General features: G+C 70.7%; 59 protein-coding genes and 1 tRNA gene (2 of these 60 only partly in view). 20 read left to right on the top strand and 40 right to left on the bottom strand.

Annotation, left to right across the window (positions count from 1 at the left end; genetic code table 11):
* Positions 1-468 carry the 3' portion of an FUSC family protein gene (locus tag C7444_RS15300; RefSeq protein WP_110401718.1) on the top strand. It extends 621 nt beyond the left edge of the window, so 468 of the gene's 1,089 nt are visible here — the last part of the coding sequence; the start codon falls outside the window, past its left edge; it ends in the stop codon at positions 466-468.
* A gap of 43 nt (positions 469-511) precedes the next feature.
* Here C7444_RS15300 and C7444_RS15295 read toward each other — a convergent pair whose 3' ends face one another.
* Both C7444_RS15295 and C7444_RS15290 read right to left on the bottom strand, forming a co-directional pair.
* On the bottom strand, positions 512-1,885 hold the full coding sequence (locus C7444_RS15295) for an amidase (protein ID WP_110401717.1): 1,374 nt from the start codon (positions 1,883-1,885) through the stop codon (positions 512-514).
* Between the two features lie 12 nt (positions 1,886-1,897).
* The gene (locus C7444_RS15290) at positions 1,898-2,710 is read right to left on the bottom strand and encodes an SDR family NAD(P)-dependent oxidoreductase (protein WP_110401716.1); all 813 of its coding nucleotides are present in this window, start codon (positions 2,708-2,710) and stop codon (positions 1,898-1,900) included.
* A 131-nt stretch (positions 2,711-2,841) separates the two neighbouring features.
* Here C7444_RS15290 and C7444_RS15285 point away from each other — a divergent pair, with 131 nt between their 5' ends.
* Both C7444_RS15285 and C7444_RS15280 read left to right on the top strand, forming a co-directional pair.
* Positions 2,842-3,606: a hypothetical protein gene (locus C7444_RS15285; RefSeq protein WP_110401715.1), complete on the top strand. Its 765-nt coding sequence runs from the start codon at positions 2,842-2,844 to the stop codon at positions 3,604-3,606.
* Between the two features lie 143 nt (positions 3,607-3,749).
* Positions 3,750-4,565, top strand: a complete 816-nt coding sequence (locus C7444_RS15280) for a TIGR00266 family protein (protein WP_110401714.1) — start codon at positions 3,750-3,752, stop codon at positions 4,563-4,565.
* 20 nt (positions 4,566-4,585) lie between these two features.
* Here C7444_RS15280 and C7444_RS15275 read toward each other — a convergent pair whose 3' ends face one another.
* From C7444_RS15275 to C7444_RS15260, 4 genes are all read right to left on the bottom strand, one after another.
* Entirely contained in the window at positions 4,586-5,020 is a 435-nt protein-coding gene (locus tag C7444_RS15275) for a universal stress protein (protein ID WP_110401713.1), read from the bottom strand.
* A 97-nt stretch (positions 5,021-5,117) separates the two neighbouring features.
* On the bottom strand, positions 5,118-5,972 hold the full coding sequence (locus C7444_RS15270) for a sulfurtransferase (RefSeq protein WP_110401712.1): 855 nt from the start codon (positions 5,970-5,972) through the stop codon (positions 5,118-5,120).
* 60 nt (positions 5,973-6,032) lie between these two features.
* Entirely contained in the window at positions 6,033-6,935 is a 903-nt protein-coding gene (locus C7444_RS15265) for a DMT family transporter (RefSeq protein ID WP_110401711.1), read from the bottom strand.
* Positions 6,936-7,016: 81 nt separating this feature from the next.
* A complete protein-coding gene (locus C7444_RS15260) occupies positions 7,017-8,147 on the bottom strand; it encodes an aromatic ring-hydroxylating oxygenase subunit alpha (RefSeq protein WP_110401728.1) in 1,131 nt (376 codons plus the stop codon).
* Positions 8,148-8,428: 281 nt separating this feature from the next.
* On the opposite strand from C7444_RS15260, the gene xseB reads away from it, so the two are divergent.
* The 6 genes from xseB (at position 8,429) to C7444_RS15230 (ending at position 14,578) form a co-directional block, all read left to right on the top strand.
* Positions 8,429-8,650: an exodeoxyribonuclease VII small subunit gene (gene xseB, locus C7444_RS15255; protein ID WP_110401710.1), complete on the top strand. Its 222-nt coding sequence runs from the start codon at positions 8,429-8,431 to the stop codon at positions 8,648-8,650.
* A complete protein-coding gene (locus tag C7444_RS15250) occupies positions 8,647-9,546 on the top strand; it encodes a polyprenyl synthetase family protein (protein WP_110401709.1) in 900 nt (299 codons plus the stop codon). The genes xseB and C7444_RS15250 overlap by 4 nt, the downstream gene beginning before the upstream one ends.
* A gap of 41 nt (positions 9,547-9,587) precedes the next feature.
* Positions 9,588-11,522: a 1-deoxy-D-xylulose-5-phosphate synthase gene (dxs, locus tag C7444_RS15245; RefSeq protein WP_110401708.1), complete on the top strand. Its 1,935-nt coding sequence runs from the start codon at positions 9,588-9,590 to the stop codon at positions 11,520-11,522.
* 127 nt (positions 11,523-11,649) lie between these two features.
* Positions 11,650-12,453 carry a GTP cyclohydrolase FolE2 gene (gene folE2 / locus C7444_RS15240; protein WP_110401707.1) on the top strand — a complete coding sequence of 268 codons (804 nt, stop codon included), beginning with the start codon at positions 11,650-11,652 and terminating at the stop codon, positions 12,451-12,453.
* A 47-nt stretch (positions 12,454-12,500) separates the two neighbouring features.
* Positions 12,501-13,679, top strand: coding sequence for a PQQ-dependent sugar dehydrogenase (locus tag C7444_RS15235; RefSeq protein WP_110401706.1), 1,179 nt, complete (start codon positions 12,501-12,503; stop codon positions 13,677-13,679).
* A gap of 119 nt (positions 13,680-13,798) precedes the next feature.
* Complete coding sequence (locus C7444_RS15230; protein WP_110401705.1) at positions 13,799-14,578, top strand: ferredoxin--NADP reductase; 780 nt, start codon at positions 13,799-13,801, stop codon at positions 14,576-14,578.
* Positions 14,579-14,659: 81 nt separating this feature from the next.
* On the opposite strand, the gene C7444_RS15225 is transcribed toward C7444_RS15230, so the two are convergent.
* Together C7444_RS15225 and orn are read right to left on the bottom strand one after the other, a co-directional pair.
* Complete coding sequence (locus C7444_RS15225; protein ID WP_110401704.1) at positions 14,660-14,971, bottom strand: c-type cytochrome; 312 nt, start codon at positions 14,969-14,971, stop codon at positions 14,660-14,662.
* 234 nt (positions 14,972-15,205) lie between these two features.
* Complete coding sequence (gene orn, locus C7444_RS15220; protein WP_110401703.1) at positions 15,206-15,769, bottom strand: oligoribonuclease; 564 nt, start codon at positions 15,767-15,769, stop codon at positions 15,206-15,208.
* 56 nt (positions 15,770-15,825) lie between these two features.
* Between orn and C7444_RS15215 the strand changes: the two genes are divergently transcribed.
* Positions 15,826-17,112, top strand: coding sequence for a M48 family metallopeptidase (locus C7444_RS15215; protein ID WP_110401702.1), 1,287 nt, complete (start codon positions 15,826-15,828; stop codon positions 17,110-17,112).
* Entirely contained in the window at positions 17,109-18,071 is a 963-nt protein-coding gene (gene rsgA, locus C7444_RS15210) for a ribosome small subunit-dependent GTPase A (RefSeq protein WP_110401701.1), read from the top strand. The genes C7444_RS15215 and rsgA overlap by 4 nt, the downstream gene beginning before the upstream one ends.
* A gap of 10 nt (positions 18,072-18,081) precedes the next feature.
* Here the strand turns inward: rsgA and C7444_RS15205 are convergent, their stop codons facing one another.
* Positions 18,082-18,987 carry a LysR family transcriptional regulator ArgP gene (locus C7444_RS15205; protein WP_110401700.1) on the bottom strand — a complete coding sequence of 302 codons (906 nt, stop codon included), beginning with the start codon at positions 18,985-18,987 and terminating at the stop codon, positions 18,082-18,084.
* Between the two features lie 81 nt (positions 18,988-19,068).
* Here C7444_RS15205 and C7444_RS15200 point away from each other — a divergent pair, with 81 nt between their 5' ends.
* On the top strand, positions 19,069-19,698 hold the full coding sequence (locus C7444_RS15200) for a LysE/ArgO family amino acid transporter (protein ID WP_110401699.1): 630 nt from the start codon (positions 19,069-19,071) through the stop codon (positions 19,696-19,698).
* A gap of 7 nt (positions 19,699-19,705) precedes the next feature.
* On the opposite strand, the gene C7444_RS15195 is transcribed toward C7444_RS15200, so the two are convergent.
* The 6 genes from C7444_RS15195 to rpsP form a co-directional block, all read right to left on the bottom strand.
* Positions 19,706-20,731 (bottom strand): CobD/CbiB family protein, encoded by a 1,026-nt coding sequence (locus tag C7444_RS15195; RefSeq protein WP_110401698.1) that lies wholly within the window; start codon positions 20,729-20,731, stop codon positions 19,706-19,708.
* A gap of 41 nt (positions 20,732-20,772) precedes the next feature.
* Entirely contained in the window at positions 20,773-21,498 is a 726-nt protein-coding gene (locus C7444_RS15190) for a CoA pyrophosphatase (RefSeq protein WP_110401697.1), read from the bottom strand.
* 109 nt (positions 21,499-21,607) lie between these two features.
* A complete protein-coding gene (rplS, locus tag C7444_RS15185) occupies positions 21,608-21,961 on the bottom strand; it encodes a 50S ribosomal protein L19 (RefSeq protein WP_110401696.1) in 354 nt (117 codons plus the stop codon).
* Between the two features lie 127 nt (positions 21,962-22,088).
* Positions 22,089-22,835 carry a tRNA (guanosine(37)-N1)-methyltransferase TrmD gene (gene trmD / locus C7444_RS15180; protein WP_110401695.1) on the bottom strand — a complete coding sequence of 249 codons (747 nt, stop codon included), beginning with the start codon at positions 22,833-22,835 and terminating at the stop codon, positions 22,089-22,091.
* Between the two features lie 16 nt (positions 22,836-22,851).
* The gene (rimM, locus tag C7444_RS15175; RefSeq protein WP_110401694.1) at positions 22,852-23,439 is read right to left on the bottom strand and encodes a ribosome maturation factor RimM; all 588 of its coding nucleotides are present in this window, start codon (positions 23,437-23,439) and stop codon (positions 22,852-22,854) included.
* Between the two features lie 46 nt (positions 23,440-23,485).
* Complete coding sequence (rpsP, locus tag C7444_RS15170; RefSeq protein WP_110401693.1) at positions 23,486-23,746, bottom strand: 30S ribosomal protein S16; 261 nt, start codon at positions 23,744-23,746, stop codon at positions 23,486-23,488.
* 225 nt (positions 23,747-23,971) lie between these two features.
* Between rpsP and C7444_RS15165 the strand changes: the two genes are divergently transcribed.
* A complete protein-coding gene (locus C7444_RS15165) occupies positions 23,972-24,499 on the top strand; it encodes a GNAT family N-acetyltransferase (RefSeq protein WP_110401692.1) in 528 nt (175 codons plus the stop codon).
* The gene (locus tag C7444_RS15160; RefSeq protein ID WP_110401691.1) at positions 24,496-24,933 is read left to right on the top strand and encodes a TM2 domain-containing protein; all 438 of its coding nucleotides are present in this window, start codon (positions 24,496-24,498) and stop codon (positions 24,931-24,933) included. Before C7444_RS15165 ends, C7444_RS15160 begins: the two co-directional genes overlap by 4 nt.
* Before the next feature lie 33 nt (positions 24,934-24,966).
* Here C7444_RS15160 and C7444_RS15155 read toward each other — a convergent pair whose 3' ends face one another.
* The 9 genes from C7444_RS15155 to murJ all read right to left on the bottom strand — a co-directional run bounded on the left by C7444_RS15155 (position 24,967) and on the right by murJ (position 33,270).
* Positions 24,967-25,977 carry an inorganic phosphate transporter gene (locus C7444_RS15155; protein ID WP_110401690.1) on the bottom strand — a complete coding sequence of 337 codons (1,011 nt, stop codon included), beginning with the start codon at positions 25,975-25,977 and terminating at the stop codon, positions 24,967-24,969.
* 13 nt (positions 25,978-25,990) lie between these two features.
* On the bottom strand, positions 25,991-26,638 hold the full coding sequence (locus C7444_RS15150) for a DUF47 domain-containing protein (protein ID WP_110401689.1): 648 nt from the start codon (positions 26,636-26,638) through the stop codon (positions 25,991-25,993).
* Between the two features lie 158 nt (positions 26,639-26,796).
* Positions 26,797-27,147, bottom strand: coding sequence for a DMT family protein (locus tag C7444_RS15145; protein ID WP_110401688.1), 351 nt, complete (start codon positions 27,145-27,147; stop codon positions 26,797-26,799).
* Positions 27,148-27,159: 12 nt separating this feature from the next.
* Positions 27,160-27,648, bottom strand: coding sequence for a 2-amino-4-hydroxy-6-hydroxymethyldihydropteridine diphosphokinase (gene folK, locus C7444_RS15140; RefSeq protein ID WP_110401727.1), 489 nt, complete (start codon positions 27,646-27,648; stop codon positions 27,160-27,162).
* A gap of 20 nt (positions 27,649-27,668) precedes the next feature.
* Positions 27,669-29,303 (bottom strand): polynucleotide adenylyltransferase PcnB, encoded by a 1,635-nt coding sequence (gene pcnB, locus C7444_RS15135; protein WP_110401687.1) that lies wholly within the window; start codon positions 29,301-29,303, stop codon positions 27,669-27,671.
* Positions 29,300-29,974 (bottom strand): HAD family hydrolase, encoded by a 675-nt coding sequence (locus tag C7444_RS15130; RefSeq protein ID WP_110401686.1) that lies wholly within the window; start codon positions 29,972-29,974, stop codon positions 29,300-29,302. The genes pcnB and C7444_RS15130 overlap by 4 nt, the downstream gene beginning before the upstream one ends.
* Positions 29,974-30,654 carry a DnaA regulatory inactivator Hda gene (gene hda, locus C7444_RS15125; protein WP_110401685.1) on the bottom strand — a complete coding sequence of 227 codons (681 nt, stop codon included), beginning with the start codon at positions 30,652-30,654 and terminating at the stop codon, positions 29,974-29,976. The genes C7444_RS15130 and hda overlap by 1 nt, the downstream gene beginning before the upstream one ends.
* A 139-nt stretch (positions 30,655-30,793) precedes the next feature.
* A complete protein-coding gene (locus tag C7444_RS15120; protein ID WP_110401684.1) occupies positions 30,794-31,660 on the bottom strand; it encodes a SirB1 family protein in 867 nt (288 codons plus the stop codon).
* Between the two features lie 47 nt (positions 31,661-31,707).
* On the bottom strand, positions 31,708-33,270 hold the full coding sequence (gene murJ, locus C7444_RS15115) for a murein biosynthesis integral membrane protein MurJ (RefSeq protein ID WP_110401683.1): 1,563 nt from the start codon (positions 33,268-33,270) through the stop codon (positions 31,708-31,710).
* A 140-nt stretch (positions 33,271-33,410) separates the two neighbouring features.
* Here murJ and rpsT point away from each other — a divergent pair, with 140 nt between their 5' ends.
* Complete coding sequence (rpsT, locus tag C7444_RS15110; RefSeq protein ID WP_110401682.1) at positions 33,411-33,713, top strand: 30S ribosomal protein S20; 303 nt, start codon at positions 33,411-33,413, stop codon at positions 33,711-33,713.
* A 92-nt stretch (positions 33,714-33,805) separates the two neighbouring features.
* Here rpsT and C7444_RS15105 read toward each other — a convergent pair whose 3' ends face one another.
* Entirely contained in the window at positions 33,806-34,843 is a 1,038-nt protein-coding gene (locus C7444_RS15105) for a CDP-6-deoxy-delta-3,4-glucoseen reductase (RefSeq protein ID WP_110401681.1), read from the bottom strand.
* A gap of 63 nt (positions 34,844-34,906) precedes the next feature.
* Between C7444_RS15105 and C7444_RS15100 the strand changes: the two genes are divergently transcribed.
* Positions 34,907-35,872 (top strand): NAD(P)H-binding protein, encoded by a 966-nt coding sequence (locus tag C7444_RS15100; protein ID WP_110401680.1) that lies wholly within the window; start codon positions 34,907-34,909, stop codon positions 35,870-35,872.
* Positions 35,873-35,916: 44 nt separating this feature from the next.
* Here the strand turns inward: C7444_RS15100 and C7444_RS15095 are convergent, their stop codons facing one another.
* Both C7444_RS15095 and C7444_RS15090 read right to left on the bottom strand, forming a co-directional pair.
* Complete coding sequence (locus tag C7444_RS15095) at positions 35,917-36,513, bottom strand: rhomboid family intramembrane serine protease (protein ID WP_110401679.1); 597 nt, start codon at positions 36,511-36,513, stop codon at positions 35,917-35,919.
* A 119-nt stretch (positions 36,514-36,632) separates the two neighbouring features.
* A tRNA-Leu gene (locus C7444_RS15090) sits at positions 36,633-36,717 on the bottom strand.
* Between the two features lie 102 nt (positions 36,718-36,819).
* On the opposite strand from C7444_RS15090, the gene cysM reads away from it, so the two are divergent.
* The 4 genes from cysM (at position 36,820) to C7444_RS15070 (ending at position 40,431) form a co-directional block, all read left to right on the top strand.
* Positions 36,820-37,725, top strand: coding sequence for a cysteine synthase CysM (cysM, locus tag C7444_RS15085; RefSeq protein ID WP_110401678.1), 906 nt, complete (start codon positions 36,820-36,822; stop codon positions 37,723-37,725).
* Between the two features lie 110 nt (positions 37,726-37,835).
* A complete protein-coding gene (locus C7444_RS15080; RefSeq protein WP_245909594.1) occupies positions 37,836-38,300 on the top strand; it encodes an NUDIX domain-containing protein in 465 nt (154 codons plus the stop codon).
* Positions 38,301-38,442: 142 nt separating this feature from the next.
* Entirely contained in the window at positions 38,443-39,657 is a 1,215-nt protein-coding gene (locus C7444_RS15075; protein ID WP_110401676.1) for an ammonium transporter, read from the top strand.
* Positions 39,658-39,663: 6 nt separating this feature from the next.
* Positions 39,664-40,431 carry a hypothetical protein gene (locus tag C7444_RS15070; RefSeq protein ID WP_110401675.1) on the top strand — a complete coding sequence of 256 codons (768 nt, stop codon included), beginning with the start codon at positions 39,664-39,666 and terminating at the stop codon, positions 40,429-40,431.
* A gap of 13 nt (positions 40,432-40,444) precedes the next feature.
* Here the strand turns inward: C7444_RS15070 and C7444_RS20420 are convergent, their stop codons facing one another.
* The 13 genes from C7444_RS20420 to C7444_RS15005 form a co-directional block, all read right to left on the bottom strand.
* The gene (locus tag C7444_RS20420) at positions 40,445-41,521 is read right to left on the bottom strand and encodes a FimV/HubP family polar landmark protein (protein WP_211317578.1); all 1,077 of its coding nucleotides are present in this window, start codon (positions 41,519-41,521) and stop codon (positions 40,445-40,447) included.
* A 52-nt stretch (positions 41,522-41,573) separates the two neighbouring features.
* Complete coding sequence (locus C7444_RS15060; protein ID WP_110401674.1) at positions 41,574-42,323, bottom strand: phosphate/phosphite/phosphonate ABC transporter substrate-binding protein; 750 nt, start codon at positions 42,321-42,323, stop codon at positions 41,574-41,576.
* Positions 42,320-42,817 (bottom strand): PAS domain-containing protein, encoded by a 498-nt coding sequence (locus C7444_RS15055; protein WP_110401673.1) that lies wholly within the window; start codon positions 42,815-42,817, stop codon positions 42,320-42,322. The genes C7444_RS15060 and C7444_RS15055 overlap by 4 nt, the downstream gene beginning before the upstream one ends.
* 29 nt (positions 42,818-42,846) lie before the next feature.
* On the bottom strand, positions 42,847-43,209 hold the full coding sequence (locus C7444_RS15050) for a roadblock/LC7 domain-containing protein (RefSeq protein ID WP_110401726.1): 363 nt from the start codon (positions 43,207-43,209) through the stop codon (positions 42,847-42,849).
* Positions 43,210-43,276: 67 nt separating this feature from the next.
* The gene (locus tag C7444_RS15045) at positions 43,277-43,915 is read right to left on the bottom strand and encodes a hypothetical protein (RefSeq protein ID WP_110401672.1); all 639 of its coding nucleotides are present in this window, start codon (positions 43,913-43,915) and stop codon (positions 43,277-43,279) included.
* A 49-nt stretch (positions 43,916-43,964) separates the two neighbouring features.
* Positions 43,965-44,501, bottom strand: a complete 537-nt coding sequence (locus C7444_RS15040) for a GTP-binding protein (RefSeq protein ID WP_110401671.1) — start codon at positions 44,499-44,501, stop codon at positions 43,965-43,967.
* 48 nt (positions 44,502-44,549) lie between these two features.
* Positions 44,550-46,184 carry a hypothetical protein gene (locus C7444_RS15035; RefSeq protein WP_146219409.1) on the bottom strand — a complete coding sequence of 545 codons (1,635 nt, stop codon included), beginning with the start codon at positions 46,182-46,184 and terminating at the stop codon, positions 44,550-44,552.
* 124 nt (positions 46,185-46,308) lie between these two features.
* A complete protein-coding gene (locus C7444_RS15030; protein WP_110401669.1) occupies positions 46,309-46,959 on the bottom strand; it encodes a hypothetical protein in 651 nt (216 codons plus the stop codon).
* A complete protein-coding gene (locus C7444_RS15025; RefSeq protein ID WP_110401668.1) occupies positions 46,956-47,399 on the bottom strand; it encodes a bactofilin family protein in 444 nt (147 codons plus the stop codon). Before C7444_RS15025 ends, C7444_RS15030 begins: the two co-directional genes overlap by 4 nt.
* 344 nt (positions 47,400-47,743) lie before the next feature.
* Positions 47,744-48,466, bottom strand: a complete 723-nt coding sequence (gene arsH, locus C7444_RS15020) for an arsenical resistance protein ArsH (RefSeq protein WP_110401667.1) — start codon at positions 48,464-48,466, stop codon at positions 47,744-47,746.
* The gene (gene arsB, locus C7444_RS15015) at positions 48,463-49,530 is read right to left on the bottom strand and encodes an ACR3 family arsenite efflux transporter (protein ID WP_110401666.1); all 1,068 of its coding nucleotides are present in this window, start codon (positions 49,528-49,530) and stop codon (positions 48,463-48,465) included. The genes arsH and arsB overlap by 4 nt, the downstream gene beginning before the upstream one ends.
* Before the next feature lie 92 nt (positions 49,531-49,622).
* Positions 49,623-50,138, bottom strand: a complete 516-nt coding sequence (locus tag C7444_RS15010; protein ID WP_110401665.1) for a lipocalin family protein — start codon at positions 50,136-50,138, stop codon at positions 49,623-49,625.
* Positions 50,139-50,200: 62 nt separating this feature from the next.
* Positions 50,201-53,915, bottom strand: the 3' portion of a protein-coding gene (locus tag C7444_RS15005) for a PAS domain S-box protein (RefSeq protein ID WP_170130772.1). 20 nt of this gene lie beyond the right edge of the window; 3,715 of the gene's 3,735 nt are visible here — the last part of the coding sequence; the start codon falls outside the window, past its right edge — the gene reads right to left on this strand; it ends in the stop codon at positions 50,201-50,203.

Genomic DNA, 53,915 nt, shown 5'->3' with positions numbered 1-53,915 from the left:
GGCCTGTCGCTGGCGCTGGCGCAGGCCCTGCAGCTGGAACGGCCCTACTGGGTGCCGGTGAGCTGCCTGGCGGTGATCCAGGGGGCCTCGCTGCGGGCGGTCTGGAACCGCCAGCTGCACCGGGTGCTGGGCACCTGCGCGGGGCTGCTGCTGTCGTGGCTGCTGCTGCTCTGGCCGATGGACCCGTGGCGCTTCGTGCCGACAATGATGGTGCTGACCTTCATCGTGGAGATGGTGGTGGTGCGGCACTACGGCTTTGCCGTCATCTTCATCACTCCGCTGACGCTGCTGCTGGCCGAGGCGGCCACCACCGGCCGCGCCAGCGCGGTCGACCTGATGCAGGCGCGCCTGCTCGACACGGTGCTCGGCTGCCTGATGGGTCTGCTGGGCGGCCTGTGCCTGCACCACGCGGGATTCAGGCAGGTGGCCGGGCGGCTGCTGCGCCGGCTGGTGCCCGTGCGGCCCTGAAACGCCGCCGCGACCCGGCCCGCACCGGGCCTGCGGCTGCGCCTCAGTGCCGGAGCGCCTGCTCGATGGCCAGGCCGATCGCCAGGATGCGCCGGTCCGCGCCACCGACACCGGCCACCATCAGACCCACCGGCGCGTCGCCGGGCCGGTGGCAGGGCAGCGACAGCGCACAGCCGTCGAGGAAGTTGATCAGCGTCGGGTTGCGCAGCATCAGCAGGTTGGCACGGCCATACCCGTCGTCGCTGTCCTGCAGGGGCTGCAGCGCCGGGGCCACCAGGGGCACGGTCGGCATCAGCATCGCGTCGTGGCCGGCCAGGGCCTGGTTCACCTCGTCCACCCAGGCGCGGCGGGCCTGGATCACGTCGATCAGGTCGGCCGCGCTCATGGCCTCCCCGCGGCGGATGCGCGACACGACACGCGGGTCGTACCGGTCGCCGGCCCGCGCGATCAGGTCACGGTGCCAGGCCCAGGCCTCGGCCGCGGTGAAGCCGCCCCGGGCATTGATCGAGGCCAGCCGGGACAGCACCGGCAGGGGCTGCTCGTCGATCCGCACCCCGGCGGCCGACAGGCGGGACAGGCTGCTCGCGAACGCCGCGGCCACCTCGGCCTCCAGATCGTCCAGCGCCACCGTCTGCGGCACCAGCAGACGCAGTCCACGCAAGCGGGCCGGTGCGGTGACCGCGTCCCCGTCCCCGGCGAGCAGCGCGTCGACCTCGGCGCAGCAGGCCACGGAGCGGGCGATCGGCCCGATCGAATCCAGGTGGGTCGACAGCGGCAGCACCCCCTCCAGGCTGACCCGGCGGGCCGTGGGCTTGAAACCCGCCAGCCCGCACAGCGCCGCCGGGATGCGCACGGAGCCACCGGTGTCCGAGCCGATGGCCGCCACCGCCATGCCATCGCTGACGGACACGGCCGCCCCGCTGGACGAGCCGCCGGGAATGCGGCCGGTGGCGCGGTCCCAGGGGTTCAGCGGCGTGCCATGGTGCGGATTCAGCCCGAGGCCGGAGTAGGCGAACTCGGTCATGTTGGTGCGGCCGACGATGACGGCCCCGGCGGCCTGCAGGCGGCGCACGACGGTGGCGCTGCGCACGGCAGGGGCCGCATCGGCCAGCACCCGCGAGCCGGCCGGGGTCGGCTGGCCGGCGATGTCGAACAGGTCCTTGACCGAGACCGGCAGGCCGTCGAGCACCGAGCGTGGCCCCTGCCACGGGCGCAGCAGGTCGCTGGCCATGGCCGCCGCCCGGGCGCCCTGCACCTCCAGGCGGGTGAAGACCCGGGCGCCCTCGCCCAGCGGGTCCGTCGCGCGGGCCAGTGCCGCCTCGGTCAGGGCCTGGGCCGTGGTGGCACCGGACCGCAAGGCGGCCGACAGCGAGCGCACGGTCGTGTCCGCGGCCCCCGGGGTCGATGCCACCGTCATCACGACCCTCGCTCAGGGGTGACGCACATCGGCGATCACCGGATCCCCGAAGTCGGCCCGGTCCAGCCAGGCCAGCACCCGGGTCGCGGCCTGTGCCGGGCTGTCGAGCAGGCCCTGGCGCTGCAGGTCGACGAAACGCGCCCGGTCGGGAAAGCCGATCGGATCCGCGTCACGCAGCTGCACCTGCATGTCGGTGTCGACGACGCCGGGGGCCAGCGAGACGATGCGCACCGGCAGCTGTTCCGCGTGGTCCGCCAGCGCCTGCTCCTCCAGGCCGACGGCGGCGCTGAACAGGTCCAGGCCGGCCTTGGCCGCGCAGTAGGCGGCGCTGCCGGCCATCGGGCGACGCCCCAGGCCGGACGAGATGTTCAGCACCCGGACCTGGCCACGGCGCCGCGCCGGCCATCCGCGGGTGCGCTGCAGCAACACGCTGGTCAGCAGCAGCGGCGCCTCCAGCCCCACCCTCAGCACGGCCTGCAGCTGCTCGGGGGCCTGATCGGCCAGCGGACCCGGGTCGGCCAGCACGCCGGCGTTGTTGATCAGCGTGACCCGGCTCCAGGCACGCGCGTCGGCCCGATCCAGCCATTCGTCCAGCTGGCGGGCCGCCGCCGCCGGATCGGTCAGGTCGAGCGGCCAGCAGGTCAAGGTGTTGCCATGGGCCTGCGCCAGCGCCTGCAGCTCGTCGAACGGACAGTGGCGGGCGATGGCGATCAGGTGCTGCCCGGGTCGGGCCAGCAGTTCACGGGCCATGGCCAAGCCCAGGCCGCGCGAGGCGCCGGTCAGCAAGGTCAGGTGACGGGGTGGATGATGCAGCGCGGGGTCCATGCCTGCATTCTTGCTTACAGTGGGTGTCTTGTCCTTCTTTTCAGGGCCTGTCCGGGCCCCGATCCATGACGTTTATCGCGACCTGCCCTCCCCCTGCCCGATCCCGCCAGCGTGGACGATCCACCGCCCGCATGATCGCGGCGGTCCTGCTGCTGACCTTGCTGGGCATCGTGATCGCGCTGCTGGCACCGTTCGCCTGGCAGCAGCTGCACGGCCGCCCCGACGAGCAGGTCGGCGACACGCTGAAGCGTGACCTGCCCTGGCGGGTCCGCATCGACGCGGACGGCCGCAGCGAGGTGCTCGGGCTGACGCTGACCGCCCGCGCCGCGGCGCTGCGGGCCACCGGTGACACGCCCGGCAGCCGGCTGCGGGATGCGGCCGCCCGCTGGCCGTCCGAGGTGATGGAGCTCGGGGTGCTGCGTGCCGCCGATGGCACGCTGAGCCTGGAAGCCTTCCTGACCTCGATCAGCATCGGCCCGCTGCAGGGCAAGCTGGTGCTCAGCGCCAGCGCCGATCCGGACACCTTGCGCGCCTGGGCCGAGCAGGCCGTCAAGGGGCAGGCACAGGCCAGCGGCGCCCAGCGCTTCAGCCTGAATGCGGCCGATGCGGCCCGGGCCCGCGAACACCTGATCGACGGGCTGGTGTTCCTGCCCGCGGCACGGCTGGACGAGGAGGCCCTGGTCCAGCGCCTGGGCCCTCCGGCCGAGCGCCTGACCGAACACGGCGGCACGCTGGACCTGCTCTACCCCGAACGGGGCCTGGTGGTGGCGCTGGACGCCAGCGGACGCAGCCGGGTGGTGATGCAGTATGTCGCGCCGGCCGACTTCGAGACCCGGCTGGCGGCCCCGCTGCGGGCCGCCGCGGCGGCTTCGGCCCCGGCGACCGCATCGAACTGATCGGCAGGCGCCCGGGCCGGCCCCGGCCCCGGCCCCGGTCCAGGTCCGCCGGTGGCTCGTTATGATCGCCGCGCGCGGGGCGACGGCCGGCAGCGGGCGCGCCCGGATCCCCTCTTCATGACAGACCCTCAGGAGCACACAAGATGGCCATGGACGTGATCGACTACGAGATCAAGGGCTCGGAGATGCAGTTCGTCGAGATCGAGCTCGACCCCGGCGAGGCCGCGATCGGCGAGGCCGGCAGCCTGATGTTCATGGATGCGTCCATCGACATGGACACGGTCTTCGGCGACGGTGGGCGCCAGCCGGGCGGCCTGTTCGGCAAGCTGCTCGGGGCGGGTAAGCGGCTGATCACCGGCGAGTCGCTGTTCACCACCGTCTACACCAACCAGGGCAGCGGCAAGAAGCGCGTGGCCTTCGCCGCCCCCTACCCCGGCAAGATCCTGCCGATGGACCTGCGGGCGCTGGGCGGCATGCTGATCTGCCAGAAGGACGCCTTCCTGTGCGCCGCACGCGGCGTGTCGCTGGGCATCCACTTCCAGCAGAAGCTGTCGGTGGGGTTCTTCGGCGGCGAAGGTTTCATCATGCAGAAGCTCGAAGGCGACGGACTGGCCTTCGTGCACGCCGGCGGCACGGTGGTGCGCCGCGAGCTGCAGCCCGGCCAGACGCTGCTGGTCGACACCGGCTGCCTGGTGGCCTGCACGCCGGACGTGAACTTCGAGATCCAGTACGTCGGCAAGATCAAGACCGCGCTGTTCGGCGGCGAGGGCGTGTTCCTGGCGCGCCTGACCGGCCCCGGCACGGTCTGGCTGCAGACGCTGCCCTTCTCGCGCCTGGCCAGCCGCATCTTCGCCGCGGCGCCGCAGAACGGCGGCAGCCGCGAAGAAGGCTCGATGCTGGGCGGCCTGGCCGCGGGCGGCATGCTCGGCGGCCTGCTGGGCGGTGGCGACGACGACTGAGGTCACCGCGCCGGACCCGCTCAGCGGGTCACGAGCACCGGGATGGTGCTGTGGGTCAGCACCTTCTGCGTTTCGCTGCCCAGCAGCAGCGCCGACACGCCACGGCGACCATGCGAGGCCATCACGATCAGGTCGCAGCCGGTCTCGGTGGCGCGCTCCAGGATGGCCTCCCACGGGTGCAGCGCCTCGACCGCGGCCGCATCACACGCCAGGCCGGCCGCGGCGCACGCGGTCTTCACGGTGGTCAGGTTGCGCTCGGCGATGCGCTCCTGGGCGTCGAAGAACTCCTGCGGCGGAATCGGCTGCATCTCCGAGATCGCGCTGTACGGGAACGGCTCCTTGACGGCCAGCGTGACGATCGAGGCACCGGTCAGGCCGGCGAGCTGCACGGCCGAGGCGATGGCCTTGGCGGTGATGTCGGAGCCGTCGGTGGGAACCAGAATGCGCTTGTACATGAGGACCTCCTGTATCGAGTGAACACCGACATGATGCGCTGCCCGATGCCCCGCGACTTGACGGACCTCAAGCAAACAGGGTCATCGGCCGCGCGACTCAGCCCCGCGCCACCGGCCGGGCGGGATCACGGCACCACTCGCTCCAGGAGCCGGGATAGAGCGCCGACCCGGTCAGGCCCGCCGCTTCCATGGCCAGCAGGTTGTGGCAGGCCGTCACCCCGGAGCCGCACTGGTGCACGACCGGGCCGACCGCCGCCGCCGTGAGCGCCAGGAAGGCCGCACGCAGCGCCTCGGGCGGCAGGAAACGGCCATCGGCCCCCAGATTGGCGCTGAACGGCCGGTTCAGCGCGCCGGGAATGTGGCCGGCCACCGGATCCAGCGGTTCGACATCCCCCCGCCAGCGCTCCGGTGCCCGGGCGTCGATCAGGCAGCAGCGGCCCAGTGCCGCCTGCAGCGCATCGGCGCCCAGCGTGGCCATGCCGGGCGCCGCGGCCATCGGGGCCGGCCCCTCGCCGGGCGCCGGCTGCGGCAGGACCGCACCGGTCTGCAGCACGCCACCCGCGCGCACCCAGGCCGGCACGCCACCATCGAGCACCTGCACCTCGGCGTGGCCCAGCCAGCGCAGCATCCACCACAGCCGGGCGGCGAACATGCCCCCCTGCGCATCGCAGACGACCACCCGGCGCCCGGGCGCGACGCCCCAGCCATGGGCTCGACGGGCCACCTCCGCGCGGGTCGGCAGCGGATGCCGACCGCCGCTGCAGGCCTGGTCGCTGCCCGCCGGCGCACTCAGGTCACGGTCGAGGTGCAGGTAGACCGCCCCCGGCAGGTGGCCCTGCAGCCAGGCCTCGTGGCCGGCATCGGGCCGCGCCAGGTCGAAGCGCACGTCGAACAGCAGCACCTGGTCGATCACGGCGGCCAGCTCGGTCGCGTCGATGAGCGGGGAAAGCATCGGATTCATGCACGGGACTCCGGAAACGGGAAGGTGGATGCGGGCGGCAGGCGCCCGGGCTCAGGGCTCGATGTCGGGCGCCAGGGTGGAGCGGCTGGCGGCCGGCCCCGCCCCCTGGCGCAGGCTGGCCGCGGCGATGCCCGCGCCGATGATGATCACCATGCCCAGCGCCGACATCCAGTGCACCGGATCGTCGAACAGCAGCACGCTGAAGACGAAGGAGTGCACGATGCCGAGGTACTGCAGGCTGGCATTGACCAGCGGCCGCCCGGTGGCATAGGCCTTGGTCATCAGCACCTGGGCCGCGGTGGCGAACAGGCCGGTGGCCAGCAGCAGCAGGCCACCACGCAGCGTGTGGGCATGCAGCTCGCCGACGATCAGCGTCAGCACCAGGCCCACGCTCAGGCCGCCGCAGGAGAAATAGAACACGACCCGGCTCTCGGGCTCACCCAGCCGGCCCAGCGCCGTGACCTGCAGATAGGCCAGCGCGGACAGCATGCCCGACAGCAGCCCGACCAGGCCGTACCAGAGCTGCGACTGGGCGATCGTCGGCCGCAGGATCAGCGCCACCCCGACGAATCCGGCCAGCACGGTCACGATCAGGCGCCAGTCGATCCGGGCGCCGCCCATCAGGATCGCCCCGCCGATCAGGAACATCGCCATCCACACCGAGGACATGTAGTTCAGCGTCATCGCCGTGGGCAGGGGCAGCCCGCCGATGGCGTAGAACCACAGGCACAGCGCCGAGACGCCGACCAGGCTGCGCCACAGGTGCATGCCCGGCACGGTGGTGGCCAGCGACTCGCCACGCTGGCGCGACAGCGCCGCCATCATCAGCGCCCCGACCAGGCCCCGGTACATCACGATCTCGCCGGTGTCGTAGTGGACGGCCGCGAGCTTGACGCACACGCCCATGCAGGCGAACAGCAGGGTCGCCAGGACCATCATCAGGGGAGCAGACATGCCGTGATCCTAGCGGGTCGGGCGCGGACGGAAAAAAGGCCACCCGAAGGTGGCCCCGCTGCGGCACGGTGACCCGCGCGTTCAGTCCTTGAAGTCCATGGCGCGCCGGTACCACTCGTGGAAGTGCTGCATGCCGTCTTCCATCGGGCTCTGGTAGGGACCGACCTCGTTGTCGCCACGGTCCATCAGCGCCTTGCGGCCCGCGTCCATGCGCTCGCCGATCTCGTCGTCCTCGATGCAGGTCTCCATGTAGGCGGCCTTCTGGGCCTCCACATAGTCACGCTCGAAGGCGGCGATCTCCTCCGGGTAGTAGAACTCCACGGTGTTGAGCGTCTTGGTCGGGCTGATCGGGTGCAGCGTGGACACCGTCAGCACGTTCGGGTACCACTCCACCATGACGGTCGGGTAGTAGGTCAGCCAGATCGCGCCGTGCTCGGGCATCACGCCGTTCTGGTACTTCAGCACCTGCTCGTGCCAGCGCTCGTAGACCGCCGAGCCGGACTTGCCCAGCGCCTTGCCCGCGCCCTGGGCCACGCCGACGGTCTGCACCGAGTACTCGCTGCCCATCTCCCAGCGCAGGTCGTCGCAGGTGACGAAGTTGCCCAGGCCGGGGTGGAAGGGACCGACGTGGTAGTCCTCCAGATAGACCTCGATGAAGGTCTTCCAGTTGTAGTTGCACTCGTGCTGGACGACGTGGTCGAAGACGTAGCCCTCGAAGTCCAGCGCCTGGCGCGGCCCCATGCCGGCCAGATCGGCCGCCACGTCGCGCCCCCCGTCCGTCCGCTCGAAGACCATGCCGTTCCAGACCTGCACCGGGTAGTTGCGCAGGTTCAGGCACGGGTCTTCCTTGAAGTGCGGCGCGCCGATCAGCTGGCCCTGCAGGTCGTAGGTCCAGCGGTGCAGCGGGCACACGACATTGCTGCCGGTGTGGCCGCGGCCCTTGAGCATCACGGCCTGCCGATGGCGGCAGACGTTGGAGACCAGCTCGACGCCGTTCTTCGTGCGGATGAGCGCGCGCCCCTCGCCCTCGTGCGCGAGGGCGTGGTAATCACCCACCTCGGGCACCATCAGCTCGTGCCCGACGTAGCGCGCACCGGAGGGGAAGATGATGCGCATCTCCCGGTCGAAGAGGGCCTGGTCGAAGTAACTCGTGACCGGCAATTGAGTGCGGCTGCGTTGAAGAGCGTCGAGTGTGATGCTCAGGTCGGACATGATCCCCAGGATCTCCAAAAATCCATGTCGAACCACCACCCGAATCGGTCCTTGATCGCCAGGGCCTGCAGGGTGGACCGGGGTGGGCGGATGCCAAGGCGAACTTGCCAGTGTAGCGCAAGCCATGTCGAATCCCTGATTTTTCGTGACATTCTTGGCCCCGCCATGGTGCGCCGGGACGTCGTGCGCCCCGTCCGCACCACAGGAGAAGCCGCTGGACGGGCATGCAGCCCCTCTACAATCGGCCTCTTCCGCCGCCACTGCCCACCTGTCCGGACGCCATGACCACCACAACGCCTGCCAGCTACGAGACGGCACTGGCCGAACTGGAACGCCTGGTCCAGGCCATGGAGACGTCGCAGCTGCCGCTGGACGGTCTGTTCGACAGCTACCGGCGCGGCGCCGAGCTGCTCGCGTTCTGCCGCGGCCGCCTGGAAGCGGTGGAGCAGCAGGTCAACGTACTGGAAGAAGGACAACTCAAACCGTGGATCGACAACGCATGAGTCCGGCCGATTTCGACGCCTGGTCACAGGCCGAGCTGCAGCGGGTCGAAACGGCCCTGGATCACCACGTCTGCGGTGACGCCCCCGCCGGCCTGGGGCTGGCGATGCGCTACGGCGTGCTCGACGGCGGCAAGCGGCTGCGGCCGCTGCTGGTGCTGGCCACCGCCGCCGCGGTGCAGGGCCACGAGGGCGCCGCCCTGCGTGCCGCCTGCGCGGTGGAGCTGATCCACGCCTATTCGCTGATCCACGACGACCTGCCCTGCATGGACAACGACGTGCTGCGACGCGGCAAGCCGACCGTGCACGTGCAGTTCGGCGAAGCCCAGGCGATGCTGGCCGGCGACGCGATGCAGGCCCTCGCCTTCGACGTGCTGACCCCCGACGAGCACGAGGCGGATGCGCCCCCCGCCGCGCTGCAGGCCCGGCTGTGCCGCCTGCTGGCGCGGGCCTCGGGCGTGCAGGGCATGGCCGGCGGCCAGGCCATCGACCTGGCCAGCGTCGGCCGCCCGCTCGACGAGCCGGCGCTGCAGGACATGCACCGCCGCAAGACCGGCGCCCTGCTGCAGGCCAGCGTGCTGATGGGCGCGGTCTGCGGCACCGTCAGCCCGCAGGCCTGGCAGGCGCTGGCCGACTACGGCTCGGCGATCGGGCTGGCCTTCCAGGTCGTCGACGACATCCTCGACGTGACCCAGGCGTCCGACGTGCTGGGCAAGACCGCCGGCAAGGACGCCGACCACAACAAGCCCACCTACGTGTCGCTGCTCGGCCTGGCCGGGGCCCGGGATCGGGCCGCCAGCCTGCACGCCCAGGCCCAGGCCGCGCTGCAGCGCAGCGCGCTGAACGACACCGCACTGCTGGCCCAGCTGGCCGACCGTGTCGTCGACCGCACCAGCTGAGCGCCGCACGACGCCGGCACCGACAGACGGACCCCCTCGCGATGACTGCCCACCCGCTGCTTTCCCGTATCGAGTCGCCCAGCGACCTGCGCCAGCTCTCCCGCACCGAACTCAAGCAACTGGCGGTGGAGCTGCGTGACTTCGTGCTGCAGACCGTCTCGCGCACGGGCGGCCACCTGTCGTCCAACCTCGGCACGGTCGAGCTGACGATCGCGCTGCACCACGTCTTCCAGACGCCGGACGACCGGCTGGTGTGGGACGTCGGTCACCAGACCTATCCGCACAAGGTGCTGACGGGGCGACGCGACCGCATGGGCACGCTGCGCCAGCTCGACGGCCTGTCGGGCTTCCCCAAGCGCGACGAGAGCCCCTACGACGCCTTCGGCACCGCCCACTCGTCGACCTCGATCTCGGCGGCGCTCGGCATGGCGCTGGGCTCGCAGCAGAAGGGGGAGCACCGCCACTGCGTGGCCATCATCGGCGACGGCGCGATGACCGCGGGCATGGCCTTCGAGGCGCTGAACAACGGCGGCATGCCGCACAACGGCCAGGTGCCCAACCTGCTGGTGGTGCTCAACGACAACGACATGTCGATCAGCCCGCCGGTGGGCGCGCTCAACAAGCACCTGGCCCGGCTGATGAGCGGCAAGTTCTACACCGCCGCCCGCGAAGGCGCCAAGAACGTGCTGCGCAACGCGCCCCCGCTGTTCGAGCTGGCCCGCAAGCTGGAGGAACACGCCAAGGGCATGGTCGCACCGGGCACGATCTTCGAGGAATTCGGCTTCAACTACGTCGGCCCGATCGACGGCCACGACCTCGACGCGCTGATCCCCACGCTCGAGAACCTGCGCGACAACAAGGGCGCGCAGTTCCTGCACGTGGTCACCAAGAAGGGCTACGGCTACAAGCTGGCCGAAGCCGACCCGGTCAAGTACCACGCCGCCGCGGGCCGCTTCGACCCGGCGGTGGGCTTCGTCAAGCCGGTGACGCCCCCCAAGCAGACCTTCACCCAGGTCTTCGGCAGCTGGCTGTGCGACATGGCCGCGGCCGATGCGCGGCTGGTGGCCGTCACGCCGGCGATGCGCGAAGGCTCGGGCATGGTCGAGTTCCACCAGCGTTTTCCCGAGCGTTACCACGACGTGGGCATCGCCGAGCAGCACGCCGTGACCTTCGCCGCCGGCCTGGCCTGTGAAGGCCTGAGGCCGGTGGTCGCGATCTACTCGACCTTCCTGCAGCGCGCCTACGACCAGCTGATCCACGACGTCGCGCTGCAGAACCTGCCGATGGTGTTCGCGCTCGACCGGGCCGGCCTGGTCGGCGCCGACGGCGCGACGCACGCCGGGGCCTACGACATCGCCTTCGTGCGCTGCATCCCGAACATGGGCGTGATCGCCCCGGCCAACGAGGCCGAGCTGCGCCGCGCGCTGACCACCGCCTTCCACCGCGACCACCCGGTGGCCGTGCGCTACCCGCGCGGCAGCGGCGCGGGCGTGACGCCCGAGGCCACGCTCGACACCCTGCCCTGGGGCCAGGGCGAGGTCGTGCGCGAAGCCACGCTCGCCGCGGGCGGCAGCACCCCGCGGGTGGCGATCCTCGCCTTCGGCACGCTGCTCTACCCGGCGCTGGACGCCGCGCAGCGCCTGGACGCGACGGTGGCCAACATGCGCTTCATCAAGCCGCTGGACACGGCGCTGCTCGAGCGGCTGGCCCGAAGCCACGACGCCCTCGTCACCGTCGAGGAAGGCTGCCTGATGGGTGGCGCCGGCTCGGCCGTGATGGAGGCGCTGAGCGCGGCCGGCATCACGCTGCCGGTGCTGACGCTGGGCCTGCCCGACCATTTCATCGACCACGGCGATCCGGCGGTGCTGCTGTCGCGCTGCGGGCTGGACGCCCCCGGCATCGAGGCGGCCATCGTGCGCCGCTTCGGCGCACCGGCCACGCTCGTCACGCCCCCGGCGCTGGCGGCCAACCACTGAGTTTCCACGTGCGGGTGGCGGGCCGGCCACCCCCCGACGGGTCCGGCGCCATCGACGGGCGCTATCGCAGCATTCAAAACCTCTCAACGCCGGAGGGGCGGGAACGCTGTCACACTTGCACCGCACCATGAACGACCGAACCTTTCCCTCCCTGCCGCCGGCCCTGGCCATCCCCGACACCCAGAGCGAGCGCGACGAGCGCCACCTCGCCATCCAGAGGGTGGGCGTGCGCAGCCTGCGCTACCCGCTGCTGGTCGACGTGGGCGGCGAAGTCAGCCGCACCGTCGCGCAGTGGTGCCTGGACGTCGCGCTGCCCGCCGAGCAGAAGGGCACGCACATGTCGCGCTTCGTCGCCTGGCTGGAGGCGCTGGACCGCCCGCTCGACGCCGACAACCTGCGCACCGAGCTGGCCGGCATGCTCGACAAGCTGCATGCGACCGAAGGCACGATCGAGGCACGCTTCCCGTTCTTCATCCGCAAGCACGCGCCGGTCTCCGGCGTGGCCAGCCTGATGGACTACCAGGGTGGCTGGACCGCCGAGGTGCGCGACGGCCGCATGTCGATCTGGGCCGAGGCGGTGGTGCCGGTCAAGAGCCTGTGCCCGTGCTCCAAGGAGATCTCCGACTACGGCGCCCACAACCAGCGCTCCAACGTGACGCTGAAGCTCGAGCTGCTGCAGCCCGTCGCCTGGACCGAGATCGTGCGTTTCGCCGAAGAGAGCGCCTCCAGCGAGATCTGGGGCCTGCTCAAGCGGCCCGACGAGAAGTGGATCACCGAACGGGCCTACGAGAACCCCAAGTTCGTCGAGGACCTGGTGCGTGACGTGGCCCTGCGCCTGAACGCCGATGCCCGCATCGGCCGCTACGTGGCCGAGGTCGAGAACTTCGAGTCCATCCACAACCACTCGGCCTGGGCACGCATCGAGCGCTGAGCGGCGTCCCGCGCGCCGCCCCGGGCCACCGCCAGGAGCTGCTGCCGATGAACGTCCGAACCCGTCGCGGCCCTGCCGCCGTGCTGCTCGGCCTGCTGTGCCTGCTGCCGCCCCTCCAGGCCGCAGCCCAGGCGACGGCGGCAGTCGCCATCGCACCGGCCACCCGGGTGCGGGTGGTCGTGGTCGCCAGCGGCCTGGAACACCCCTGGGCCGTGGCGCCGCTGCCCGGCGACGATCCGGCCGCCGGCTGGCTGGTCACCGAACGTCCTGGGCGGCTGCGCCTGGTCAGCCGGGACGGCCGGGTCGGTCCGGCCCTCGCCGGACTGCCGCCGGTCGACGCCCGGGGCCAGGGCGGCCTGCTGGACGTGGTGCTGCACCCCGGCCACGCCAGCAACCGGCTGGTCTACTGGAGCTACAGCGAGGCCGGCGACGGCGCCAGCAACGGCACGGCCGTCGCGCGCGGCCGGCTCGACCTCGCCGGACAGCGGCTCGAGGACGTGCAGGTGGTGTTCCGCCAGCAGCCCAAGGTCGACAGCAGTGCGCACTTCGGTTCACGCCTGGTGTTCGACCGCAGCGGTCGGCTGTTCGTGACGCTGGGAGACCGTTTCAGCCGCAAGGACGACGCCCAGCAGCCGGGCAACCACCTCGGCAAGATCGTGCGCATCGAGGCGGACGGCCGCGCGCCGACCGACACGCCCGCCCCGGTCGCGCCGGGTGCCCTGCCCGAACTCTGGAGCTGGGGCCACCGCAACGTGCAGGGCGCCGCCCTGCACCCCGACAGCGGCGAGCTCTGGGCCACCGAACACGGCCCGCAGGGCGGCGACGAGCTCAACCGGGTCGAGCGCGGCCGCAACCACGGCTGGCCGGTGATCACCTACGGGCGCCACTACGGCATCGGCACCCGCATCGGCGAGGGCGAGCGCCGGGCCGACGTGGTCGAGCCGCTGCGGGTCTGGCGTCCGACCTCGATCGCGCCATCCGGGCTGGCCTTCGTGACCAGCCCACGCTACCCCGGCTGGCAGGGCAGCCTGCTGCTGGGCGCCCTGCGTGGCCAGGCCCTGCTGCGGCTGACGCTGGCGGGCACGCGGGTCGTGCAGGAAGAGCGCCTGCTCGAGTCGCGCGGCGAACGCATCCGTGACGTGCGCCAGGGCCCGGACGGCTGGATCTACCTGCTGAGCGACCGCAGCGACGGCCAGCTGCTGCGGCTGGTGCCCGAAAGCCCTTGAGCACGGGGCCTCGCGCGGCGCGGCGCGAGAAGATCCGTGACCCAGGGTATCCTCGGGGGTTTGACCCGGTCGCACCGCGTGTTGCGGCTGGTCCTGTTCTTTGCCCGCCTGCGTAAGCCATGTCAGCGAATAAAGCCTTCAACGAAGAAACCGTGACCTCGGTGCATCACTGGACCGATCGCCTGTTCAGCTTCACCACCACCCGGGATCCGGCCTTCCGCTTCTCGAACGGTCACTTTGTGATGATCGGGCTGCCGGTCAACGGCAAGCCCCTGCTGCGCGCCTATTCGATCGCCAGCCCGAACTGGGAAGAGCACCTGCACTTCTTCAGCATCAAGGTGCCCGAAGGCCCGCTGACCTCGCGCCTGCAGCACCTGCAGGTCGGCGACAAGATCGTGGTCGGCCGCAAGCCCACCGGCACGCTGCTGATCGACTACCTGAACCCGGGCAAGCGCCTGTACCTGTTCGGCACTGGCACCGGCCTGGCGCCGTGGCTGTCGATCATCCAGGACCCCGAGACCTACGAGCGCTTCGACAAGGTCATCGTCGTGCACGGCTGCCGCCAGGTCAACGAACTGGCCTACCAGGACCTGTTCAAGAGCCTGCCCGAACACGAGTTCCTGGGCGAGGTCGTGCGCGACAAGCTGGTCTACTGCCCGACCGTGACCCGCGAGCCGTTCGAGCGCCAGGGCCGCATCACCGACCTGATCGAGGACGGCCGCCTGTGGAACGACTTCGGCCTGCCGGCGCTGAACCCGGCGGAGGACCGCGTGATGATCTGCGGCAGCCCGGCCATGCTGCGTGACCTCAAGGTCATGCTGGAGGAGCGCGGCTTCGACGAAGGCAGCACCAGCAAGCCCGGTGACTTCGTCATCGAGCGGGCCTTCGCCGAGCAGTGATCACGCGCCAGGCCTCGCGCCCATGAAAAAACGCGGCCTCGGCCGCGTTTTTTTCTGGTCGGGCCGCCAGGGCCCGAACGCTCACTTGAGCGCCGCCAGCATGTGGTCGAGCGCCGCACCGACCTCTTCTTCGGTCAGCTTGGGGTTGCCGCCCTTGGCCGGCATCGCGCCCTTGCCGGCCAGCGCCGACTTGAGCAGCGCGGCCTTGCCGGCCGCCATGCGCGGCTCCCAGGCCGCCTTGTCACCGAACTTCGGCGCATTGGCCAGGCCGGGCACGTGGCACATGGCGCAGTTGGCGTTGTAGACCTCGGTGCCCTTGTCGGCAGCGTGCGACAGGGTGGCCGCCATCATCAGGGCGGGGACGACACACAGGCGGGCCAGCGTCTTGTTCATTTCGGATCTCCTCGGCGGGTGGGGCGGCGGATGCAGGGAGCAGCACCGCAGCGCCTCCCTACCGCAAACGCCATGCCGACCCGCGGGCCCGACGGGAACCGGGCAAAGCCGGGGAAGAACCCTGAGGCCCGTGCGCAGCAGGTGTCACACGTCCCGGTGACAGCCTGTGACGCCCGGGTGGCATGCGCCAGCACGGGACACCCAGAGTGCTGCGCCGGTCGCCGCGCCGCCGGATCAGGCGATCAGGAAATGCTGCCGGTAGTACAGCAGCTCGTCGATCGACTCGTGGATGTCGGCCAGCGCCGTGTGCTTCTGGTGCTTCTTGAAGCCGTCCATGATGCCGGGCTTCCAGCGCCGCGCCAGCTCCTTGAGCGTGCTGACGTCGATGTTGCGGTAGTGGAAGAAGTGCTCCAGCCGCGGCATGTAGTTGGCCAGGAAGCGGCGGTCCTGGTGCACGGTGTTGCCGCACATCGGCGAGGCGCGGCCGCTGACGTACTGCTGCAGGAAGGCGATCACCTCGGCCTGCGCGGTCGCCTCGTCCACGGTCGAGGCCTTGACGCGGTCGATCAGGCCGCTCTTGCCGTGGGTGCCCTTGTTCCACGCGTCCATGCGGTCGAGCAGCTCGTCGCTCTGGTGCACGGCGATCACCGGACCCTCGACCCGACGGGTGACCTGGGCGTCGGTCACCACCACCGCGATCTCGATGATGCGGTCGGTGTTCGGATCCAGCCCGGTCATCTCGAGGTCGATCCAGATGAGGTTCTGGTCGTTGCGGGCCAGTTCGGTCGTATCGGTCATCGTTCTCTCCTGACAGGGGGCGGATTCTCCCATGGTCATCGGCGAGAATCCGGCCGATGAACTCCCTCCTCGTTTCACTGGCGTTCGCGCTGGCCCTCGTGGCGTCGATGCTGCTGCGTGTCTGGCTGATCGGGCGGCAGGTGCGCCACGTCGCCCGCCACCGCGATGCGGTGCCGCCGGCCTTCGCCGCCACCGTCAGCCTCGCCGCCCACCAGAAGGCGGCCGACTACACGGTGGCACGCCAGCGGCTGGAGCTGGTCGACACCGCCTGGAGCACCGCGGTGCTGCTGGGCTGGACGCTGCTGGGCGGGCTGGACCGGCTCAACCACGGGCTGCGCGATCTGCTGCTGCCGCAGGCCGGCGCGCTGGCCTACCAGGTCGGCCTGCTGCTGGCGGTGGGCCTGATCGGCTCGCTGCTGGACCTGCCGCTGGCCTGGTGGCGCACCTTCCGGCTGGAACAGCGTTTCGGCTTCAACCGCATGACCCCGGGCTTGTGGCTGCGCGACGGGCTGATCGGCGCGTTCGTCGGGCTGGTGATCGGTGCGCCGCTGGCCGCGCTGCTGGTCTGGCTGATGGGCAGCGCCGGTGCCGCCTGGTGGCTGTGGGCCTTCGGCGCGCTGGCGGTGTTCACGCTGCTGATGCAGGGCCTCTACCCGACGGTGATCGCCCCGCTGTTCAACCGCTTCCAGCCACTGGACGACCACGCGCTGCGCGAACGCGTCGAGGCGCTGATGCAGCGCTGCGGCTTCCAGGCCCAGGGGCTCTACGTGATGGACGGCAGCAAGCGCTCGGCCCATGCCAACGCCTACTTCACCGGCTTCGGCGCCAGCAAGCGGGTGGTGTTCTTCGACACCCTGCTCGCGCGGCTGACCCCCGGCGAGGTCGAGGCGGTGCTGGCGCACGAGCTGGGGCACTTCAGGCACCGCCACGTGATCAAGCGGGTGGCGCTGATGATGGGCGTGTGGCTGCTGAGCCTGGCGCTGCTGGGCTGGCTGATGAAGCAGCCCGCCTTCTACACCGGCCTGGGCGTGATGCCCAACCTGCTGGCGCCCAACGACGGCCTCGCGCTGGTGCTGCTGATGCTGGTCGGCCCGGTGTTCAGCTTCTTCATCAGCCCGCTGGCCGCCTCCAGCTCGCGCCGCCACGAGTTCGAGGCCGACGCCTACGCCTGCACCCAGGCCCAGCCGGGCGACCTGCGCTCGGCCCTGCTCAAGCTCTACGAGGACAATGCCTCGACCCTGACCCCGGATCCCATGTACGTGAAAGTGCACTACTCCCACCCCCCCGCGGTGCAGCGCCTGGCCGCGCTGCCGCAGCCCGCCACCGGGCTGCAGCGCTCATGAAGGGCGGCAGCAAGTCGGCCCACCGGGGCCAGCCCGCCGCCCACCGCACGGTGGCCGACCTGGAGCAGGGCCTGGTCGTCGCCGGCCACGGCCGGCACTTCGTGGTCGAGACGCCCGAGGGGCGCGAGATCATCGTGCACCCGCGGGGCAAGAAGAGCGACGCCGTCGTCGGCGACCGGCTGCGCTTCCAGATCACCGACAGCCGCGGCGACGAGGGCGTGATCGTCAGCCTCGACCCGCGCCGCAACCTGCTGCACCGCCAGGACGAGTGGCGCACCAAGTCGTTCGCCGCCAACCTCGACCGGCTGCTGATCCTGGTGGCCGCCGACCCGGTGTTCAGCGAGAGCCAGCTCACCCGCGCGCTGGTCGCGGCCGAGCAGGCCCGCATCGAGGTGCTGATCCTGCTGAACAAGACCGACCTGACGGCGGCGGCCCAGGTCGCCCGCGAGCGGCTGGAGCCCTATCGCCGCATGGGCTACACGGTGATGGAGCTGGCGCTGAAGGCCCGCCCGGACGAGGCCCGGGCCGAACTGGGCGAGCGGCTCGCCCACGGCTCGACGCTGGTGCTGGGCCCGTCGGGCACCGGCAAGAGCACGCTGGTCAACCTGCTGGTGCCCGACGCGGGCGCGCAGATCGGCGAGGTGTCGGTGGCGCTGAACTCCGGTCGCCACACCACCACGCACACCCGCTGGTACTGGCTCGACAGGGCCCGGGAATCGGCGCTGATCGACTCGCCCGGTTTCCAGGAGTTCGGCCTGCACCATGTGTCGGTCGACGACCTGTCGCACTGGATGGCCGATCTGCGCCCCTGGCGCGGCCACTGCCGCTTCGCCAACTGCACCCATGACCACGAGCCGGGCTGCGCGGTGCTCGCGGCGCTGGAGCGCGGCGAGATCACGCCGTCACGCTACCGCATCTACCTGGAGCTGCGCGCCGAGCTGTCGGCCACCCGCTGGTGAGCCCGGGCCGTCAGGCCGGCTGCAGCACCGCGGCCGCGGCCTGGACGATGCAGCGGCGCAGCGTCTGCATCGTCACCGACTCCAGGCGCCAGCTCTGCCAGTGCAGCGACACGCTGGCCCGCCGCCCGCCGAAGAGCTCGACCAGCGCCCCGCTGCGCAGCTCGGCCTGCACCAGCGGCAAGGGGTGCAGGCCCCAGCCCAGCCCGGCGCGGGCCGCATCGAGAAAGCCGTGGGCCGAGGGCAGCCACCAGATCGGCGCGACCACCGGCGCGGCCTCGCCGAGCAGGTCCGCCACGTAGCGGTGCTGCAGCTCGTCCTTGCGGTTGAAGACCAGCATCGGCGCCTCACGCAGCGCCTCATCCAGCGCCCGACCCGCCAGGTGGCGCTGCACGAAGTCCGGGCTGGCCGCCGCCACGTACGGCATCACCCCGAGCGCGTCGACACGGCAGCCGCTGATGGGCTCGGCCACCGCCGTCACCGCACCGACCACCTCGCCATGGCGCAGCCACTCGCGGGTGTGGTCCTGATCGTCGACCTGCAGGGCCAGCGTGTCGCCTGCAGCGGCATGGAACGCCGCCATCGCCGGGATCATCCAGGTTGCCAGGCTGTCGGCGTTGACCGCCACCGGCAGGCTGCGCCGCCGGGCCGGCACGTCCAGGCCCAGCGGCCCCAGCTCACGCCCCAGGTCAGCCTCGAGCATCTCGACCTGCAGGAAATGCCGGTACAGACGCGCGCCCTCGGGGGTCGGCAGCACCGGCTGGCTGCGGATCAGCAGCACGCAGCCCAGGCGATCCTCCAGGCCGCGCACCCGCTGCGACACGGCCGACGGCGTGAGGTGCAGGGCCCGTGCGCCCCGCTCGAAGCTGCCCTCGCGCAGCACCGCGGCCAGCGCCCTCAGCGCCTGATGATCGAGCATGGGGACCATGATTAAGTTCTGCTTCACCAAAGCAAGAATCTTAAGCTGGACCACGGCAGGCGATCTGCCTACGCTGGCGGCATGCAAGCTTCCACCCCCTTCCTGATGGGCCTGGCCAGTTGCCTGGGCCTGATCATCGCCATCGGCGCCCAGAATGCCTTCGTGCTGCGCCAGGGCCTGCGCCGCGAACATGTCGCCACGGTGATCGTGGTGTGCGCCCTGTGCGATGCGCTGCTGATCCTGCTGGGCACCGCCGGCATGGGCTGGATCGCCAGCGCCGCGCCCTGGGCGGTGACGGCGATGACCGCCGTCGGTGTGGCTTTCCTGCTGGTCTACGGACTGCAGGCCGCCCGACGGGCCTGGCAGGATGGCGTGGCCAGCCTGGCCATGGCCGACGCGTCGGCCCGCCCGGCCTCGCAGCGCCGGGTCGCGCTGCAGTCGGCCGCCTTCTGCTTCCTGAATCCGCATGCCTGGCTCGACACCACGGTGCTGCTGGGCTCGCTGGCCCAGTCCCAGGAAGGCCTGCAGCGCTGGGTGTTCGCCGCGGGCGCGGTGACCGGCAGCGTGCTGTGGTTCACCGGCCTGGGCCTGCTGGCCCGGCAGCTCACGCCCTGGTTCCGGTCCCCGACCGCCTGGCGGCGCCTGGATGCGCTGATCGCGCTGATGATGTTCGGCCTGGCCCTCGGGCTGAGCCTGAAGGCCGTGCGCTGAACCGGCTTCAGCCCAGCAGGTTGGCCAGCGACAGCAGCGCGAGCATCAGCATCCACAGCACGACCGAGCGCCACACCAGGCCGACCACCGTGCGCAGGTGGGCGATCTGCGGCACGGCCCCGGGCGTGCAGCCCTCGGCCGCCGTCTCCTCGGGCATCGCCCCGGCCTCGAAGCTGCCCACGGCCACCTGGTTCGAACGGCGACCGCCGGCCGCCGCCACGCCCGGACTCGGCTCCGGCGCCGACGACCCGCCGAGCGCCACCCCCACGGCCCCCGCCGCGGCCGCCAGCAGGGCGCCGTCGTTGGAGTGGTGCCACAGGCGGGCATGGTGGCGCCAGCAGTCGACCGCCTCCTCGAAGTTGCCCACCACCGCAAAACCGGCCGCCGTCATGCGGGCCGGCAGGTAGTCGATGATCGAGAAGACCTGCTGCGAACGAAGCATCAGGCGCTCGTTGGTCGGCGCGCCCAGCGGACGGCTCTTGATCGCCCAGAAGCGCGAACAGAATTCGGTCATGCGGTAGAACACCGCCCCCATCGGCCCCAGCCCCAGCGCCGAGCCCAGCACGAACCAGAAGAACACGCCGAACACATGGCGGTGGGCCGCCAGCAGCGCATGTTCGATCACGTGGCGCAGCAGCTGGTCACGCGGCAGGTCGCTGGCGTCGAGGTAGCGCCAGGACTGCAGCAGCTGGCGCGCGCGCTCTTCCTGGCCCTGCTCGAGGGCGTCACGGATGTCGGTGAAGTAGTGGCTGAACTGCCGGAAGCCCAGCGTCAGGTAGAGCACCACCAGATTCCACAGCAGCGCCAGGATCAGGCTGTACCGGTCGACCAGCAGGAAGACGGCACTGACCAGCGCGCAGGGCACCGCCACCGTCACGGCCCACACCACCCAGGCGTGGTGCTCATGACCCGCGTCGAAGTTGCGCGCGGTCCAGCGGGCCCAGCCCACCAGGGTTTCGTGCACAGGATTGCCTTGCGGCAAGGGCCGCAACTGCTCGATGAACAGGGCCAGGAGAACCGCGAGAAAGCTCATGCCCCGATGATACCGGCCGTGCGCGGCACCCCAGGATCCGGTCAGGCACTGACGAAGCGGTAGAGGTTGCGCAGCATGGCCGCGGTCGCCCCCCAGATGAAGTAGTCCGCCTCGCCCGCCGGGGCCTCGGGCCGCCAGAGCATGGACAGGAAACGCCGGGCATGGCCGTCGCGCTCCCAGCGGTGCAGGCGGTGCTGATCGGGCGACATCAGGAAGGCCAGCGGCACCTCGAACACCTCGGCCACCTCGTTGGGGTCGGGGTCGAGCCGCAGCGGCGGTGCCAGCAGGCCGACCACCGGCGTGACGACGAAGGAGGTGACGGTGGTGTAGGTCGGCAAGCGGCCGATGACCTCGATGCCGGCGGGCAGCAGGCCGACCTCTTCATGGGCCTCGCGCAGCGCGGTGGCGATCGCGTCGGCGTCCCCGGGCTCGCTGCGCCCGCCGGGGAAGCTGATCTGCCCGGCGTGGTGGGTCAGGTGGGCCGTGCGGCGGGTCAGCAGCACCTGCAGGCCGGTCTCGCGCTGCACCAGCGGAATCAGCACCGCGGCCGCGGCGGCCGCACGCGGCCGGTCGGGCAGCGGCCGGGGACGGGCGTCCCCGGTGAACTCGGGCTGCCAGTCGGGCGGCGCCATGAACCGGCGGCGCAGGGCCTGGGGCGTGAGCGCGTCGGGCGACGGCACGGGCAGCTCGTGCCCGATCGAGACGATCGGCACCTCGCGCGGGTCGAAGATGGCCGGCGCGGGATCAAGGGCGGGCAAGGCGGACATCCGATGAGGATAGGCCGAAAAGCGACAAGCCGCCCGAAGGCGGCTTGTAGTGGAGTGCAGTCGTGCGCATTGCGGCGCCCGGACTGCATCCGGCCGGAGCGGCGTGGCCTCAGGCCAGCTTTTCCTTGATGCGTGCCGACTTGCCGCTGCGCTGGCGCAGGTAGTACAGCTTGGCACGGCGCACATCACCGCGACGCTTGACTTCGATCGACGCGATCAGCGGGCTGTACAGCTGGAACGTGCGCTCCACGCCTTCGCCGCTGGAGATCTTGCGCACGATGAAGGCGCTGTTCAGGCCACGGTTGCGGCGAGCGATCACCACACCTTCATAGGCCTGCACACGCTTGCGCGTGCCTTCGACGACGTTCACGCTGACGATCACCGTGTCGCCAGGGGCGAAGACGGGGATGGTCTTGTTGAGTCGAACAATTTCTTCTTGCTCGAGTTGGCGGATCAGATCCATGGGTAACACTCCTAGCGATCGTGCCGGCGCGGGTCGGGCAGAAATGCCGACGATCAACCGCAGCAACGCTGCGGATCGCGCCCCGAATCCCGAAGGGATCACCCCGGCAGAGGATCAAAACCTGCGATTATAACTTGAAACGAGCGAGCATTTGCTCGTCCGCTGCGGACAATCTTCCGTTGGCTCGCGCCACCTCGATCAGATCGGGCCGCCGACGGGCCGTCTGCTCGAGCTGACGCTCCCGGCGCCAGCGTGCGATCTGGGCATGATGCCCCGACAGCAGCACCGGCGGCACGGCATCCGGACCCAGCACTTCGGGCCGGCTGTAATGGGGACAGTCGAGCAGACCGTCGGAGAAGCTGTCCTGCTCGTGCGAGGCCGCGTCGTGCAGCACCCCCGGCTGCAGCCGGGTCACCGCATCGAGCAGGGCCAGCGCGGGCAGCTCACCACCCGACAGCACGAAGTCGCCGAGGCTGATCTCCTCGTCGACATGGCGGTCGACGAAACGCTGGTCGACCCCCTCGTAGCGTCCGCACAGCAGGATGGCCCCCGGCCCGCGCGACAGCTGCTGAACACGCGCCTGCGTGAGCGGCGCACCCGCGGGGCTGAACATGATCAGCGGCGCCCTCTGCTGCCCGTCCCGGTCAGCCCGCACCGCGGCGAGCGCACGCTCGAGCGGCTCGACCAGCATCACCATGCCGGGACCGCCACCGTAGGGGCGGTCATCGATGCGGCGGTAGTTGTCGTCCGCGTGATCGCGCAGCTGCCACAGGCGCACGTCGACCTGAGCGCTCTCGTAGGCGCGGCGCGTCACGCCGACACGCAGGAAAGGATCGAAGAGTTCAGGGAAGAGCGTCAGGACGTCGAAGCGCATGGGCACGGCCGGCGCTTCAGTAGTCGAGACCCCAGTCGGCCACGATGCGACGCCGCTCGAGGCTGACCTCGTCGATGTAGGCGGACACGAACGGGATCAGGCACTCGACCTCGCGCGACTTGCCGCCGGCATCGGTCTCGGTGCGCACCAGGCGCAGCACGCTCTGGGCCCCGGTCTCGGCCAGATCGACCACGGTGCCCAGCACCTCGTCGGCCCGGTTGACCACCTGCAGGCCGATCAGGTCGACCCAGTAGTACTCGCCGTCACCGACGGTCGGGAAGCTCGAGCGGGACACGAAGATCCGGGCCCCCTTGAGGGCCTCGGCGGTGTTGCGGTCAGGAATTTCCTGAGCGGCAGCCACCACGCCGTCGCCGTGCTCCTTCGCATGCGTGATGCAGAGGACACGCGGCAGCGCCGCTGCGCCAGCCAGCACCGGCCGGTCGGCCGGCGGCTGGACGAACCAGCGGCGCGAAGAGAACACGGCCTGAGGATCGGCCGAGTAGGGATGGACACGGATCCACCCCTTGATGCCCCACGCGTCGATGACCTTCGCCACCTCGATGGCGTCTTCCGGCCAGACGATGTCGTCGTCGATCGAACTCATGGGTTCGACACGCCGCAGCGGGGAATCGGGTTCACGGCTTCAAGACTCAGGCAGCCGGAGCGATCTTGCTCTTGGCTTGCTTGACCAGGCGCGCAACGGTGGGCGACAGCTGGGCACCCTTGCCGGTCCACTGGTCCACGCGGTCCAGGGCCAGACGCAGGCCTTCTTCGGCGCCGGCGGCGAACGGGTTGTAGAAGCCCACGCGCTCCAGGAAGCGGCCGTCACGGCGGTTGGCAGCGTGAGCCACAACGATGTTGTAGAAAGGACGCTTTTTAGCGCCGCCACGAGCGAGTCGGATCACGACCATGATGTTTCCTTGATCACTAACGTTCAGGGATCCACCCGACCAGGAGACACGCAGGCCAGCAGATCATCAGATGGGCGCCCTGCTCGAATCCGAGACAGGACAGCCCGCGCATTTTCCCGGCCCCGCTAGATACGTGCTGCGTCGCTTGCGCGGATCAGCCGTCACCGAAGAACCCGAGATTATAAACTCAGCATTCACGTCTGTCCAAACAAAGGCCGCACACCCATGACCTCGCCCCTGCTCATCCGGCCCAGCACCCCGGCCGACCTGCCCGCCATCACCACGATCTACGACTGGAACGCCCGGCACGGAACCGGCACCTTCGAGCTGGTCGGCCCGGATCAGGCGGAGATGGCACGGCGGCGTGAGGACGTGCTCGGCAAGGGCCTGCCCTGGCTGGTGGCCCGGCGCGGCGACGAGGTGCTCGGTTATGCCTATGCCAACGCCTTCCGGGCCCGGGAGGCCTGGCGCCACACCGTCGAGGACTCCATCTACCTCGCCCCGGCCGCCCGGCGCCAGGGGGTCGGGCGGCTGCTGCTGGCCGAGCTGGTCGCCGCCTGCACCGCCGCCGGCGCGCGCCAGATGCTGGCCGTCATCGGCGACTCGGACAACCACGGCTCGATCGGCGTGCACCGCGCCTGCGGCTTCGAGCGGATCGGCGTGATGAAGTCGGTGGGCTGGAAGTTCGAGCGCTGGCTCGACTGCGTGATCATGCAGCGCGACCTGGGTGCGGGCGACCGCAGCGCCCCATGAAGGGCGTCAAGTCACGCACGCTGGCGACCTGGCTGGCCGTGCTGGCCGGCACGCTGGGCGCGCACCGCTTCTACCTGCACGGCTGGCGCGACCCCTGGGGCTGGATGTTTCCGCTGCCGACGCTGCTGGGCCTGTGGGGCTACGGGCGCGCGATCCACCTCGGACAGGACGACCGCCTGTCCTGGTTCCTGCTGCCCATCGGCGGCCTGGCGATCGCCGCGGCGATGCTGTCGGCCCTGGTGATCGGCCTGACGCCCCAGGAACGCTGGGACACGCGGATCAACGGGGACCGCCCGTCCCCGCCCGGCAGCGGCCTGACGGTGCTGGCCCTCGTCGTGGCGCTGCTGATCGGCACCACGGCGCTGCTGTCGAGCATCACCTACGGGCTGCAGCGTTATTTCGAGAGCACCGTCGCGCAGATCCGGCAGCCATGAAGCCGGGCGCCGCCACGGCGCCCGGACCTCGGATCAGAACAGGAAGTTGCTGACCCAGTAGGCGATGGCAGCCATCAGCGCCGAGGCCGGGATCGTGAAGATCCAGGCCCAGACGATGCTGCCGGCCACGCCCCAGCGCACCGCCGAGGCGCGCTGCACCGAGCCCACGCCCACGATCGCACCGGTGATGGTGTGCGTGGTCGACACCGGCACGCCCAGCAGCGTGGCCAGGAACAGCGTCAGCGCCCCGCCGGTCTCGGCGCAGAAACCGCCCACCGGCTTGAGCTTGGTGATCTTCTGGCCCATGGTGCGCACGATGCGCCAGCCACCGAACATCGTGCCGATGCTGATGGCCAGGTAGCAGACCCAGATCACCCAGGTGGGCGGCATCGCGTCGCCCGCCTGCGCGTAGCCCGAGGCCAGCAGCAGCATCCAGATGATGCCGATGGTCTTCTGCGCGTCGTTGCCGCCGTGACCCAGGCTGTAGGCCCCGGCGGACACCAGCTGCAGCCGGCGGAACCACTTGTCGATGCGCAGCGGCGAGAAGCCGCGGAAGATCCACGCCACGACCACCATCAGCAGCGAGCCGAACAGGAAGCCCAGCAGCGGCGACAGCAGGATGAACAGCACGATCTTGATCAGGCCGGCCGCCACCAGCGAGCCGGTGCCCGCCTTGGCCATGACCGCACCGACGATGCCGCCGATGAGCGCATGCGAGGAGCTCGACGGAATGCCGAACCACCAGGTGATGACGTTCCACAGGATCGCCCCGACCAGGGCACCGAACACCACGTGCTGATCGACCACGCCGGGCAGCACGATGCCCTTGCCGATGGTGGCCGCCACGTGCAGCTGGAACACCGCGATGGCGATGAAGTTGAAGCAGGCCGCGAACAGCACCGCCTGCTGGGGTTTGAGCACGCCGGTGGACACGACGGTGGCGATGGAGTTCGCCGCGTCGTGGAAACCGTTCATGAAGTCGAAGACGACCGCCAGGAGGACGAGCAGCACGACCACCCAGAAACTGACCTGGACCGCATCCATGATCGGTCCGGGCTCAGGAGTTCTCGAGGACGATGCCCTCGATCAGGTTGGCCACGTCTTCGCACTTGTCGGTGATGGACTCGAGCTGCTCGTAGATCGCCTTGAGCTTGATCAGCTCGCGGATGTCCTCCTGCTCGCGGAACAGGCGCGACATCGCCGAGCGCATCTCGCGATCGGCATCGGACTCGAGCTGCGAGATCTCCTGGCAGGTCTTGACCGTCGCGGCCGCGACGCTGTGCTTGGACAGCTGCGACAGCAGCGACACGCCATGCGCGACCCGTTCGCAGCACTTGACCGCCAGCTCGCTCAGGCGCGTCACCTCGGGCGTGAGCTCGCGCACGTCGTAGAGCGCCATCGTCTCGGAGGCGTCCTGCAGCATGTCGAGGATGTCGTCCATCGTGTTGATGAGCGAGTGGATCTGCTCACGGTCGATGGGCGTGATGAAGGTCTTGTGCAGCAGCCGGTTGACCTCGGCCGTGACCTTGTCGGCCTCGTGCTCGAAGTCGTCGACCTGCCCCGCGTAACGTTCGCGCTGGGCGACGTCCGAGTAGTTCTGGATCATCGACAGGAAGGCCCGCGAGCCGTTCACGATCGCCACACCATGGGCGTTGAAGAGCTCGAAGAAATTGCCTTCGCGCGGCAGCAGCTTGCCGAACAGCATGGAGACTCCGGATTCAGTCAGGGGGAAGGGGGAAACAGGACGACCCTGGCCGCAGAGGCGCTCCCATGTTTCAGATCGGGCAAAAACACCCATCTGTCACGGAATGGTCATCTTCCTGAAACGGCGCGAGTGTACCCGGGCCGGCCGACCAATCCGGATCAGCCGCGAAAGATGAAATAGACCGCACCGAGCAGGCACAGGCCGGCCCAGACGAAGTCCAGGCGGAATTGCTGCTGCATGTAGAGCACCGAAAACGGCACGAACACCGCCAGCGTCACCACCTCCTGGGTGATCTTGAGCTGGGCCAGCGACCAGCCGCCGGCCGCGCCGATGCGGTTGGCCGGCACCTGCAGCAGGTACTCGAACAGCGCGATGCCCCAGCTCAGCAGCGCCGCCGTGTACCAGGGCTTGCCGCCCATGGTCTTGAGGTGGCCGTACCAGGCATAGGTCATGAACAGGTTCGACAGGATCAGCAGACCGATGGTCTGCAACGGGGCGGGCAGGTTCATGGCACTCGGGGATCAGGAGGGCAGCCGCTCGATCGCCTGGTCCGCGCAGGCCGCGCACAGCAGGTCCAGCGAGGGCCGACCCGGCAGGGCCAGGTCGGGCGCCACCTCGCGCAGGGGCTGCAGCACGAAGGCCCGCTCATGCAGCCGCGGGTGCGGCAGGATCAGCTCCGGCCCCGGCTGCACGGCGTCGCCATGCAGCAACAGGTCCAGGTCCAGCGTGCGGGGCGCGTTGCGGTAGGGGCGCAGGCGCCCGTGCTCCAGCTCGATGGCCTGCAGCGCATGCAGCAGCGCCAGCGGCGCCAGACCGGTGTCGAGCACGGCCACGGCATTCAGGTAGTCCGGGCCGCTGGCGTCGACCGGCGCGCTGCGATACCAGGCCGACCGGCCCACCCAGCGGGTCTCGGGCAGCGCGGCGAGCTGCTCGCAGGCCGACTGCAGGGCCGCCCGGGCGGCCCCCAGATTGGCCCCCAGACCGATGTAGGCCCGCACCAGCGGCCGGATCGGCGCCACGCCCGGCACGCTCAGGTGCCCTGCGAACCGCCGGCACCACCTCCGGCAGCGCCCGCCCCGGCACCCGCGGGCTTGCGGCGCCGGCGCTTGCGACGGGCCGGCGCGGGGGCGGCCGCCTCGTCGCCGGACGGCTCGATGTCGTCGTCCTCGTCGTCCGCGGAGGCCTCGGCCGGCGCGGACACCCGGTCGGCGGCGACCGGCCTGCCGGCTGCCGCCGGCGTCCGTGCTCCCGGTCGACCCTGGGTCTGGCGGCGGGCGGCCTGGTCGGCCTGGCGCGCCTCCTCGAGCAGGTCCTCACGCTCCTGGTCGTCGGCCAGCGAGAACGCCTCCCACCAGCGGGCCAGCGCTTCGTCGAGCTCGCCGGCATCGGCTCGCAGCCGCAGGAAGTCGAAGCCGGCGCGGAACCGGGGCTGCGCCACCAGCGACAGCGCGGCCGACGGCGTGCGGCGCTCGAAGCGCGGCTGCATCATCCAGATCTCGCGCATGTCGGCGGCCAGCTTGCCGCGCCCGGAGATGTCGCCGATGCGGGCATCGAACACCGCGTCGGTGGCCTGTTGCAGCGCCACCGTCGGGCTCTCGCCACGCGAGCGCCGGTCGTCGCGGCGGCGCAGCACCTCGTGCCACAGCATGCAGGCCAGCATGAAGCTGGGCGCCACCGGCTTGCCCTCGCCGACCCGGCGATCGGTGTCGCTCAGGGCCATGTGGATGAACTTCTCGCGCCCGTCGTGGCGGTGCGCATCGTCGAGCACCGCGTCGAGGATGGGGAACACGCCGCGGTGCAGGCCCTGCTTGCGCAGCTCCTCGAGGCTGGCCAGCGAGTGGCCGGTCTGCAGCAGCTTGATCATCTCGTCGAACAGCCGCGAGGCCGGCACATTGCCCAGCAGGTCGGCCATGCGCACCAGCGGCGCGCGGGTGGCGGCCTCGATCTCGAAGCCGAGCTTGGCGGCGAAGCGCACCACCCGGATCATGCGCACCGGGTCCTCGCGGTAGCGGGTCTCGGGGTCGCCGATCATGCGCAGCAGGCGCAGCCGGGAGTCCTCGATGCCGCGGTGGTAGTCGATCACCAGTTCGCGGCGCGGGTCGTAGTAGAGCGCGTTGACGGTGAAGTCGCGCCGGGCCGCATCCTCGTCCTGCGGGCCCCAGACGTTGTCGCGCAGCACCCGGCCGCTGGCGTCGACCACGTGGCTCTTGCTGGCCAGGTCGGACTTGCCGGGCTTCTCGTTGCCCACCAGCTGCTCGGCCGCGCTGGGGTCGAGGTAGGCGCGGAAGGTCGAGACCTCGATCACCTCGTGGTCGCGGCCGCGGCCATGCACCACGTGCACGATGCGGAAGCGCCGACCGATGATGAAGGCACGCCGGAACAGGCCCTTGACCTGTTCCGGCGTGGCGTTGGTGGCGACGTCGAAATCCTTGGGGCGGTGACCCAGCAGCAGGTCACGCACGGCCCCCCCGACGATGTAGGCCTCGAAGCCGGCGTCCTGCAGCGTGGTCACGACCCGCACGGCGCGCTCGTCGATCAGCTTGGGGTCGATGCGGTGCACCTCGCGCGGCACCTCGACACGGCGACCGGTGGGCGGCAGCTCGGCGGCGACAGGAGCGTCCTTGCCGCCCTTGCCCAGCAAACGGTGGATGAAATTCTTGATCATGGGAGGAGCCGGAGTATGCGCCAGCCGCGCTGCAGCGCCTCGGCTTCGAGCGCTGGTGTGGGGTTGGTGGCCACCGCGTGGGTCGCGATGGCCAGGAGGGGCAGATCGTTGGGCGAGTCGCTGTAGACCGTGACCGACTCGAAGTCCGCCAGGGCCTGGCCCCGGCCGGCCAGCCACTGGTGCAGCCGTTCGACCTTGCCTTCGCGGAAGGTGGGCGTGCCGCGGAAGCGGCCGGTGCAGCGCCCGTCCGGGCCGGTCTCGAGCTGGACCGCCAGCAGGTCATCGATGCCGAAGGCCTGCGCGATCGGCGCGGTGACGAAGTCGTTGGTGGCCGTGACCATCACCATCAGGTCGCCCCGCTCGCGGTGCTGCCGCACCAGCGCACGCGCCCGGGCATCGATGCGCGGATGCATGACCTCCTGCATGAAACGCTCGCGGGCGGCCAGCACCTCGGCGGCCGGGCGATCGCGCCAGGGGCGGGTGACGAAGTCGACGTAGGCCGCCAGGTCGAGCCGGCCGGCGTCGTATTCGGCGTGGAAGCCCTGCTGGCTCCGGTGGAACTCGTCGAGCCCGATCCAGCCGAGGCTGGCCATGAACTCGCCGAACGCCTGGTTGGAGTCCCCGGCGATCAGCGTGCCGTCGAGGTCGAACAGGCTGAGGTGGCGTGGCATCAGAGGCCGCCCCCGTCCTGCTGCAGCATCTCGCGCACCAGCGGCACGGTCACCGCGCGCTGGGTGGCCAGCGCGTACTCGTCGAGCCGGTCGAGCAGGCTCATCAGGTGCGCCAGGTCACGGGCGCAGCGCTTGAGCAGGTAGTCGATCACGTCCTCGGACAGCACGATGCCACGCCGGTCGGCCTCGCAGCGCAGCACGGTGCGGGCCTCTTCCTCGTTGGGCGGGTTGAGCTGGTAGACCAGCCCCCAGGCCAGGCGACTGCGCAGGTCGTCACGCACCGGCAGGTCCACCGGCGGCAGGCGACCGGCGGCCAGCACCGGCATGGCCAGGCTGGTGGCCTCCACGAAGGCGGTGAAGGCCGCGTGCTGCTGCAGCGTGTTGTAGCGGTCGCAGTCGTCGAGGATCAGCAGGCGCACGCTGTCGTCAACTTCCCACGGCAGCGGCGTGCGCAGGTCGAAGGCCGCGACGCGCAGGCCGTCGGCCTGCGCCAGGGCCGCCGCCGCATGCAGCAGGTGGCTCTTGCCGCTGCCCATCGGCCCCCAGAGGTAGACGGGCGTGTCGGGACGGGGTGCCCCGAGCGCGCAGCACATCTGGTCCCACTGGTCATTGCCACCGACGACAAAATTGTCGAAACGCCAGGCAGGCTCGGGCCCCAGTGCCAGGGGCACTTGCCGCATCACGGGAAAGGAACTGGAAACCATGCCGGTGCATCAACCCTGAAATCAGCTGGCGGTCACGACCGAATCGTGGAGCAGCCAAACGCAAAAGTCGACGATTCTAAGAAAATCCGCCGACACCCCCGGGAGCGGGCCCGGATCAGCGTGACGAACGCCGTCCGCGCAAGGTCATCAGGTGGGCCCGGACCTGGGCCAGATCGGCCGCATCACCGGCCCGGTCGAGGTAGGCCGACAGGTCGTCGATGGCCTCCTGCGTCTGCCCCAGGTCGGCCAGCGTGTAGCCGCGGTCGCGGCGGCGACTCCACTCGGAGGGCAGCAGCGCCACCAGGCGCTGCTGGATCGGCAGCACCTTCGCGGGGTCATCGCTCGACTGGTGCAGCGCCTCCAGGTTGCGCAGCATGCGGGCGATGATCTCGCGGGGCGTGGCCGGCGCCAGCAGGTGCCGCAGCATCTCGGCGCGTCCGGCCGAGCCGAGCCCGGCCTCCGGGCGCTGGCGCTCGAGGAAAGGGGCGGCCCACTCCTCGATCGCCTCGCGGCTGAGCGACTCGCCGGTCAGCGGATCCATCACCGCATCGCCCTCGGGCAGGCTCAGGCGCACCAGGAAATGGCCCGGAAAGGAGACCCCCTGCACCCGCAGCCCGATCTGCGTGGCCAGCTCGAGGTAGATCACCGCCAGCGTGATCGGGATGCCGCGGCGCGTGCGCAGCACCTCGTGCACATGGCTGTTGCGCACGCTGTAGAAATCGTTGGCATTGCCGGAGAACCCGAGCTCGTCGAAGAAGAAACGATGCAGCAGGCGCACCCGCTGCTCCGCCGACGCGTCGGCCGGGATGCGCCGCTGCAGGCGCAGGGCCAGGCCGTCGAGTTCGGCCAGCACGCCCTGCACGTCGAGCGCGGGGTGCTCGGCCATCGCGATCGCGACGGCCGCCTCGGTCAGCGGAAAGCCGTCGTCGGTCCCGACCAGGGCCGCAAAATGATCCAGGGGGGTCGGGACGGTCCAGCGCATGTGAAGGAGTTTATACAGCCCGGCCCGGGCCTGTCACCGACCGGGCCTCAGCCCCGGCGGGCGAACTGGCGCCACTTCAGCCCGACCAGCAGCAGCGCACCGAAATACAGGGCCGCCGCCGCCGCCAGCGCCCCGGCCAGCCAGAGCACCCGCTGCCCGGGGGCCGCGCCGAGCGCGATCCAGTCGACCGAGCGGGCCACCCAGACCAGCCAGGCCCCCATCACCGCGCTGGCCAGCGCCACCTGCAGCAGGAAGCGCGGCCATCCGGGCGCCGGGCGATAGCTGCCCCGGCGCCGCAGGCCGATCAGCAGCCAGGTCGCGTTGATCAGCGCCGCCACCCCGATGGACAGCGCCAGGCCCGCGTGACCCAGGCGAGGCACGAACACCAGGTTCATCAGCTGCGTCAGGCCCAGCACGGTGATGGCGATGCGCACCGGCGTGGCGATGTCCTGGCGGGCGTAGAAGCCCGGGGCCAGCACCTTGACCCCCACCAGGCCCATCAGGCCAACGCCATAGCCCATCAGCGCCGTCACGGTCTGCTGCGCATCGGCCGGGGAAAACCGGCCGTAGTGGTAGAGCACCGACACCAGCGGCAGCGCGAACACCAGCAGGGCCACGGCACAGGGCAGCGCCAGCAGGGTCACCAGGCGCAGGCCCCAGTCGAGCATCGCGCTGTAGCGATCGTCCTCGCCACGGGCCTGGGCGGCCGACAGCTGCGGCAGCAGCACCACGCCCAGCGCCACGCCCAGCAGCGCCGTCGGGAACTCCATCAGCCGGTCGGCATAGGTCAGCCAGGACACCGAGCCCGTGGGCAGGTGCGACGCGATCTGGGTGTTCACCATCAGCGAGATCTGCGCCACGGACACCCCCAGGATGGCCGGCGCCATCTTGCCCAGCACCCGGTGCACCCCCGGGTGGCGCCAGGCCTGCAGCACCCCCTGCCAGCTCAGGCCCAGGCGCGGCAGCGCCTGGATGCGGCGCAGCGCCGGCACCTGCACCGCCAGCTGCAGCACCCCGCCGGCCATCACCCCGGCGGCCACGGCGTAGATCGGCGGGATGCCGTGGGCGGCAAAACGGGGCGCCAGCAGCCAGGCCGCCAGGATCATGCAGAGGTTGAGCAGCACGGGCGTGGCCGCCGGCACCGCGAAGCGCTTCCAGGTGTTGAGGATGCCCGCCGACAGCGCCACCAGCGACATGCAGCCGATGTAGGGAAACATCCAGCGGGTCATCGTCACGGCCGCCTCGCGGCTGTCGGGCGACAGGCCCGCGGCCATCAGCCACACCAGCACCGGCGCGCCGACCACGCCGAGCACGCAGGTCAGCAGCAGGGCCCACAGCAGCAGGGTGCCGACCGCATCGATCAGGCGGTGGGTCGCCTCGTCCCCTTCGGTGGCACGGGTCGCGGCCAGGATGGGCACGAAGGCCTGGGAGAAGGCCCCTTCGGCAAAGAGCCGGCGCAGCAGGTTGGGGATGCGGAACGCGACCTGGAACGCATCGGTCGCCGCGCTGGCACCGAAGGCGGCGGCGATCAGCTGCTCGCGCACCAGCCCGGTGATGCGGGACGCCAGCGTGAGCAGCGAGACGAAGGAAGCAGCGCGCAGCAGGTTCATGCCAGAGGGTCCGGAGAGTGGTGCAGCGGATTATCGGCGCCGCCCCCGGCCCGCCCTGGACGGGCCGGCACGCAACACTCTTTCGCATTGCCATTCAAGGTGCTATACTGATCGACTTTCCACCCGGGAACCAAAACACCATGGCCACCGCTTCCAAAGCAAAGAAAAAGTCGGTCCGCATTGCGTCGGGTCGTAAACGTGCGCGTCAAGACGTCAAGCTGAACGCCGCCAACACCGCACTGCGCTCGAAGTTCCGCACCGCCGTCAAGGGCGTGCTGAAGGTCGTTGCCACGGGCGACAAGTCCAAGGCTGCCGACACCTTCAAGGCATCGCAGAGCGTGATCGATTCGATCGCCGACAAGGGTCTGTTCCACAAGAACAAGGCCGCTCGCCTGAAGAGCCGCCTGTCGGCCAAGATCAAGGCTCTGGCCCTCGCGGCCTGAACACAGCCTGATCCGGGTGGATCGTTGAACCAGGGGCCCGCGCTGCGGGCCCTTGTCGTTTCCGGACAGCCGCCGCGGCGGCCATCCCGGAATCAGACGACCACCGCCTGCTTGTCGGCCTCGCTGGTGAACGAATCCGCGAAGAAGGCCTCGGCCGGCAGTCCGCAGCGGGCCACGAAGTCCCGTCGTGCGGACGACACCATGATCGGCGCGCCGCAGGCATAGACCTGATGGCCCGACAGATCGGGCAGATCCCCCATCACCGCCTCATGCACCAGTCCGGCGCGACCCGTCCAGGCGTCCTCGGCTTGCGCATTCGACAGCACCGGGATGTACTCCAGCCACGGCAGCTCGGCCGCGGCCGCCTGCACCCAGTCGTGCAGGTAGAGATCGGCCCGGCTGCGGCAACCCCAGTACAGGCGCGTGCAGCGCTGCAGTCCGGCGGCCTTCATGTGCTCGACGATGGCCTTGATCGGCGCCAGGCCGGTGCCCGAGGCCAGCAGCACGACGGGCGCGTCACTGTCCTCGCGCAGGAAGAAGCTGCCGTAGGGACCCTCCAGGCGCAGGATGTCCTTCTCCTTCATCGTGCCGAAGACCTGATCGGTGAAACGCCCGCCCGGCATGTGGCGCAGGTGCAACTCCATCACGCCGGCCGCCACCTCGGGCGCGCTGGCCATCGAGTAGCTGCGGCGGGCACCGTCACGCAGGATGAACTCGACGTACTGCCCGGCGTGGTACTGGAAGGACTGCGTCGCCGGCAACTGCAGGCGCAGCACGACCACGTCAGCCGCCTTGCGCTCGAGGCTCATCACCCGCACCGGCATCTTCAGCACCGGGAACTGGCCGACGGCCGTGACCTGGCGCGACTCGAGCACCACGTCGGTCTGCGGCGTCGCGCAGCAGGTCAGCACCAGGCCACGGGCCTCGTCCTCCGCGCTCAGCGCGCTGGCCTGGTGTGCACCGTGGATCACGCGGCCTTCCAGCAGCGTGCACTTGCAGGATCCACAGGCGCCGTCCTTGCACCCGTAAGGCAGGCCGACGCCCTGGCGGATCGCGCCCGCCAGGATAGCCTCGTCACGCGCGACCTCGAACTGGCGCCCCGCGGGTTGAACGGTCACGGTGAATGTCATCTCGTTATCCTCTGAGCCTGTGCAGAAACATCAATGGGCCGAGATTGTGCCCTCAGCCACCCCATGCGCCCTCGCCCACCCGCTCCGCCCGCCCTCGCCCTGCCCCGCCGCTTCCGGCGCCCGCGGCTGCTGATCGTCGGCTGCGGTGACGTCGGTCAGCGGGTGCTCACGCTGCTGGCCGGCCGGTGGTCGGTGCGCGCGCTGACCTCATCGGCCGAGCGCCTGCCGGCGCTGCGGGCGGCCGGCGCCGTGCCGCTGATCGGCGACCTGGACCGGGCCCCGACGCTGCGTCGGCTGGCCGGACTCGCGTCCCGGGTGCTGCACCTGGCCCCGCCCCCCACCCACCGCGACGACGGCCGCGACCCGCGCACCGCCGCCCTGCTGCAGGCCCTGTCGCGGCACGACACCACGCGCCGGCTGGTCTATGGCAGCACGTCGGGGGTCTACGGGGACGCGCAGGGCCGCCTCATCGACGAGACCTGGGGCCCGCGGGCCCTCACCGCCCGGGCACGGCGGCGCGTCGATGCCGAACGGGCGATCGCCCGGTGGGTGCGCCGCCAGGCGGCCAGGGCAGCCGAGCCGGCCCGCAGCGCGCTGCTGCTGCGCATCCCCGGCATCTACGCCCTCGATCGTGAAGGTGGCAATCCGCTGGAGCGCCTGCGCCGCGGCACGCCGCTGCTGGAGGCGCAGGACGACGTGCACACCAACCACATCCAGGCCGACGACCTGGCTCGCGCCTGTTTCATCGCGCTGCTGCGCGGCCCCGGCGGCGCCCGGGCCATCAACGTCAACGACGACAGCGACATGAAGATGGGCGACTACTTCGATCTGGCTGCCCGGCTGGCCGGCCTCGCCCCCGCGCCCCGGATCAGCCGCGCCGAGGCGACGCAGCGGCTCGGACCGATGCAGCTGAGCTTCATGAGCGAGTCGCGTCGCATGGACAACAGCCGCATGAAGCGCGAGCTGCGGCTGTCACTGCGGCACCCGACGGTGGCTTCCGGGCTGGCCGATCTGCAGCGCGGCGACTGAAACCGCCGCGGCGGCACGGCAGGCCGTGCGACCGGCGTGGCCGATCAGCGGCGCCGGCGCGGCGGGAACGGTGCCTGGCCGCGCCAGAAGCGGATCATCAGCCAGCCGCCGAGCATGCCGCCCAGGTGGGCGAAGTGCGCCACGCCGCTGCTGCCGGTCAGGCCCATCAGCAGCTCGAGCCCGCCGAACACCGCGACGAAGACCTTGGCCTTCATCGGGATGGGCGGGAAGAGCGGCATGATCGTGCGGTCGGGGAACATCATGCCGAAGGCCAGCAGCAGGCCGAACAGCGCGCCCGAGGCGCCCAGCGTCGGCCCCATCGGCATCAGCAGGCCCACGAGGATCTGCGCCACCGCGCCCGCCAGCGCGCTGGCACCCAGGAACTGCATGTAGCGGTTGCGGCCCCAGATCTGCTCGATCTCGGCGCCGAACATGTAGAGGCCCAGCATGTTGAAGAACAGGTGCAGCGGGTCGCCATGCAGGAAGGCGTAGGTCAGCGGCTGCCAGGGCATGAACCGGCCGCTGCCCAGCGGCCACAGCGCGAAGAACACTTCGAGCCACTGCCCGAGCAGCAGCTGCGCGCAGAACATGGCGGTGCAGATCAGCATCAACGCCTTGGTGACCGGGGGAAGCTGTGGCATGTACGGTGGGTTCCGGAAGGACGACGACGGGAAAGCCGCTCCTGATCCAGGTCAGGCCGGAGGCCTGTACCACCACGCGCCCTGTTCCGGATCTGGCATTTGCACAGCAATTGCAGATCTGGTGCCGGAGGCCGGACTCGAACCGGCACACCTTGCGGCGGGGGATTTTGAATCCCCTGCGTCTACCGATTTCGCCACTCCGGCAGGATGGGCGCTGTGCAGGGCGCGGACATTGATTATGGCACGAGCCCGGACGGCCCTCGGCAAGGCCCGGCGCTTGCTGCCACAATCGCCCCAGGAGGCCTCATGACGAGATACAAGACGGTTGAAGACGTCATCGGATCGACGCCGCTGGTGCGTCTGCAGCGACTGCCCGGTGCGCTGGTCGAACAGCGCGGCAACGTGATCCTGGGCAAGCTGGAGGGCAACAACCCGGCCGGCTCGGTCAAGGACCGGGCGGCCATCAGCATGATCCGGCGCGCCGAGGAACGCGGCGACATCCGCCCCGGCGACACGCTGATCGAGGCCACGTCGGGCAACACCGGCATCGCGCTGGCGATGGCCGCGGCCGTGCGCGGCTACCGCATGCTGCTGATCATGCCCGAGGACCTGTCGGTCGAGCGGGCGCAGTCGATGAAGGCCTTCGGGGCCGACCTGATCCTGACGCCCAAGGCGGGCGGCATGGAATACGCACGCGACCTCGCCACCCAGATGGAGCGCGACGGCAAGGGCCGCGTGCTCGACCAGTTCGCCAACCAGGACAACCCCCGCGCGCACTACGAGAGCACCGGGCCGGAGATCTGGCGCGACACCGACGGCCGCGTGACGCACTTCGTCAGTGCGATGGGCACGACCGGCACCATCACGGGCGTGTCGCGCTACCTCAAGGAACGCAGCCCGCAGGTGCGCATCATCGGCGCCCAGCCGGCCGACGGCTCGCGCATCCCCGGCATCCGCAAGTGGCCGCAGGCCTACCTGCCGAGCATCTACGACCCCAGCGGCGTCGACGAGCTGGTCTCGGTGACCCAGGCCGACGCCGAGGACATGGCCCGCCGGCTGGCCCGCGAGGAAGGCCTGTTCGCCGGCATCTCCGCGGCCGGTGCCTGCTGGGTCGCGCTGCAGATCGCCCGTCAGGTCGAGAACGCGACCATCGTCTTCGTGGTCTGCGACCGCGGCGACCGCTACCTGTCCACCGGCGTGTTTCCGGCATGAAGACGCCGCTCCAGACCTCGCCCGACGGCACCCAGGCTCACTCCGAGAGCCAGGCCGGGGACTGGAACTTCTGCCCGCGCTGCAGCCACCGGCTGGCATGGCGCGAGGCGATGGAAGACGGCGGCCCGCGCCTGCGCCTGCGCTGCACCGCCTGCGACTTCACGCACTGGAACAACCCCACGCCGGTGCTCGCGGCCATCGTGCAGTGCAGCGACCGCGGCGACCGGGTGCTGCTGGCCCGCAACGCGGTGTGGCCCAACCAGTTCTACGGCCTGATCACCGGCTTCATGGAAGCCGGCGAGACCGCCGAAGAAGGCATCCGGCGCGAAGTGCAGGAAGAGACCTCGCTCGAGGTCCAGTCGCTGAGCCTGGTCGGCGTCTACGAATACCAGCGCCTGAACCAGGTGATCATCGCCTACCACGCCCGGGCGCGGGGCGAGATCCGCCTGTCGCCCGAGCTGTGCGACTACCGGCTGTTCGAGCCCCACGAGCTGCGCTGCTGGCCGCAGGGCACCGGCCAGGCGCTGGCGCAGTGGCTGCGCCAGCAGGACATCGAGCCGCGCTGGCTCGACTGAAGCCGCCCGGAACACGCCGGAAAACTGCAAAAAAGCGGACTGCGCCCCCCGAAAGGGGTCACTGGCGCGGTCTTTGCGTTGACGTCAACGGCGACGATACTCGCGTCGCACCCCTCCACTCCTGCATCCAATCTGCCGAACCATGAATGAGCTGATCAACCTGGCCTGGGTCGCCATCTGCACCGCCCTGGTGTTTTTCATGCAGGCGGGCTTCGCCCTGGTCGAAGGCGGGCTGATCCGGGCCAAGAACTCGATCAACGTGATCATGAAGATCTACCTCGGCACCTGCCTGGTCGGGGTGTCGTTCTGGGCCGTCGGCTACGGCCTGGCCTTCGGCGACAGCGCCGGCGGCTGGTTCGGCGTGTCCGGCTTCGTGCCGCTGGCGCTCAAGCCGATGGAAGGCATCGGCCTGCTCTACCAGATGATGTTCGCCACGACCGCCGTGTCGATCGTCTCGGGCGCCATCGCCGAGCGGGCCCGCTACGGGGCCTACCTGGTCTTCGCCCTGGTCATGGGCCTGCTGGTCTTCCCGGTGTTCGCGCACTGGGCCTGGAACCCCAACGGCTGGCTCAAGCAGCTGGGCTTCGTCGACTTCGCCGGTGACGGGGCCGTGCACTCGGTGGGCGCCTGGTGCTCGCTGGCCGGCCTGCTGGCCCTGGGACCGCGCCTGGGCCGCTTCGGCCGCAACGGCGAGGTCCGGGACATCCCCGGGCACAACCTGCCCATGGTCGCGCTGGGCGGCTTCGTGCTGTGGCTGGGCTGGTTCGGCTTCAACGGCGGCAGCATCAGCGGCCTCGACAGCGCCAACCTGGGCATCGTGCTGCTCAACACCTACCTGGGCGGCTGCGCCGGCGGACTGGGCTCGCTGGCCTACCAGCGTCTGACGGGCAAGCAGGTGCTGATGACCACCTCGGTCAACGGCAGCCTGGCCGGCCTGGTGGCGATCACCGGGGGAGCGGGCAGCCTGAATCCGGCCACCGCGCTGCTGACGGGCCTGATCGGCGGCGTGCTGGCCAGCTGGGGCGCCGAGCGCATCCGCCGGCTGCGCATCGACGATGCGGTCGACGCGATCGCCGTGCACGGCATCGCCGGCACCTGGGGCCTGATCGCCGCCGGCCTGTTCTTCGAGGGTGACCTGTTCAACCTGCAGCGCGTGGGCGTGCAGCTGCTGGGCATCGTGGCCTGCTTCGCCTGGAGCTTCCCGGTGGCCTTCATGGTCTTCAAGGCCATCGACAAGGTCATGGGGCTGCGCGCACCGACCCAGAACGAGCAGCGCGGGCTGGACTTCACCGAACATTTCGAGATCGGCTATCCGGAATTCCAGGACTCGCCGAGCCGCATCAAGATGGAAGGTTGAACACCGATGGCCACCAATCCGATGGTCCTGCGCCGGCGCGCGGCCTGCCTCGTGCTCAGCCCGCTGCTGGACGAGGAGGCCCTGCTGGCCGCCCTGTGGCTGCAGCACGAGACGATGCGCGGTGATGCGGTCTCCGACATCATCGGCTACATCGACGACGTGGCAGGCCGCAACCTGCTCGATGCCGTCAGCCGCAAACGGCTCTACGAGAGCTACTACAAAGCGCTGAAGCTGCCGGAGCAGGACCTGCCGATGGACCCGTGGCCGGCCATGCAGGCCTCGCGCACGGTGGCCGCGCCGCCCGTCGTGCCGGCGCCACCGGCGGCCCCTCCCGCACCGGTCAGTGCACCGCCGGCGCCCGTGGCCGCGACCGAGTCGCCGGAGCCGTCCAGGGCCCGGGCCCCGGACCCGACGGATGCGCCCGACGAGGTGGTGGTCTTCTCCGCGCTCTGGCGGGCGCTGCTCGACGAGGTGCAGCAGGACCGTCCACGCGACTTCTCGGACCTGCGCCGCGCCGCGCTGGAAGCGCTGGAGCGCGCCCGGCTGCGCCGCGACCTGCGGGATGCGCTGCTCGACGCGTGGCGCCAGCCGATGAACCACGGCTGGCTGATCCCGGGCGACGAGGCCGAGCTGTCCGAGGCGGTGAACCTGCTCTACGTCGCGCTGTGCGAGACGCTGGGGCCGGTCGAGGCCGACCAGATGCTGACCCGTGCGGTGCGTGTGGCCGGGCAGCACCCGCAGGCGCGCCGGTTTCCGCCCCGACGCCTGATCTGAAGGCGGGGCCGGCTCAGGCCCGGGTGGCGGCCGACCCGAGGCGGGCCAGCAGGGCCTGCACGTCGGCCGTCCAGGTGGCCGCTGGTGCGGCCGCCAGCATGTCGCCGAGCAGCCGGCGGGCGGCCTCGGCACGGCCCAGGTCCATCCAGGTGCGGGCGATCTGCAACTGCAGCTGCGCATCCCGGGCCGTGACCAGGCGGGCCGAGTCGATCGCCATCACGGCCACCGGCTCGATCTGCCGGCCCGCGGGGGCCTGCACCAGCTGGCGCGAGGCGGCGGTGGTCTCCACGAGACGGGCCATGTCGGCCGCCGCATTCGAGAACACCGTGGTGCGTGGCGCCTTCGCAGGGCTCGCCTGGGGCGCCTCGACGGTCTCGTCGGCGCCGGCGGCCTTCAGGGCGGCGCGCTGGCGCCACAGCAGCGTCAGACCCACCAGCAGCAGCACGCCCAGGCCGTAGGGCAGCCAGGACAGCCCGGAAGAAGATGGCGCAGACGGCGCGACCGGCACGGGCTCGGTCACCACCGGCCCGCCGGCCACCTCCACCCGGGGCGGCGCGACCGGCCCGGGTGCAGGCTCCGGCGCCGGCACGACCGCCGGCTCGGGCGCCGGGGCGGCGAGGACCGGTGCCGGTTCGGCCACCACGGCCGGAGCCGCAGGAGCAACGGAAGCCGCCGGGGCTGCCGGCACGACCACGCCCCCGCCGCCCAGCGGTGGCAGCGGCGGGATCACCGCGGGGTCACGCATCTTGGCCAGGTGGCTGGCGACCAGCGCGTCGGCATCGGCGCGCGACTCGGCCTGCACCTGTGCCACCCCCGGCAGCTTCAGCGACGCACCGGTGCGCAGGCGGTGCAGGTTGCCGCGGACAAAAGCGTCCGGATTGGTGCGCAGCACCGCCACCATGATCTGCGCCCGGCTCTGGCCCGGATAGACCGACGACAGTGCGCCCGCCAAGTTCCACAGCGTGTCGCGCTGGACGGTCAGGCGCTGCACCGCCGACGCCGGGGGTGCGGGCGCATCGACCTGCGCCAGCGCCTGGGAGCCGGCCAGCAGGATCAGTCCTGAAGCAGCGAGACGAAGCAGAGAACTCACGGGGGGCACCTTCACATCTACATCAGCAGCGATCGGGCGGGCGGCAGCCCGCTCAGACCATCAACGTGTCCATCAGATCGATCATGAACTCGGTGTCTTCATGGTCCTGCATCTCCCAGCCCGGCAGGCCCAGCGCCTCGAGCACCCGCAGGCCGTCCGAACCCGGCTGGCTCATGGCCAGCAGCTGCGCACGCAGCGGCTCGATCAGCGCCGCGCAGCGCGGTCCGGCCAGCAGCACGTGGCGCACCACGCTGATCTGGCTGGTGACCAGCGGCCGCAGCTGCCGGCGGATCGGCGCGCTCAGGTCCTCGAAGGCCTCCTTCAGGAAGAAGCCGCAATCGGCCTTGCCCTGCAGCAGCTGCTTGGCGACCACCACGTAGGAGGACACCTGCTGGGTCTGGGTGTTGTCGCGGTTCAGGTCGGCCGGCTCGAGCATGATCATGCCGATCAGGTTGACGTCCGGATCCCGCGTGACCGCGATGCGCAGCCCGGGCTGGAACATCTCCACGGCCTGCATGGGCGAGCTGTCGAGCACGGCGATGACCGCCTCGTCCTGCTTGCCCACCGGGGCGGCCAGGGCGACGAAGCCCTTCTCGCGCACCAGCATCGCCGCATCGTAGGGGTTGGCGTAGATCAGGTCGATCTGGTCGGCCGCGATCGCCGCGCGCTGGGACTCGAAGTCGTCGAACAGCTCGAGGTGCACACGCTCGCCGAGCTTGCGCTGCAGCCAGGTGTTGAACACGTACCAGCCGGCGATGTGGTCGGGCGAGAAGTCGGGACTGACGGTGAGCTGCAGGGTCATGATGCGGCGAGCTCCTCGGCACGCAGGCGCGCGTACAGCGCGATGCATTCGTTCACTTTGGCCCGCGACGGCTTGCGGCGCACGGAGGTGTAGCCCACCACCTTGCCGTTGCGCACGTTCGGGATGGCCGTGGCCAGCACCCAGTAACAGGCGCCGTCCTTGCGCAGGTTCTTCACGTAGCCCTGCCACTTGTCGCCACGCGCGACGGTGTCCCACAGGTCCTTGAACGCGGCGGCCGGCATGTCCGGATGGCGCAGGATGCAGTGCGGCTCGCCGATCAGCTCCTCGCGCTCGTAGCCCGACATGTCGACGAAGGCCTGGTTCGCGTGCGTGATCAGGCCCTGCGGATCGGTGCGCGAGACGATCAGCTTGCCATCGGGATAAGGCACCTCGTGCTCGATCACCAGCAGCCGGCGCTCACGCCCGTGGTGATAGCGCACGGTGACCTCACGGTGCGGGGCGTCGACCAGATAGGCCGTGTCCATGTCCGTCATGGTTCAACTCCACGGAAGACGGACATCGGTCAGATGATCTTGCTGATGGCGTCGGAGGCGCGCTTGACGTCCAGGAAGATCAGTCCCAGACGAGCGTTGGGCTTGCACAGCGCGGTCAGCACCGCGTCCTGGCCGGCGTGGGTCATCAGCACATAACCCTTGTGGCCCTTGACGAGCACCTGCTCGAGCTCGCCACGCGCCAGCTCGCGCGAGGTCCGGTCACCCAGCGACAGCATGGCGGCGCTCATCGCGCCCACGCGGTCCTCGTCCATGCCGGCGGGCAGCATGGAGGCCATCATCAGGCCGTCGGTGGAGAGCACGGCCGAGGCTTCGATGTCGGCGGTGGAGCCGTTGAGCTCGCTCAGGATGGAATTCAGGAGGTCAGCACGCATCAGGTTCACCCTTGCAAGGCGGAAACAACAACAGGGAAAAGGAAGAAGATCAACTGCACGGTCAGCGTCATTGCTGGCCGCCGTAGCGCACGCCCAGCGTCCAGATCAGCGAGGTGAAGGCCTCCTGATTGAAGCGGGGCATGCCACCGATGATGAGGATGAAGTAGTCGTCGCCGAAGTACAGCGGCCAGAAGCCCAGCTCGCTGTAGCCGCTGGCGTTGACCATGCCCCAGCCGTCGCTGTGCAGGCGCAGGTTGCCGTGCAGCAGGCGGGCATGGCGCTCGTGCACCACCGCCAGGTCGGCGCCCAGCGCCGCCAGCTCCTCGGCGGCCTCGTGGGCGAAACCGGCGGTGCCCAGGTAGAGGCCGCGCTTCTCGGCCAGGATCGCCCGGCCTTCGTCGGACAGCTGGGCCAGCAGCGGCGGCAGCAGCGCCTCGATGCGCTCCTGCGGCACCTCGACCCGCATCGGCAGGCCCTGCACGAAGCCGGAGGACTGCAGGCGGTAGATGAACTCGAGCGCATCGGCCTCGTCCATCTGCATCCAGTCCTGCACCAGCGCGGCGGTCAGCAGCGGCGTCTCGGGCTCGCGCAGCAGGCGCTGCAGGAAGGTGCGGGCCGGATCACGCGTGGGACGGCTCGCCGCGTAGTAGGCCCCCGACGGCGTCGGGTGCAGGTAGAACTCGCCGGTCAGCGTGTAGTGGTCCATGGCAGCAGCAGTCAGCAGCGGGGCAACTCGGAGGGGGTGCGGCGATCGGTCAGAGCGCAGGCTCGATCGACAGCAGCATGGCGCGGATCAGCGTCGACACGTCGTCACGGCGACGGGCATCGACCTCGAAGATCGGCGCCACCAGGTCGAGCTCCTTCATCTGGCGCACGTACTCGTCGATGGTCGGCGTCGGACGTGCGTCCATCTGCGTCACGCCGATCACCAGGCGGGTGCTGTCGATGAAGCCGCGGAAGGCGTTGGTGTAGAAGCGCAGGTCCTCGAACGGGGCCGGACGGGTGTTGTCGAGCAGCAGCACCAGCCCGATGCCCCCCTTGGTCAGGATGTCCCACATGAAGTCGAAGCGCTCCTGGCCGGGCGTGCCGTAGAGGTGCACCTTCTCCTTCGGGCCCAGGCGGATCATCCCGTAGTCCATCGCTACCGTGGTGTTGGACTTGCGGCGCGTCGTCATGTCCGAGGCCGACTCGTCGGTGCGGATCGGCTCGATGTCGCTGATCGAGGCGATGGCCGTGGTCTTGCCCGCGCCCACCGGGCCGGTGAAGATGATCTTGTGGTCTGTATGAGCCATGTGGTTCTTGCAAGGGGCGATCCGGCGCCGACTTGTCTGCCTTCCTCGTTATTTCTGCAGCCAGCTGAACAGGCGCGTGAGCAGACCCTTGTTGCGGGTCGACTTGCGCTGGGCGCGGCGGATTTGGCTGCCATCCTCGGTGATGAGGTCCAGGGCCAGCGCTGCGCTGTAGAAAGCGAAGACGTGGCGCTGGTCGATGCGCAGCGTGCCCGCAGTATCCATCAGGGTGCCACCCCGGGTCGCCCACAGCGCCGCGATGCGCATCGCGTGTGGCGTATTGCGCAGACGGCTCAGGTTGGGCCAATGTTTCAGGAAGATCGTGCGCTGCACGTCGGCCCCCAGGGGCAGGCGCCCGGCCGCGGTCAGCGCGCCGGCCTGCCACAGCAGGCCATCGAGCCGGTGCACGGCCACGCGGCCCGCCCAGCGGGCCTGCAGCTCGGCGAACTCCTGGCGGCTGACCGCGCGGGTCTTGAGCCGCTTGGGCAGCACCTGGGCGTAGAGCGCCTGCAGCAGCGCCGGATCGAAATCCATGTAGGCCTGGTTCTGGGTCGTGTCCACGACCACGACCCCGGCCGGCGTGTCGATCTGGGTCGGCACCTGCCACTTGGTCGCCACCAGATAGGCCTCGGTGAGCACGCTGGCCAGCGTGTTCTGCAGCGGGTAGCGGATCTCCTGCGACACCTCGAGCTGGGCGGCGTCGAAGTCGGACCGGGTGCCGCACCACAGCGCCTCGTCCTCGAGCTCGCCCTGCCCCGCCGACAGCACGGCGACGCCTTCGGGCGCCGCGGCCGCCTCAGGCTGGGGCTCGATCTCCACGGCGACCGGCTCGGCCGCGGCCGCCGCCTCGGGCACGGCCTGCGGCGCGGCATCCTGCACCGGCTCAGGCACCGGCGGGGTCGGCGCGGCGACCGGCGTCAGTTCACGCACATCGACGTCGGTGATGAGCATCGACGCCGGCTCGGCCACCGGGGGCGGCGCGGGCATCGGCACCACCGGCATGATCACCGATTCAGCGGGCGACGCGGGGGCCGCGACCGGCTCGGCCACGGGCCGGCGCGCGGGGGCCGGCGCCTCGACACGAGCGCCGAACAGCTTGCGGAAGAATCCGCCCACCCGCCCGCTCTTGCCCCCTTCCGGCTCGGCCGGTCGGGCCTGCATCGCCGGGGCGGCCCGTTCCGGCCAGTCCTGCACCCGGGCACGGGCCTCGACGACCACGACGTCCTCGGGCTGCACCACGACCACCTCGGGTGCGGGTGCGGGTGCGGGTGCGGGTGCGGGTGCGGGTGCGGGTGCGGGTGCGGGAGACAGTGTCGGCGCTGGCGCTGGCGCCGGGGCGGGAACCTCCACCGGGGCCGGGGCCGGCACGGGCTCGGCCGCTGCCGGCGGGGCGCTGCGCAGCGTGCGCATCTGGGCGGATGCGCTCAGCAGCGCGGCCGGGGTCAGCGGCTTCTGGACCCAGATCGTGCCCGGCGACTCGTGGGCCTGCATCGACAGCGCGATGCCCGGCTTGCCGGACTGCCCGTGGAACCGTTCCCAGTGCAGCCGGGAGTCGAGCGTGTCCTGGTCGTAGATCGCGAAGTCGGCTTCGTGGTCGGGGACCGAGGCGAAACTGGTCCGGCCGGTGTTGGCGAAGAAGAACTCCAGCACGGCCTGCGTGCGCGGCGGCAGGGACAGCAGTGCCACGCGCATCCGGTCTTGATGTTTCGGGAAGTCCACAGGTGATTGCTCTAGGTCGGGTCAGTCGAAGGACAGGGGTTCGGCATGTCCGCATCGGGCAGGCCCCGGTGCATCGGGGCCGCCGAGGGGCTCAGGCCTGCCAGAGCATCGGCACATGCCCCAGTTCGTCCTGGAAGCGCTGCACCATGGCCTGGCGCCCGGCGTCGTCGCGACTGTGGTGGTAGATGCCTTGCAACTCGCGCGCCAGTGCCTCGTCCCCCGGCTCGCGCAGCACGGCGGCCTCCAGCAGGGTGCGGGCCCCTTCGAGGTCACCGTTCTCCAGGCGCTCGATGGCCTCGGCCAGCGGGCCCTGCGACTCGCTGACCGAACGGCGCTGGAAGGCCACCAGGTGGCGGGCACCGGAGATCGACGGGTCCAGCAGCGCGGCGCTGCCCGCCGGCAGCGGCACGTCGGCCGACAGCCCGCGCTCGAGGTGACGGCGCAGGAACTGCTCGTCCTCGGCCTCGAGGTGCTCGCCGCACTGGTCCAGCACCTGGCGGCGCAACTCGACCCCCCGCGTGTCCAGCGCCAGGAACAGGTCGAGCAGAGCGCCGAACAGCCGGTCGCGCAGCGCCGGCCGGCAGGCCAGCAGCACCCGGCGCACCTGGGACTCGAGGTCGAGCCGGTCGCGCGCGACCTGAGCGCTCAGGTGGCGCCAGGCGGGCAGGTCGTCCAGGCCGTCGATCGGCGACAGCCGCCCGCTGGGCAGGTAGACGAACGCGGGGTCGGCCGCGGCGATCACTGCGTGCCCCCGTTCTGCCGGTGCGGCACCAGATGGCCCTCGATGACCGCGCCGGCCTGCATCTCGAGCGCACCGTAATGCACGTCGCCGGAGATGCGGGCGTTCTGTCTCAGGTCGACCAGGCCCGACGCGTACACCGTGCCTTCGATGTGGCCGTAGATGATCACGTGGGACACGCGCACGTCGCCCTGGATGCGGCCCTCGTCGCCGATCATCAGCGTGCCCGCCTTGATGTCGGAGACGGTCACGTCACCGCGGATCTGCCCGTCGATGCGCAAGCCACCCGCGAAGACGACATCACCCTGGATGGCCACGTCCGCACCGATCAGGCAGTCGATGCGCTCCTGCAGCGGATCGTCGTTTTTCTTGCGGCGGCCGAACCAGCCACCGCTTCGTGCGGCAGCCGGCTGGCGGGAAGAAATTCGGGAAGAGGAACTCATACAACCGGCGGCATCCTGAAAAAACACACGGAAAACACCACGACGGGGATCTTTTGTACACAGCCGGATGAGCTATGCAAGATTCGTAACACGCCTTTTGATTGTAGGCACCACCTCGGGGCGAGATCGTGACCGAGACCAAAAAAAGACCTTTGCGCGCTCATGCCTGCCGCGGACGAGGGGCATGGACCGGCACCGGCCACCGGAACGAGGGGGTGGCCCGGGCACCGGGCTGGAGCGGGAAATGCACCCGCTCCAGCCGGTCCTCCCGTGGTCGAGGCAGTGGTCGGGGTCGGGCGGGCCGGTGCCGCGCACGGGCGCTGATGGCCCGGTGACCCGGTGGCTCAGAGGCTGCGCTGGTTCACCCGGGCCATCAGGGCCTGCGCGGATTCCTTGCGCTCGCTGTAACGATCGACCAGATGGGGGGTCAGGTCGCGGGTCAGCAGCGTGAACTTGACCAGCTCCTCCATCACGTCGACCACCCGGTCGTAGTACGGCGAGGGCTTCATGCGGTCGGCCTCGTCGAACTCGAGGAAGGCCTTGGCCACCGACGACTGGTTCGGGATGGTCAGCATGCGCATCCAGCGCCCCAGCACACGCAACTGGTTGACCGCGTTGAAGGACTGCGAGCCGCCGCAGACCTGCATCACCGCCAGCGTCTTGCCCTGGGTCGGGCGCACGGCCCCTTCGGACAGCGGGATCCAGTCGATCTGCGCCTTCATGATGCCGGTCATCGCGCCATGGCGCTCGGGCGAGCACCACACCATGCCTTCGGCCCAGCGCACCAGCTCGCGCAGCTCGGCCACTTTCGGGTGCGTGTGCGGCGCCCCATCGGGCAGCGGCAGGCCAGTGGGGTCGAAGATGCGCGCCTCGCCGCCCATGGCCTCGAGCAGGCGGGCAGCCTCCTGCGTCAGCAGCCGGCTGAAGGAGCGCTCGCGCAGCGAGCCGTACAGCAGCAGGAAACGGGGCGCGTGGCGGGCCGGCGCCACCGGCTGCAGGGCCGCCGGCGAAGGCACGGCCCACAGCGCCGGGTCGATGTTGGGCAGGTCATGCAGCGCGTCCATCACGACACGCCCCGCTCATACCAGCCCTTGCTCTGGTTGACCACGCGCACCACCAGCAGCATCACCGGCACCTCGATGAGCACGCCCACCACGGTGGCCAGCGCCGCGCCGGACTCGAAGCCGAACAGGCTGATGGCCGCCGCCACCGCCAGCTCGAAGAAGTTGCTCGCGCCGATCAGCGCCGACGGACAGGCCACGCTGTGGGACTCACCCAGCCGGCGGTTGAGCCAGTAGGCCAGCCCGGAGTTGAAGAACACCTGGATCAGGATGGGCACGGCCAGCATCACGATCACCAGCGGCTGCGCGATGATGGCCTGGCCCTGGAAGGCGAACAGCAGCACCAGCGTGGCCAGCAGCGCCGTGATGGACCAGGGCCCGATCTTGGCCAGTGCCGCGTCGAAAGCCGCCTGACCCTGGCGCAGCAACACCTGGCGCCACACCTGCGCGATCACCACCGGGATCACGATGTACAGCACCACCGAGGTGATCAGCGTGTCCCACGGCACGGTGATGGCCGACAGGCCCAGCAGCAGCGCCACCAGCGGCGCGAAGGCGAACACCATGATGGCATCGTTGAGCGCCACCTGCGACAGCGTGAACAGCGGGTGCCCGCCGGTGAGGCGGCTCCAGACGAACACCATCGCCGTGCAGGGTGCGGCGGCCAGCAGGATCAGGCCGGCCACGTAGCTGTCGAGCTGCTCGGCCGGCAGCCAGGGCGCGAACACCTGGCGGATGAAGATCCAGCCCAGCAGCGCCATCGAGAAGGGCTTGACCGCCCAGTTGACGAACAGCGTCACGCCGATGCCGCGCCAGTGCTGGCGCACCTGGTGCAGCGCGCCGAAGTCGACCTTCAGCAGCATCGGGATGATCATCACCCAGATCAGCAGGCCCACCGGCAGGTTGACCCGGGCCACCTCCATGCGGCCGATGGCCTGGAACGGGCCGGGCAGCCACTGCCCCAGCGCGATGCCCACGACGATGCACAGGAACACCCAGACGGTGAGGTAGCGCTCGAACACGCTCATCGGCGCGGGCGCTTCGTGACGGGGCAAGGCGGAGGTGCTCATGGGGCGAGGCCGGGGGCAGGCAGATTCGATCTTTCCATTTTGATGGAAATAATCAGGATGTCAACGCGCGCCGGCGGGCGCGGCGCGGCGTGTCAGGGCTGCGGCGGGCTCAGGCGGAAGGCGCCCCGGTCGTAGCCGAGCGCCGCGGCACGGGCCAGCGCCGCCTCGAGATCGGCCGCCGGCAGCACGGGGGTGCGGGACAGCACCCAGCCGAAGCGGCGGCCGGGCTCGCCCACCAGCGCCCAGCGGTAGTCCGGATCGAGCGCCAGCACCCAGTAGTTGCCGTAGAAGGGCCGGAAGAAGCTGACCCGCAGCTTGGCATTGCCACTGTCGGGCACGACCTTGGCCACGCCGGTGACGGACTCGAACTGGCCGTCGGCCCGACGGCAGCGGTTGCGCACCTCGATCGCGCCGTCGACCCGGCGGTACTCGGCCTGCGTGTCGGCGACACACCCGGACTGGAAACGGTTGGGCAGGGAGGCCACCTCGTGCCAGATGCCGAGGTAGCGTTCCAGATCGACCGACGCCACCACGGGCAGGGGCTCGACCGGGGTCGAGGCACAGCCGGCCAGCATCACCAGGGCCGTCAGGCCCGCCATCCATCGCATGTCGGCATCTCCACGGGTTCATCCAGCCGGCCCGACGGGGCCGGCCGGGCCAGTGTAGGGGCTCAGGCGCAGGCCGGCTCGGCGGTGACGTCGGTGGTCCAGGCCGGCAGCCACAGCGTCACGCTCGTGCCCTGGCCCAGCACGCTGTCGAGCTCGACCTCGCCGCCGTGCAGCTCGACGATCTCCTTGACCAGCGCCAGCCCGAGCCCGGTGCCGGGGATGTTGCCCGAGGCGTCGGCGCGGAAGAAGCGCTCGAAGGCCCGCCGGGCGTGCTCGGGCGACATGCCGATGCCGTGGTCACGCACGACCACGCCCACCCGGTCGCGGCCCTGGCGCTGGCGCTGCAGGGTCTGCAGCTCGATGCGCCCGCCCTGGGGGGAGTACTTGTAGGCGTTGGACAGCACGTTGGTGATCGCATGCTGGAACTTGGCCCGGTCCACCCGCACCGGCATCGGCAAGGCGGACAGGGTCTGCTCGATCCGGCGCTCATCCCCCGGCACCATCAGGCCCTCCACGCCGGCGGTGACGATGTCGCGCACATCCAGCACCTCCAGGCAGAAGTCCTTGCCCTTGCGGGCCTCGATGCGGGCGAGGTCCAGCAGCTCGTTGATCATGTTGGTCAGCCAGACCGACTGCCGGTTGATGGTCTGCAGCACGTCGCGGGTGCGCTCCTCGTCGAAGCGGCGCATCAGCAGCAGGTCGGAGAAGCCGCGGATGCTGGCCATCGGCGTGCGCAGCTCGTGGGCGGCGGTCGACAGGAACTCGCTCTTCATGCGGTCGACCTCGGTCTCGCGGGTGATGTCGCGCAGGTGCAGCACCTGCGACACGCTGGGCGCATCGCAGTCGCGCCGGCTGGAGACGACCACCCGCTGCGGCGGCCCGCGCAGGACCAGCACCTCGGCGTGGCAGCCCGCTTCGCCCGCCTCCCCCAGATCGGACAGCCAGTGCGCCATGCCCGGGGGATCACGCGCCTCGATCACGCCGGCGAGGCGGGCATCGAAGGCCGCGCGGTCCAGCCCGAGCAGCTCGGCGGCCGGCACGCCGACCAGGCGCTCGAAGGCCGGGTTGAGCGACATCGCGTGCCCCTGCCGGTCGAAGGACACGAAACCGTCGGGGCTGAGCGCGAAGACGGTGTCCAGCCGGGCCAGCTGGTCGCGCAGCAGCGCCTGGGCCTCCAGGCGCGCGGTGATGTCGCTGATGATGCCGATGTAGTGGGTGATCTCGCCCGTGAGCTCGTCGTGGACCGGCGCGATCGACAGGTCGTTGTCGAAGCGCCGGCCGTCGCGGCGGTAGTTGCGCAGCAGCACCCGGCAGGGCTGGCCCCGGGCGATCGCCTCGCGGATCTCGGCCAGGCCGGGCTGGTCATGGTCCTCGCCCTGCAGCAGGCTGCAGGAGCGCCCCAGCACCTCGCTGGGGGCATAACCGGTCACGCGGGTGAAGCCGGCGTTGACGAAGACCAGCGGATTGCCCGGCGCCTGCACGTCGGTCAGCAGGATGCCGTTGGTGCTGGCGTCGATGGCCCGGTCGCGCAGCCTCAGGCTGGCTTCGGCCTCGCGCTGCTCGGTGACATCCGACAGCGTGCCGCTGTAGCCGCAGGGCTGGCCGTCGTCGTCGAGCAGGCGATGGGCGTGCACCGCCAGCCAGCGGGAGCCGCCGTCGGCCGTCAGGTGGCGGATCTCGCCGCGGCAGCTGCCGGCGTCGCCATGGACCATCGCCTCGAACAGCAGCTGCGCCCGGCCCCGGTCGGCCGGCAGGATCGCCTCGAGGAAATGCCGCCCGAGCATGTCCGGCCCGCTGCGGCCGGTGATGCGCTCCCAGGCCGGGTTCAGGTAGGTCCAGTGCCCGCCGAGGTCGACCTGGAAGATGACCTCGTTGACCGACTCGATCACCCGCCGGTGCATCGCCTCCTGGCGGCGCCGCTCGGTGACGTCGTCGATCACCAGCACGACATGGTGCACCCAGGGCCGCTGCCCGGGCGCCGGCAGCGGCGCCTGCGGATCGACCATGGGGCTGATGGAGATCTCGCACCAGATGATGCTGCCGTCGGCGCGGCGCATGCGGGTCTCGAGGTGCACGTCGTGGCAGCCGGTCACGCACCCGCGCATCGCGTGCACGATGTCCTCGTCCAGCATGCGCGAGCGCAGCAGCTCGCCATCGGCGGCCAGCAGCTCCTCGATCGAGGCCCCGCTGAGGGCCGCCATGGCCGGGTTGGCATAGACCGCACGGGCCCGCCCCGGGGCCATCTCGAGGATGAGCACGCCGTTGCCCGTGGAGGCGAGCGCCTGGTCACGCAGCCGCAGGCCGGCGGTGGCCTGCTCGCCCCGCTCGCGGGCCCGCACGGTGGCGGTGATGTCCGACAGGATGCCGTCGATGCGCAGCGCCCGGCCGCAGGCGTCGCGCACCAGGGTCATGCGGTTCTCCAGCCAGCGGGGGCCGTGCTCGTCGCCACGCACGGCCAGGCAGGCGACCGCGCAGCCCTGCTGCCGGGCGGTGATGCAGGCCGCCTCGAGTGCGGCTCGCCCGTCCTCGTCGAGCAAGCGCTGCATGGTGGCCGCGACCATCGGGGTCTCGTCGGGCCCCACCCCCAGCAGGCGGGCCACCGGCGGGCTGGCGAACAGCAGCTCCTGCCGGTCGATGCTGAGCGAATAGACCCCGTCGGCCAGCGTGGCCAGGATGCTGTCCAGGCGGTCCTTGGCCTGCGCCAGCTGATCGGTGCGCTGGGCCACCATCCGCTCCAGCCCGGTCTGGGCCTGCAGCAGGCGGGCGAGCATGGCCTCGAAGCTGTGCGCCAGGCTCTGCACCTCGGAGCCTCCGCGGTGCAGCTCCTGAGGCGACAGATGCGGGATCTGGTCCAGGCCGTCGCGTGCCACCCGGTGAGCCGCCTCCTGCAGCGCCTGCAGCGGCCGCATCGCGCCGTTGGCCAGCCGCTCGACGCCGCGGTGGGCGATCCAGAGCAGGGCCGCGCCCACCATCGCATACAGCGCGCCGATCCACAGCACCGGCGCCAGTGCCGTCAGGACCGGCTGATGCACATCGAGCATGAAGGCCTGGCTGACCCCGCCGATGCGGGTGCGCATCTGCACCGACCACGAAGCCGACAGCTCGTTCCCGCTGCGGGGCGCGGTCATGGCCAGCAGGTCCTGGCCCGAGCGCACCTCGGCGCGGAAATCCTTCGTCAGCGCCGCCAGGGGCGCCTGCAGCAGCGCCCCCAGGTCGAGCTCGCCGACCAGCGTGCCCTCGACCGTGCCGGTGCTGGCGAACACCACGGGATAGGCCAGCAGCAGTCGCCACCGGCCGGCCTCCTGGTGCAGCTGCTGCTGCAGATGGCCGGCCAGCATGCTGCGGATGGCCAGGTCACGCACCTCGGGCGGTGACGGCTCGGGCTGTCCGGCCCCATGGAGTTCACCGTGGCTGTCGGCCAGCGTCCGGCCCTCGTGGTCGGTGAGCCACAGCATCTGCACCCCGAGGCTGTTCTTCTGGTGCTCGGACAGGGTCGGGGCGAGGTAGACATCCCGCCCGGCGGGATCGACCAGGGCATTGCGCACCAGGGTGCGGCGCGACAGCTCGGCCAGGCCGGCCGCGGCGTTGTCCAGGCGCGTCTCCATCAGCAGGTGGATCTCGCCGCCGGCGCTGTTGAGCCGGGCGTCGGCACGCTGCAGCAGCAGCCAGCCGATCATGGCCAGGGACAGCCCCCCGACCAGCAGCACCACGCAGGTCACCAGGTAGCGGGCGCCGCTGGCCAGGCGCGTGGCCAGGCTGACGGGCGCGGCGGCGTTC

Source organism: Sphaerotilus hippei (assembly GCF_003201595.1).
In the GTDB taxonomy this organism is placed as follows: Bacteria; Pseudomonadota; Gammaproteobacteria; order Burkholderiales; family Burkholderiaceae_C; genus Sphaerotilus; species Sphaerotilus hippei.
This window is presented reverse-complemented; position numbering and strand designations above follow the sequence as displayed.

Bases quoted from the DNA above. Each gene is read 5' to 3' on its own strand.
- C7444_RS15155 (WP_110401690.1), bottom strand. From the start codon at position 25,977: ATGGATGCGGTCCAGGTCAGTTTCTGGGTGGTCGTGCTGCTCGTCCTC.
- C7444_RS15050 (WP_110401726.1), bottom strand. From the start codon at position 43,209: ATGCGTGCTGACCTCCTGAATTCCATCCTGAGCGAGCTCAACGGCTCC.
- C7444_RS15095 (WP_110401679.1), bottom strand. From the start codon at position 36,513: ATGCCACAGCTTCCCCCGGTCACCAAGGCGTTGATGCTGATCTGCACC.
- C7444_RS15130 (WP_110401686.1), bottom strand. From the start codon at position 29,974: ATGCCACGCCACCTCAGCCTGTTCGACCTCGACGGCACGCTGATCGCC.
- C7444_RS15225 (WP_110401704.1), bottom strand. From the start codon at position 14,971: ATGAACAAGACGCTGGCCCGCCTGTGTGTCGTCCCCGCCCTGATGATG.
- C7444_RS15025 (WP_110401668.1), bottom strand. From the start codon at position 47,399: ATGAGTTCCTCTTCCCGAATTTCTTCCCGCCAGCCGGCTGCCGCACGA.
- C7444_RS15250 (WP_110401709.1), top strand. From the start codon at position 8,647: ATGAGTCCGGCCGATTTCGACGCCTGGTCACAGGCCGAGCTGCAGCGG.
- C7444_RS15100 (WP_110401680.1), top strand. From the start codon at position 34,907: ATGCGCCCTCGCCCACCCGCTCCGCCCGCCCTCGCCCTGCCCCGCCGC.
- C7444_RS15285 (WP_110401715.1), top strand. From the start codon at position 2,842: ATGATCGCGGCGGTCCTGCTGCTGACCTTGCTGGGCATCGTGATCGCG.
- rsgA (WP_110401701.1), top strand. From the start codon at position 17,109: ATGAAGGGCGGCAGCAAGTCGGCCCACCGGGGCCAGCCCGCCGCCCAC.
- C7444_RS15230 (WP_110401705.1), top strand. From the start codon at position 13,799: ATGTCAGCGAATAAAGCCTTCAACGAAGAAACCGTGACCTCGGTGCAT.
- C7444_RS15160 (WP_110401691.1), top strand. From the start codon at position 24,496: ATGAAGGGCGTCAAGTCACGCACGCTGGCGACCTGGCTGGCCGTGCTG.
- C7444_RS15205 (WP_110401700.1), bottom strand. From the start codon at position 18,987: ATGCTCGATCATCAGGCGCTGAGGGCGCTGGCCGCGGTGCTGCGCGAG.
- xseB (WP_110401710.1), top strand. From the start codon at position 8,429: ATGACCACCACAACGCCTGCCAGCTACGAGACGGCACTGGCCGAACTG.
- orn (WP_110401703.1), bottom strand. From the start codon at position 15,769: ATGACCGATACGACCGAACTGGCCCGCAACGACCAGAACCTCATCTGG.
- C7444_RS15290 (WP_110401716.1), bottom strand. From the start codon at position 2,710: ATGGACCCCGCGCTGCATCATCCACCCCGTCACCTGACCTTGCTGACC.
- C7444_RS15165 (WP_110401692.1), top strand. From the start codon at position 23,972: ATGACCTCGCCCCTGCTCATCCGGCCCAGCACCCCGGCCGACCTGCCC.
- C7444_RS15075 (WP_110401676.1), top strand. From the start codon at position 38,443: ATGAATGAGCTGATCAACCTGGCCTGGGTCGCCATCTGCACCGCCCTG.
- C7444_RS15145 (WP_110401688.1), bottom strand. From the start codon at position 27,147: ATGAACCTGCCCGCCCCGTTGCAGACCATCGGTCTGCTGATCCTGTCG.
- C7444_RS15150 (WP_110401689.1), bottom strand. From the start codon at position 26,638: ATGCTGTTCGGCAAGCTGCTGCCGCGCGAAGGCAATTTCTTCGAGCTC.
- C7444_RS15200 (WP_110401699.1), top strand. From the start codon at position 19,069: ATGCAAGCTTCCACCCCCTTCCTGATGGGCCTGGCCAGTTGCCTGGGC.
- C7444_RS15280 (WP_110401714.1), top strand. From the start codon at position 3,750: ATGGCCATGGACGTGATCGACTACGAGATCAAGGGCTCGGAGATGCAG.
- C7444_RS15105 (WP_110401681.1), bottom strand. From the start codon at position 34,843: ATGACATTCACCGTGACCGTTCAACCCGCGGGGCGCCAGTTCGAGGTC.
- C7444_RS15070 (WP_110401675.1), top strand. From the start codon at position 39,664: ATGGCCACCAATCCGATGGTCCTGCGCCGGCGCGCGGCCTGCCTCGTG.
- murJ (WP_110401683.1), bottom strand. From the start codon at position 33,270: ATGAACCTGCTGCGCGCTGCTTCCTTCGTCTCGCTGCTCACGCTGGCG.
- cysM (WP_110401678.1), top strand. From the start codon at position 36,820: ATGACGAGATACAAGACGGTTGAAGACGTCATCGGATCGACGCCGCTG.
- C7444_RS15215 (WP_110401702.1), top strand. From the start codon at position 15,826: ATGAACTCCCTCCTCGTTTCACTGGCGTTCGCGCTGGCCCTCGTGGCG.
- C7444_RS15055 (WP_110401673.1), bottom strand. From the start codon at position 42,817: ATGACGGACATGGACACGGCCTATCTGGTCGACGCCCCGCACCGTGAG.
- dxs (WP_110401708.1), top strand. From the start codon at position 9,588: ATGACTGCCCACCCGCTGCTTTCCCGTATCGAGTCGCCCAGCGACCTG.
- folE2 (WP_110401707.1), top strand. From the start codon at position 11,650: ATGAACGACCGAACCTTTCCCTCCCTGCCGCCGGCCCTGGCCATCCCC.
- trmD (WP_110401695.1), bottom strand. From the start codon at position 22,835: ATGCGCTTCGACGTCCTGACGCTCTTCCCTGAACTCTTCGATCCTTTC.
- hda (WP_110401685.1), bottom strand. From the start codon at position 30,654: ATGCGGCAAGTGCCCCTGGCACTGGGGCCCGAGCCTGCCTGGCGTTTC.
- C7444_RS15295 (WP_110401717.1), bottom strand. From the start codon at position 1,885: ATGACGGTGGCATCGACCCCGGGGGCCGCGGACACGACCGTGCGCTCG.
- rimM (WP_110401694.1), bottom strand. From the start codon at position 23,439: ATGAGTTCGATCGACGACGACATCGTCTGGCCGGAAGACGCCATCGAG.
- rpsP (WP_110401693.1), bottom strand. From the start codon at position 23,746: ATGGTCGTGATCCGACTCGCTCGTGGCGGCGCTAAAAAGCGTCCTTTC.
- rpsT (WP_110401682.1), top strand. From the start codon at position 33,411: ATGGCCACCGCTTCCAAAGCAAAGAAAAAGTCGGTCCGCATTGCGTCG.
- C7444_RS15195 (WP_110401698.1), bottom strand. From the start codon at position 20,731: ATGAGCTTTCTCGCGGTTCTCCTGGCCCTGTTCATCGAGCAGTTGCGG.
- rplS (WP_110401696.1), bottom strand. From the start codon at position 21,961: ATGGATCTGATCCGCCAACTCGAGCAAGAAGAAATTGTTCGACTCAAC.
- C7444_RS15080 (WP_245909594.1), top strand. From the start codon at position 37,836: ATGGAAGACGGCGGCCCGCGCCTGCGCCTGCGCTGCACCGCCTGCGAC.
- C7444_RS15265 (WP_110401711.1), bottom strand. From the start codon at position 6,935: ATGTCTGCTCCCCTGATGATGGTCCTGGCGACCCTGCTGTTCGCCTGC.
- C7444_RS15120 (WP_110401684.1), bottom strand. From the start codon at position 31,660: ATGCGCTGGACCGTCCCGACCCCCCTGGATCATTTTGCGGCCCTGGTC.
- C7444_RS15045 (WP_110401672.1), bottom strand. From the start codon at position 43,915: ATGGACCACTACACGCTGACCGGCGAGTTCTACCTGCACCCGACGCCG.
- C7444_RS15270 (WP_110401712.1), bottom strand. From the start codon at position 5,972: ATGCTTTCCCCGCTCATCGACGCGACCGAGCTGGCCGCCGTGATCGAC.
- C7444_RS15190 (WP_110401697.1), bottom strand. From the start codon at position 21,498: ATGTCCGCCTTGCCCGCCCTTGATCCCGCGCCGGCCATCTTCGACCCG.
- C7444_RS15275 (WP_110401713.1), bottom strand. From the start codon at position 5,020: ATGTACAAGCGCATTCTGGTTCCCACCGACGGCTCCGACATCACCGCC.
- C7444_RS15260 (WP_110401728.1), bottom strand. From the start codon at position 8,147: ATGTCCGACCTGAGCATCACACTCGACGCTCTTCAACGCAGCCGCACT.
- C7444_RS15060 (WP_110401674.1), bottom strand. From the start codon at position 42,323: ATGACCCTGCAGCTCACCGTCAGTCCCGACTTCTCGCCCGACCACATC.
- C7444_RS15040 (WP_110401671.1), bottom strand. From the start codon at position 44,501: ATGGCTCATACAGACCACAAGATCATCTTCACCGGCCCGGTGGGCGCG.
- C7444_RS15235 (WP_110401706.1), top strand. From the start codon at position 12,501: ATGAACGTCCGAACCCGTCGCGGCCCTGCCGCCGTGCTGCTCGGCCTG.
- pcnB (WP_110401687.1), bottom strand. From the start codon at position 29,303: ATGATCAAGAATTTCATCCACCGTTTGCTGGGCAAGGGCGGCAAGGAC.
- arsB (WP_110401666.1), bottom strand. From the start codon at position 49,530: ATGAGCACCTCCGCCTTGCCCCGTCACGAAGCGCCCGCGCCGATGAGC.
- C7444_RS15010 (WP_110401665.1), bottom strand. From the start codon at position 50,138: ATGCGATGGATGGCGGGCCTGACGGCCCTGGTGATGCTGGCCGGCTGT.